Origin of the sequence: Thalassotalea sp. 1_MG-2023, assembly GCF_030546745.1 — a bacterium.
Lineage (GTDB): Bacteria > Pseudomonadota > Gammaproteobacteria > Enterobacterales > Alteromonadaceae > Thalassotalea_C.
In genome coordinates this window covers 1-50,490 of sequence record NZ_JAUOPD010000023.1, presented here as the reverse complement: position 1 = coordinate 50,490, position 50,490 = coordinate 1, and the positions used below count along the sequence as shown (strand labels likewise).

Genomic DNA, 50,490 nt, shown 5'->3' with positions numbered 1-50,490 from the left:
TTGTCATATTAATACCTAATCAGTTGCGGTGATTCTATCACCTCTAATTAGATGGCCAAATTTATTGTGCCACTACAGTTGGTCATTTATCAATTACAAAAATGAGTGACGGTTATATTCAAATGGACTTTCCAAGTAGACCTCCTGCATTAGTGACTGACGTGCCGCTTGCATTGCTAAAGGGACTTTCAATTAAGCCTATTGAAGTGTTGCAAAATAACCAAGCATACTTTGTGGTTTACGAAAACGAAATGGATGTAATTTCAGTGGTCACTAATAATGATTTATTAAAACAACTAGCGCCATACGATGTTGTTGTCACCGCTAAATCAGAAACATATGACTTTATTTCACGCTATTTCTGGCCTGCAAATGGTGGGGATGAAGACCCTGTTACTGGCTCTATTCATACGGGGTTAGCTCCATATTGGGCAGAGAAGTTGAACAAATCATCATTAGTCGCTTATCAAGCCTCAAAGCGTGGTGGCGAAATTATATGTAATGTTGGTAAAAATAGCGTTCAATTATTAGGTAAAGCTGTGCAGTATTTAAAAGGTACCATTACGGTATAAATTTACCTATGAATAGTAATAGTTGGTTTAAAAGCTGTTCATGAAGCAAGTGCAGTTGAGTTGTCAAAACCATTAAAGTGTTAGAGGTGAACCTTAACTAAATCAAACAAGATATTTCTTGTTAATCACAGCTATTATTAGCGAATAAAATAAATTAACCACGATAAAACAATCGATAAACCGAATCGCACCATTAATTAATTACTATTCACGATTCTGTTCAATATTTCCAATGCAGACATTAGCAACATAATTTGTAAGACATGTCTTACAAGGTCGTGAGATATTGAGTTATTTATCGTAGTTAAGTGGAAATAAATTTTCATTACTTATTGTTATAAAAAGACTTTTTATATTAATATTTATTTTACATCTACTTTACAAAAATTTTTATGTGAATAGATTAATGAAAAATAACTGTGTCAGCGTATTATTAATCATGTCAGGAAGACATTGACTAGGAAGGTCAAGAGCATAGCGCTCTCAAGGAGATACCCTAGGATGGGGTTATTGAAGGCCAAATGGATTTGTATTAAGGATGAACGCTGAAACACGGATAGTTAAGGACTTTGTTGTGGCTTAGGAAAGCTACTTAGAAGGAACTTGAAGGACGTTAATGGAATTAACCAGGAAAGGCTAAGGATAGCTGTTTAAGGATGAAGCGGGATACTTGAATGCAGGATGCATACAGCTAGTTAGAGAAGTGCGGCTCATGATGAGCCGCATTTTTTCTTTTTACTGCGGTAATTTCTTATAGCACATGCATGCTACCATTGAATGTGCTTAATCGTATTATCCCTAACACACTTATACCACATTTTTAATGTCATCAAAGATTAAAACACCGACAGAAAATCGTCAGGGGTTTATTCATATTCAACAGCGTAGGTTTCTTCATAGCTATGTGAATAGAGTTCAAATAAATTACCGAATGGATCTTCTAAATACACCATTTTAGCAGGTTTACTATCATCTTCAGGGTGGTAACGCATAATATCCATACGTACTTTACCACCAAAGGCTTTGGTGCGTTCTATTACACTTTCAAAGTCATCTGTTTGTAAACAAAAATGGAAAATACCAATACGAGAAAAGTCAACAGGGTGACGTTCTTGACGATCTTTCATTTCAAATAATTCTACACCAATACCATCTGTAGTAACTAAGTGAGCAATATTGAACCCTTTAAAGCCAGGGCCAAAAACCGCTATACACATTCTACCAATTGCTGTTTCACGTTCTTCAATGACTTGCGTGTTATCCATAATTACTTTGAGGCCGAGTACCTTGGTATAAAACTCGACCGCTTTGTTCATATCACCAACCATGATGCCTATATGATTCATTTTCATTATCTTCTCCCGATCTATTTCTTCACTTATGATTTTGATGGGGTAAGTATATTGAGTTAATTTAATTAACAAAAATTATCATATATAATCAAAATAATAATATTTTGTTATTATGGTGGCATTTTGTTAAACCCTAACTGGCTTAAAACGTTCGTTACGTTAATCGATACTGGGCATTTCACTAAAGCAGCACAAAAGTTGTATATGACACAACCAGGTGTTAGCCAGCATATTAGAAAGCTTGAAGAAGCGTGTGAACATCAACTTATTCGTAGAGATAAGAAAAGTTTTGATATAACAGAACAAGGCCGATTAATTTATGATTATGCAAAGCAACTGTACAAGAATGAACAGCAGATACTTGAACAGTTAACGTTTGATGATCCATTTTCAGGAAAGTGTACATTAGCATGCTCTGGTGCACTTGCGTTGATTTTATACCCGAAGTTGTTAACTATTCAGTGTCGTTATACTGCACTTATCATGCAACTTAAAGCGGCACCAAATGAACAAATTTTAACGGAAGTAGAAAGCGGGGAAGTTGATCTTGGCCTAGTTACCGACGTGCAAGACAGAAGGATGCTTGATGTTCAAAAGGTTGGTCAAGAGCAGCTTTGTTTAGTGGTTCCGGCTGACATTAATACTGACGATGAAGTTGATACAGAAGATACCTTAATGCGCCTAGGCTTAATTAGCCACCCTGATGCAACACATTATTTAACGCGTTATTTTGCACAAAACGATCAACTTATTAGTGTTGATTTTAATGTAGAGAAAATACCTGTGACCGGTTATGTAAACCAAATTAGCCAGATTTTGGCTCCTGTCGCGAGTGGTTTAGGTTTTACCGTGTTACCTAAAAGTGCTGTTGATAGCTTTAATGCTCGAGAACAATTAAAAGTATTGGAAACTAAAAAACACGTTGTAGAAACACTATATATTGTGAAAAAGCGTGGTAGATCGCTACCTAAACGTTTTGATTTAATAAAAACGATGCTAGGGGGGTATTTTGAAAAAAGTGTTTTTGAGACACGTAACGAACCATAAAAGTTGTGGTATTTGTAAAGATAAAACCAAAGTCAACAAAACAACCTTGTGAAAAACGGGGGGAGGAAATGATCCATCATGCGGTTGTGTTACTGTATTTGAGTTATTAGCATACAAAACAATAGCTTTATATTAAGTGTAGTAACTCATATGGGGGCTTAGGTGATACATAATCTGATAGACTGAGTGGTAGTTTGTAAAAGCTGACGTTCAGATTCGGTTATTGAACCATAACCATTAGTCTCAAGTTGCACGTTTATCATTAAAATAACAGAGATTGGTTGGTTATTGGCCCCCAAAACCGATATTCATAATATTATTTGACTATATTTCGATACTCGACATCATTAAACTTAAAAAGGAATTAAGCCGATGAAATACGTTTATACATTGTTATTATTGCTCACCATTTCATATCCAATATTTGCGTCAAACCTAGAATTTGTTGGAAAGCCAGCGAAAGTAAACGTTGATATTATTAGACAGCACCCTGAAAAAGGGCGTTCTACATTAATTCAAAAATTGTACTTTTCGGGAGGAACAAAGCTAGATTATTGCTCTATTGGCTTTTTCCATAAAAGTTTCATTTTTAATACGTTAGATTCAGAAACATTAACAAAAACGGCTAAAGGGTTAATGCAAAATATCAGAGGGCTCAGAGCTGTCGATATCAAGCTATCCGGTATAAAACAAGATAATACGTTTAATGAAGGTGGTTGTTCGTATCGTGATCTAGTCATAGTGGGCCAAACAGATTTTGTGTTGTATAAACAAATAATGAGTGAACCAATTGAAGTTCAAGTTATAGGCAGTAGCGAACTATCGACAGATAGCCACATAGGTATTGTGTTGAGTGCTTCAGGTAGAGTTGGTCCAAGGGTTGATAAAGAAGCGATGAGCAGAGACTATACTCACCATTTAACTTTTAAGTATGATGAAAACACCGATATCCAGCTTATTGATCATTGTGGAAATGCCATGTTTTTAAAAACTTTTTCGTTTATCCCTAAATTTGGCAAAGATGAAAAAAGACAATTGCGAGACATGAAAAATGATATAAGGGCTTTAAGGGGCTTAAAAGTAAAAATTAGTGGAATTAGTAAAGTGTTTGATAAAAATTCAGGGAAGTTTATTTGTAAATATCAAGAAGTTCAAAAATTGTCAGGAACTGACGCTTGATTTTCTCGCTAAGGGTGCCAGCAATACGCGCATAAGACCTCTACCCAAAAAGCCGGCTTAATAAAATGTATAACCGACTCATTTGGCAATGCATCGGGTAATAAAAATCGAACAGTATTACTCCCTAAATGCCTGCATTGCGCTGAGAGTTCAACCGATGAATACAACACATTGATCAAACCTTATAGGCGTATCAAGTTGAGACTAATTCACATCAAGGTAACAGTTTTGCGTATTCGTTACTTTTACCTATTATTGCTTGCGTACCTTTTAATGAAAAGTCGTATCCACACAAGGTAAAGCTGCCTCGATACACAATATTGTTTAAAATATCTGGGCTATCTAACGGTGAAAAATATGCAATATAGGTGTCTTGATTTTCTACTGTTACTTGTAACGGTCTGAATGTTTTTTGATTGTTAAAAGTTAAATGACTGCAAGATTTATCGCCTTGTCCGGTTTTTAGTTCCCAAACGGTGTTTTGCTCTACAATATCGGCCTGCCAACTTATAAATATTCCTTCGTATGCACTTAAACTTAATGTAAATTCATCGGGCAGAGCAATTGGGTTGAAGCGTTCTAGAGCCTCGCTATTAAGTTCAGGTTCAGTAGAGACTAATGGCTCAGGTTCTTCTGGTTTATTGTCAATGGATAACAAACTCGTTATTACAATGCCTAAAACGACTATTGCAGCTAATGCACTCAGCGTATATTTGCTGTTTTTACCGAGTAACTTAGCCCTGATCAGTTCACCTAAATCACTTGTACTATTTGTTGGTTTAGCTTGATACGCTTGATGTTGATAGTGGTTAGTTGCGAGTTCCGCCTCTGCAATTAATGGCTGATTAACGCCACCAATGTTGGGCTCAACACGACTCTGATTGGCTTGTACTTGTTTATCTTTATAAATAGATAAATCCACAGGTCCAGCATAACCAAGAATATACTTTCTGCGGATGTTTTTTGCTTTACCTGGATATGTAAGCAACAAAGACGCTAATGCCAAAGGTAACAATATTAACCAATATAATGCGGCAATATCGATAAAGATCATTAAACATGCTGAAAGCAAAAAGCTAACGGCAGGAATGTACAACCATGGGCCATGAAGCTGTGCATCAGCTAAGCGGCGTTTACTTGAATAGAAAATAATAATACTACCTAGAACTGCGCTAAACAGTTTTATAGTAATAAAAGCATGAAACATTGCTGAAAAAAGTAAAAAACATACATGGCTTGCAAGAATAATAACGCTAAAGCGTATTCTATTATCAACACCATGTTTACAAAAAAGAGATAAAAATAACGGCACAAACTCTCCAAATGAAACGCTTATGAGGATTGAAATAAAGCTACCGCAAGGGTAATCATTTTTTATGTAAATGTCAGCGAAATTTTTACTATTCATACAGAAGTTTATTTTTTCGTTTAATCTTTGTTCGATATTGAAAAATTTCCGTGATGCTACTTTTGGAAGGTAAGCCTGTGAGATATTTCTTACGATAATGTCAGATTTAGAGATAGAAACTGTAAGTTAATAACTTGTATGTTTATTAAGTTGTTGAATTTAAATGATTAAATGTTTTTTTACTTTAATGTGTCTATAATTTTCAGGCATTTTTTTATTTTCGTTGGTTTTCCATTTGTATCGTTTTGCTAGAATTAATCATGTCAGGAAGACAAAGCGAAAAGGAATTTTGCATTAGGGACGATGAAGTAATAATTGATAATGGATAATCAAATAACTGTTATGGCTCAGTTTAAAAAGGAAAGCAAACGGAAAATTTACAGGGGATGTTTACTCAAATAATAGTAGCAGGACGCTAATAAGGATAACGTTTCAACAGGATGTTGATACAGGGAACAACTATTATTTGTACGAAGGAGCGTTTGTAAAATGAGTATGGACACTCGTCAAGAAGACACTGAGCAATAGTTCAGGTACAGGACGTACCAGAGCATAGAGTAAAAGCGACATTATGTCGCTTTTTCTTTTTGCTTTTCTGGCAAATCAGGGTATTAACCATCAACTTTTTTGCTGTGTATAATCAGGTACCGTATTAAATACGATGGGCGGGCGTTATGATGTTTTCTAGCTTTAAATTCGCCATTGATAACACTCCTGTATACGTTGACTCTCCATCACCGCTAAACTCAAAATCAAATACGCATTGCCAATAAGGTCCATATCTTTTTGAAAATGAAAGTTTAGTCGTGCGTCTAGCAACAGATATAAATTGTAAGCCTTCTTGCTGGCAATAGCGGTCAACATGTTTTTTGGCGGTTTCAGACACTTTGCGTTGAAAAATAAAGAACCAAAAAATGAGAAAAATTAAAATGATAATGTAAAAGTCGCCCATGATGTTCCTTAATTAAACAAGGTGCCAATTGCTTTGGCAAGCGCAGGGCTACGTTCGGTATCCCGCATACATTGAAAGAGATAAGGGCGAACACTGGGGATCGCAACTAAATCTTTAAATAGAGCGGCAAACATATCTGGAGCTTTTCGTACTAACGTTTCTAAAAAAACCAGACAACGGTCTTTATCAGCAAGTATTTGCCAGCATCTACCAGCTAAAATGACAAGCATGTCAGGGGCAAGTGTTTCATCAGTTAACATCTGATCAATATAGTCAACCACGTATGGGTGTTCGGCACTTGTGGCTAAAGCTCTAAACATTGATTGTTGTGTTATCGCACTTTCAGTGTTTTTTAAGCGTTCAATAATGGCTTGAATCACATTTAAAGGCAAGGTGATATTTTCAAGTGCACTACACAATGGTTGTAATACGTTATCTGGTAGATGAGGTAAAGCTGCAATAAGAAGGTCTTGATGATTATCGTGGTTAAAACGTACAGCAAAGTCAGTAATACCTTGCGCACCTATTTGCTGCCAATTTTGCCATTTCTGCTCTGATAAATATGTGACAACCCCTTGGTAGTACTTACTTGCAGGCTGTTTTAATTCATCGGTGAGAAAACTGTTAAGCATGGCAAGTTTGTATTGGCTTGGCGTGAAAATATACGGGTTGTTCTTCAGAAGCTCTTCTTGTTTTTCTGTTGGATTTACTGATAAATCAGTGCCTAAAGCTTCAACAATGATGGCAATAAAATGATTTCTGGCCCCTTGGTTAATCAATCCTCGTTCATCAAGGGGTAATTTGATAAACCATAAGTAGGGGCTTGCTGATTTTTGTTGCCAAAAACAAACGGCAAAGTGTGCATGACCTTGAATAGGCGTAGGGTGAGGTAATTGATTGTGTTCGAGCTTTTCGAAGATCTCTTTACTCAGTTTTTCTACTCGTCGACCCAAATCATAAATGCGATATTGGCATTGGGATAAAGTGAGTAATTCGGTGATTGTTGCAATGGTGCTCATAGGAAAAATAACTCTCGAAACGTGCGCGTATTATAGAGATAATACACAACAAACTAAACATTAGGCGGTAACTTTTTGTCTGCGATTATTACTGAAAAACCTGAATTGACAATATTATACCAAGATCAGTATCTTGTAGCGATTGATAAACCGGCAGGTTTGTTTGTTCACCGAAGCTTTCTAGACAAAGACGAAAAGTACTTTGCGTTGCAGTTATTAAGAGATCATTTAGGCCAATATGTTTACCCTGTTCACCGGTTAGACAAACCAACATCAGGGGTGTTGTTGTTTGCACTATCAGAAAATGTTGCCCGAGAAATAAATAGTGCTTTTCAAGAAAAGCGAATGCACAAAACTTATTATGCGTTGACTCGTGGACATCTTGAAGGAGAGGGGAGAGTAGATCACCCTATAAAAATAAAGCTAGACAAAATTGGCGATAAGTTTGTTAACAAAGATCAAGAAGCAAAAGATGCAATTACCGATTATCAAAGTGTTGCAACAGCTACGTTACCAATACCGTTAGGAAAGTATTCAACAGTACGTTATTCATTGATTAAACTGTCTCCTCAAACTGGTAGACGGCACCAAATTCGTAGACATTTAGCGCATTTAAGACATCCGATAATTGGTGATGTAAATTATGGTGACAATAAACAAAACCCATTTTTTTATCAGCACTTTGGTATTAAGCGGTTAATGTTGCATGCGCAATCGTTGTCATTTATTCATCCGATAACTAACCGTGAGGTAACAATCAAGGCTTCATTTGACCAACAATGGGAGAAGGTGTTTCACACGTTGAATTGGCCACAGTCGCTTATCTAAACTACTCTGGGCCACGAATTGCGGCTGCATTAATATCTTTAGCAATTAATGTTTGGTAGTAGTTAGGAATGCCATTACTGCTGGTAGAGCCTGTGATTGAAATAGGACGCACAAAAGTCGTGGTATCTAACGTATGTTGCATCTCTGTTTGATAGTTTGCAAAGGCAAGCATGATACGCTGGTCTGTGGTTATTGGACGCTCGAGCAATGACATCATTAACTGGTGATCTGATACGAGTGGTTTTTTGTCAATATATCTTACTTGAGGCTCTGTGCTGCTACATGCCGTGCAAAGCAGTACTGCGGTTACCATTGCCCATTTGATCACATTCATAATTCTACACCTAATTTGAAATACAATGTGCTATCGCAAAGGCTATGCCAGAAGTGTTTTTGTTTGTTTATTAGTGTTTGATATTTCTTTAACTTATTGAATATCAAGATTAATAAATGCAGTGTTGTAGGAGGGTTTAACGGTAAAAATTAAGAAAATGTTTGTGTAAACACTTAGTGTCAAAAAAATAACGCCTTTACTTTTTATCAAAGAAAGGCGTTAGATACGGCTTATAAATTAACGATTATTCTTCACTTACAGAGCGTAAAAGTGCGTTAATACCGACTTTCGCTCTTGTTTTAGCATCTACTTTTTTAACGATAATCGCAGCGTACAAGCTGTAAGTTCCACATTTTGAGGGTAAGTTACCTGGCACAACTACTGAGCCCGCAGGTACACGACCATAATGAACTTCACCGGTTTCACGATCATAAATACGGGTACTTTGTCCGATATATACACCCATTGAAATAACAGCGCCTTCTTCTACTACGACACCTTCAACAATTTCTGAACGAGCACCAATGAAACAGTTATCTTCAATGATCGTAGGACCGGCTTGTAAAGGCTCAAGAACACCACCAATGCCCACACCCCCTGATAAATGTACGTTTTTACCAATTTGTGCACATGAGCCAACAGTAGCCCATGTGTCAACCATACAACCTTCGTCTACAAATGCGCCAATGTTGATGTAGCTTGGCATCACTACAACATTTTTACCAACGTAACTACCTGTTCTAACTGCTGCCGGTGGTACAATGCGTACGCCTTCTTGAGCAAATTTTTCTTCCGTGTAATCGCTATATTTTAGAGGAACTTTGTCATAAAATTTGCTTTCCGCACCGTCTATAATTTCGTTATCCCAAATACGAAATGACAGTAAAACAGCTTTTTTAAGCCATTGATGAACAACCCATTCACCGGCAATTTTTTCTGCAACACGGGCTGAACCATTGTTTAATGCTTCTAAGGCATCAAGAACGGCATTTTTTATTTCCGTTGAAACGGTCGCAGGCGTTATGTCCATGCGCTGTTCGAACGCCTGTTCAATGATCGATTGTAATTCTGACATAGTTTTTCCTAATATTGGTTAATACTAACTATCTAATTCTTCTTTCAATTTTGCTGTTAATTGCGCTTTATCTTCTTCGGTTAGCGCCTTGTTTTCAGCGTTTGAGATAATAAAAACGTCTTCTGCTTTTTCACCAAATGTAGTGATTTTAGCTGAATGAATATTAATTTTACAAAGTTGAAACACATCTGCAAAATCAGCAAGTAACCCAGGTTTATCTAAGGCGACTATTTCGAGTAATGTGCTACGTTGTGTAGGTGTTTCAACAAAGCTAATTTGTGTAGGGACTCTAAATTGTTGTAGTCGTTTTGTTCTTGGTTTTGATGTAAATTCAATGGTGCCTTGGGCCAATACGTTTGTTAAGGATTGGCCTAATTCAACTGCTCGGTAACTATCGTCGATAGCGTTACCTTGCTGGTCTAAAATCACAAAAGTATTAGCGGTATAGCCTGCTTTACTGGTGATGATCTTTGCATCATGAATTGAAAAACCTTTAACACTTAATAAGGCAACAATTGTTGCAAAGATATTTGCTCTATCTTTGGTATAAACAAAAACTTCAGTGCCGCCGCGATAAGGGGTAGGGCTGATCAATACTAAAGGCTGATCACGGTCGTGTTTTAAAATATGCGAGCAATGCCATGAAATTTGCACAGGCGCATAACGTAAGAAATAATCTGCTTTAAATTCACGCCAAAGCGTTTTAATTTCAGCTTCGTTAAAGTTTTGTGCTAATAATAATTGTGTAGCGCCTTGTTGGTTTTCTCTAATTTGTTCACGTAAATCAACGGGCTTTTCTAAACCAAGTCTAAAGGCTCTTTTTGTTGAAGAGTATAATTCTTTTAATAAATTCTCTTTCCAACTATTCCATAAACTTTCATTGGTTGCTCGCATATCAGCAACCGTTAAACAGTATAAGTAATCAAGGTGCGCTTCATCTCTAACAATGCTAGCGAAGTTTTTGATCACTTCTGGATCTGAAATATCGCGTCTTTGTGCTGTTACAGACATTAATAAATGATTTTTAACCAGCCAAGAAATCATTCTACCGTCGTGTTTATTTAGTAAATGATCATGACTAAATTGTAGAGCGTCAACAGCCCCTAATTCAGCATGGTCACCACCTCTACCTTTAGCAATATCGTGAAAAATGCCAGCTAAAAATAACACTTCAGGTTTTCTGATCCGTTGTACTATTTGGCTACACAACGGAAATTCTTGAGAGTGCTCTTTTAGGGTAAAACGATAAAGATTTTTCAATAAACGGTAGCTATGTTCGTCGACAGAATATGCATGGAATAAATCAAACTGCATCTGCCCAACGATATTACGCCAAGCAGGAAGGTAAGCACTCAAAATTGAGTGTCTGTGCATCAAAGAAAGGGGCAAACCGAGCCCTCGAGGATGTTTGATTATCTCTAAGAAAATTTCTCTACATCGGGCATAATCCATCAATCCTGAAACTAACCGCCTGCGTGCATTTCGCATTAATCGTAGCGTTTCAGAATGTAAATCAATGATTTCTTCATGTTTAGCAATTAACAAAAACATTTCCATAATGTTTATGGAACGCATAAAAATATGCTTATTTGTTGCTTTTATATAACCATCTAAAATAACAAAATCGTCATTAAGTATGACTTCTTTATTATGCTTTTTATCACGAATAATAGAGTAATCAAAATGTTGTAATAACATTTTATTAAGCTCAGCAACGCGGCCGATTATACGATAAAATCGTTTCATCATACGTTCAACAGCAACTTTACCTTGATCACCAAAGCCAAGTAATTTAGCAACATCAGCTTGATGATCAAACAATAATCTGTTTTCACTACGGTTTGCGATAAAGTGCAGGGCACAACGCATACGCCACAAGTAATTTTGACACTCAAGTAGTTCGTTGTATTCGTTGTTGGTTAGGTATTTGTGTTCTACTAATTCTTCGAGTGAATCTGCATTAAAATGACGTTTAGCAACCCAACCAATGGTTTGAATATCTCTTAGGCCACCAGGGTTAGCTTTTAAATTAGGCTCAAGGTTATATGAAGCACCATTGTACTGTTTATGACGTGCTAATTGTTCTTCACGTTTGGCTACAAAAAATTTCTTTGATGTCCAAAATACATCTTCATTTAATAAGGGTTGTAAATGCTCTGTGAGTGCATTGTTACCGCAAACTTTTCGCATTTCCATTAAATTTGTCGCAACGGTTACATCATTTACAGCTTGTTTTAGGCATTCTTTTATACTGCGAACACTATGACCAATATCGAGTTTAATGTCCCACAGTTGGGTGATGAAGGCCGAAATTTTGTCGGCCAAATCTTGAGGTAGATCTTCTTGGGTTAGCAGTAGAATATCTACATCTGAAAAAGGGTGCAATTCACCTCTACCATAACCGCCTACAGCTAATAAGCTTAACTGGTATTCATCAAGTTGATGTTGTGCCCAGAGCTTCGTCAATACTTTATCGACAAAGTGTGCTCTTGCATTCAGTACAAAACTTACATCTTCGCTGATAAATTGCTCTTTTTGCCAATGATAGAATTCTTCATTTAGTTGGCAAATATCAACGGTGTCAATGCTTGGAGCGCTAATACAAAGGCGATCGGTAAAGCATTGAGGAACTATACTTTCATCAAGCAAAATTGCACTCTCTTATAAGTTAACGACTGAATTAGTTATGTAAAACTCTTGGAATAGACTCTTCTTTACGTAAAGTAAGAATTTCACAACCGGTTTTAGTCACCACTATAGTATGTTCCCACTGTGCTGACTTTTTACCATCTATGGTATATACCGTCCAGTTATCTTGTTTATCTAAAACCGTATTGGCACGACCAAGGTTGATCATGGGTTCAACAGTAAAACACATGCCTTCTTGCATTTTTGTTTTGTCATTGTTTTTATAATGCACAATTTGAGGTTCTTCATGAAATTCAGTACCAATGCCATGACCGCAATATTCCTTAACAATCGAATATCGGCCTGACTTTTTAATGAATTTTTGTATTGCGCTACCAATTTCACCAAAAGTGTTTCCCGGCTTTACTTTTTTTAAGCCAACATAGAGTGCTTCTTGAGTAATACGGCACAGTCGACTATCTTCCGGTGAAACATCTCCTACTAAAAACATTTTACTGGTATCACCGTGAAAGCCATCTTTTATCACGGTTATATCGATATTGATAATATCGCCATCTTCTAGTGGAACATCATTAGGAATACCATGACATACAACATGGTTAACTGATGTACAAATTGATTTAGGAAAACCATGATAATTCAGCGGGGCCGAAATAGCCTGTTGCTCATTCTCTGTGTATTGTGCACAAATAGTATTTAACTCGTCAGTAGTAATACCTGCTTTTACATGCGGCTCAATCATTGTTAAAACGTCTGATGCTAGCTTACCAGCTATGCGCATTTTTTCTATTTCTTCTAGGCTTTTAATATTAATGGTCATTAAAGTCTCAATATATGCCAAATTATGGGTCACGTAATAATCGTTCAGATTTTACATGGAATATTTTCACATTCCTACATTGAGTAACCCATTATTCACTTTTTTTTAAAAGTTTGACTATAGAATGAAGAAACTATTGTAATAGAGCATCTTTATTTACGTGATTTATTGATTATGGGAAAAACGTCAATTGGTAATATTGGTTGAAATCTTAGTAGTGGCTAATTAAGCGATAATGTTGTTAATTTAACGAATAAACGTGAAATTGACTATTTTAATTCTTAATTATCTTATCTAGATTATTGTTTTAAATAGTTATATTCTTTTGGTGTGTAATTTGCTTGAATCATTATATTACAATGAAATAGGACGTTCTTATGCCGGTGAAAATTGAAGATAGACCAACAGAAGCAGTTCGTGATGAAGTGATTGACCAACTCGTGATGAATTACAGTCATGGAAAATTATCATTTGAGGCTTTTGAAAGGCGGCTTGATATCGCAATGAATAGCCAAAATAATGTTGAAATAGCAGCATTAGCGGAAGATTTAGATCTAGAAGTAGATAAAGACTATGTTGAAAATAAACAACGCGACTTTGAACCACAATTTGCCCCTCATGACGGTGAAAATGTTGATTACATGGTGAATATCTTTGGTGGTAGTGATCGCAGCGGTTGTTGGTCTGTTGCCAAGGAATTAAGAACCATCAGTGTTTTTGGCGGAAGCAATATTGATTTTAGTGAAGCAGTATTTTCACAACAGCGTACAACGTTAAAAGTGTTTTGTTTATTCGGGGGGGAAAATGTTTATGTACCCGAAAATGTAAACGTTGTTTCGAAAGCTTTTTGTATTTTTGGTGGTGTTTCGAATAAAGCACCTTCATTTGGCCACAAAAACGCACCAACAATTATCATTGAAGGCTTTGTTGTGTTTGGCGGTGTTGATATTAAATTGAAACGTACTATTAAAGAGAAGTTTGTTGCTTTTGCTGACAGTATGAAAAAAATGTTTAATTAATCTGGTGAAAATAAACCCCAAAGACCTTCTACATGACCTTTGGGGTTTGATAAATTAAAACATTTTGCTTTGTTTAAGTCTGCTAAGCAAAATCACCGCAAAAAGAGCCGTATAAACGCTATAAATTACCACCATCCATTGTGGCATACTGTAACCTAAGAATTGCCAATCAATATCACTGCAACTACCATCAGCTCTAAATAGCGCTGGTAGCCATTCGTGTAATGGTGCCCATTGTGGAAAATTGGGTACTAATTCACAACCGTATAAAAACGCCATTGAAGCATTTTGCATATCAACATGTTCGTTAGCGATTAACAGACCCCAAATAGCGCCAGTCGCCCATAAACCATATGCAATCAAACGCCCGAAAACAGAAGAGCAAGTGAAATAACCAACGATCCCTGCAAACACAATGGCCCACATAGCAGCACGTTGATAGATGCACATGACACACGGCTTTAATTCCATCATGTACTGAAAATACAAAGCGGTAAACTCTAGTGACAACGCACTAATGAACAGTAATAACCAAGCGTTTTTATTTGTTGTTAAGCGACTTAAAAAATTCACAAGTATTCCTTATTGTTTTTTGAACGCTAGATTACCTTTAAGCGAATTTATTGTCATCAAGCAAATTGTAAATAGTTAATAAAAAAGCGCCTTTCGGCGCTTTTCACAGTTAATGTGCGCTTGAAGTTGCTTTACTATTGTCAGCAACATGATGCGATATTAAGCCTGCATCATAAAATTCTTGAGTTTTCCCTTCTAATAAACCACTTGAAATAGCTAATAAACCAACGATGGTCAACACAATTGTGTATGGAAATGCCATGATTACCATACGGCCGTAAGATAACCTAATAAGTGGCGCTATTGCAGAAGTCAGTAGGAATAAAAATGCTGCTTGTCCATTAGGCGTTGCAACACTCGGTAAGTTTGTACCGGTATTAATAGCCACTGCTAATAAATCAAATTGATCACGGGTGATCACCCCAGCTGACAGGGCTTTTTGTACTTCAGTGATGTAAACAGTTCCAACAAACACGTTATCACTCACCATTGATAAAAAGCCATTTGCTAAATAGAACATCACTAATTGCATATTACCTTCGAACGTTAATACCCAAGTGATAACTGGCGTAAAGAGTTGTTGGTCTATAATAACGGCAACGATGGCAAAAAATACGGCTAAAAGGGCAGTAAAGGGGAGTGCTTCTTCAAAAGCATGACCAATTTGGTGTTCTTCAGTGATCCCGGTAAAAGAGGTAGCAAAAATAATAACGGTTAAGCCAATTAAACCCACAGCGGCAAGGTGCAAAGCTAAACCCACAATTAACCAAATACCGACAACACCTTGCATGATTAATTTTACTTTATCTTTCTTGGTGCGTTTTTTAGATTGAGTTTTTTCATAGTCGATTAAAATTTGACGCACACTTTCAGGTAACGTTGAGCCATAACCGAACCACTTTAGCTTTTCAAGCAAAATGCAGGTAATGATACCTGAGATAAAAACAGGAATTGTTACCGGAGACATGCGAATGAAAAACTCAATGAAATCCCATCCCGCTTGTTGACCAATAATTAAATTTTGTGGTTCACCAACAATGGTGCAGACGCCGCCAAGAGCAGTGCCAACACCTGCATGCATCATTAAATTTCGTAAATATGCGCGAAAATTGTCTAAATCAAGACGTGAGGGTTCTTGAACACCTTGGTCACAAGTATGATCATGATCGTGTTGGTGATTATCCTTCCCAGATGCTACTTTGTGGTAAACCGCGTAAAAACCAACTGCTACTGCAATAATAACGGCAATCACGGTTAAAGCATCTAAAAATGCTGATAAGAAAGCACTGCTTACGCAAAACAATAAAGAAACGATTGTTTTAGAGCGAATCTTGGTAACAATTTTAGCGAAGAGAAATAGCAATAAATTCTTCATGAAATAGATGCCTGCCACCATAAAAATTAATAGCAGTAATACTTCAATGTTCGCTTGGATTTCATGCATGACTTGTTCAGGGCTTGTCATGCCAATAACAACGGCTTCAATAGCCAGTAAGCCACCCGGTTGTAGTGGGTAACACTTTAGCGCCATAGCAAGTGTGAAGATAAATTCAAGAACTAGGGCCCAACCAGCAAGGTAAGGACTAATTTGGAATAATATTGGATTGATAATAAGACAAGCAATAATGGCTTGCTTATACCATCTAGGGGAGTTCCCTAAAAAGTTTTGGTAAAACGCACTAATGGCTGATTGGTTCATCTCGGAAGAGCCTTTTTTCTAGGTTAGCTAAAAAATCGGCAGATTTATAACAGGGTCATATAGTGGTTGCAAAGACTATTTTCATCTAAACTAATTCTATTCGTAGGCAAGTGCCAATCTGTAATCTTTTATCGAGAGAAGAGCGATACTATAGGCTAAAAAAATAAAGCTCCTATAATGTAGGAGCTTTATCAAATGAACTGGTATTAAATTGCGCTATTACGCTAGATGTAATACAACAATAAATAGGCAACAAGTAAAATTGCCACCCAAACTACCATCGTATCAGTAAGCCAAAATCGAGCAAAGTAGCCTCTAGGTTCGTCTTTATCTGCATCGTATGAACGCTGTATTATATGCTTAATTGACATGACTACAGCAAGTTCAGCACGTTGATAGCTGTGGTTGACTGCACTGGCAACTCGTTTTATTACATTCGGTGCCAATTTACGGTAAAACCAATCTGCATCTAAGTTTGTTGATGGTAACTCAGGTGGGTACATGTTTCGTTGGTTAAGCCAAACAAAAGCAAGTGCAGAGAAAAACAACAATTGTAATTGCGTTAATACATGCGTTAAGTCATACGGTTGGTAGCTTGCTTCCCACGGTAGCAATGCATAAACCGTTTGTGCAGGGAATGAACCAATAACAACACAAGCTACGGCTGCTAAAGTCATGGCAATTAGCATATTCCGAGGTGGCTCTGTGGTTCTGATACCAGAATCATGGGCAAAGAAAGCAAAATAAGGAATTTTGATCCCTGCATGATGGAATACACCAGCTGCAGCAAACAATAATAATAACCAAACGACATCGTAGCCTTCAGCAACTGCCGCACTCATGATCATCGATTTAGAGACAAAGCCACTAAAAAGCGGGAAGGCTGAAATAGAGGCAGCGCCGACAATACAGAGAATGGTCGTTTTAGGCATGCTTTTATATAAGCCTCCTAATTCGGAACCATTTATTTTCCCTGTCATATGTAAGACAGCCCCCATCGTCATCATTAACAAACCTTTAAAGATAACGTCATTGAAAGCATGTGCAACAGCACCGTTTAACGCGACCGCTGTACCAATACCTATACCGACTATCATAAAGCCAATTTGGTTAATTAAACTGTACGCAAGTACGCGCCTTAGATCATTTTCTATTACAGCAAAGAAAATTGGAAAACATGCCATAGTGACACCAATCCAAACAAGTAATTCAGTACCAGGGTAGCCGCGAGCAAAAGCATAGACTGCAACTTTTGTCGTAAAAGAGGCTAAGAATATCGTCCCTGTTGGTGTTGCTTCCGGGTAAGCATCTGTTAACCAGTTGTGGAAAAACGGAAAAGCACATTTAATACCGAAGGCTAAAAAGATTAACCAAGCGCCGATTTGTGCAATGCCTTGATGTTCCAAACCAATCTCAGTAAATAACAAACTATTATTGACTTGAGCGTAAATAAGTAGCCCAGCAAGCAACATAACCCCTGAGAGCACTTGAATAATTAAATATCGTAAACCCGAAGCGTAAGCTTTATCCGTTCTTCTGGCCCAAATTAAAAATACTGAGGTAAGTGCGAGTAATTCCCAAAAGACAAAAAGGGTTAATAAGTCTCCGGCAAATACAGCACCAACAGCACTTGCTGCATAGGCTAATGCTGCAACATGTTGCAGGGTATCTTTAATATGTATCGCGTAAACAATAGCGATAAACGAAGCAATATGAAAAAGATAGCCAAACATTAAACTGAGCTTATCGACCTTTACGGGTTCTAAGGTATAGCCCATAAATTCTAATGACCAAAATACACCAGTATCTAAACCATAAATATTTAACGCACCAATAATAGGTACGATCAACATGACCGTGTTTCGTAACCAACCACGCAAAAACAAAGCGGCTAGCGCCCCGAATAATAGCGGTAAAAAGGGCGGAAGCAGAATTAAGTTATTCATCGTAATAATCTTCCTTACGCATTAAAAACTTTCTCATTTCCGTGGCGATCAATACCAAAACGACACAGCCAACAAAGCCATAAATAGCATAAAATGCAGGTATGTTTTCCCAATCATGGTAAATATGGCGGTTAACGACAAGATCAACAATCACGAGTAAAGCGCAAATAACATAAAAAACTCTTAACATTTTACGAATGTTTTCAGGCTTATCGAAGAAGCCACTTTGTTCATGGTTTTGCTCAGCCATTTTAACCTTCTCCATTTGTAGCAACGCCCGGAATAAGATTGATTAAATCAATCAAGGGCTGAGGATAGAAAAATAGTACAATACAACCTATAGATGTCACCGAAATAGCAATTAACATGGGTAAAGGCGCTTCTTGTGTTTGCTGCCAACTCCAGGGTTGGGTATCAGTACTTGTTTTATCAAAAAATGCCTTGATAGGTATAGGTAATAAATACGCTATATTAAGCAAAGAACTGATCATCAAGGTAGCAACAATTAATAGCTTATCTGATTCTAATGCACCAATGGTTAAATACCATTTACTCCACGTACCAGCCATTGGCGGTAAGCCAATAATACTAATTGCACCTATGGCAAACGCGGCCATAGTAATGGGCATTTTCTTGCCCAAACCAGCCATTTCTGAGATATTTTTTTTGTGGCATGCAACCATAATGGCACCAGCACAAAAGAATAGTGTAATTTTACCAACTGCGTGTGTTGCAATGTGCAGCGCAGCACCTGCGCTTGCTATAGAAGAGGCTAATAAAGCACCAACAACAATATAGCTTAGTTGACTAACAGTTGAGTAGGCTAACCTCGCCTTTAAATTATCTTTAGTCATGGCGATACATGAAGAAAGTAAAATAGTGGCGGCGCCAATATAGAGCATTATATCAGTGGTCGCCAACTCTTTAAGGTTGTCTAAACCAAAGATATAAATGACGATTTTTAACAGGCTGAAGACGCCAGCTTTTACTACTGCAACAGCATGCAATAATGCACTGACAGGTGTTGGTGCCACCATTGCTGCAGGTAACCAACGATGGAACGGCATAATTGCGGCCTTACCAATGCCGTAGCAAAATAACACTAATAAAATAGCCATTATCATTTTGCTATGCGAGCTATCAAAAACTCCACCAGCTTGGAAGGTTAAATTACCCGTTAAAGCATATGTGCCTATGACGGCAAAAAGTAAAAATAAAATTGATGTACTTAACAGAATGCCTAAATAAATGCGTCCGCCTCGTTTGGCTGCGTCATTGCCAGCATGAGTTACCAGTGGATAGGTTGATAAGGTTAATACTTCGTAGAAAATAAAGAGTGTTAACAAGTTTCCAGAAAAACAAATAGCCATTACGGAACTGATTGCCAAGGCGAAACAGCAAAAAAATCGCGTTTGATTATTTTCGTTGTGGCCACGCATATAACCGATGGCATAAATGCTGGTGACGATCCAAAGAAAGCTGGCTACTAGGGCAAACAGTACGCCAAGAGGTTCTACGGTGAAACTGATTGCTAACCCCGGAAACAAGTCAATAACGTGTTGCTGTAATACCACTCCTTGGAAGGTGTGGTCGGTAATGGCGAGTACTATGGTAAAGAGCACCGTCGCCGTTACTAACGTTATTGTTTCTCTTAAATTAGGGAGTTTACCTGCTGCAATCACAAGTAAAGATCCAATAAAAGGGACTAATATTGATAAACTAATCAGTAGTGACGGGTCTATATTTTGCCAGAGGTTCATAAGGCTACCCCCGCTGGGTTATATCCTTGAAACAGCCATTGCGATGCACTTGTTGCAGCTTCAACCGTTAAACCGGTATTAATACCAAAATAAATATTTGCTAAAACAAGTATCCACATCGGCATAAGCATTAACCACGGCACTTCTTTAATGTTTTTAGCACCTTGAGACTCCGGCGGTTCCTGAAAGTAAGCGGCTTCTAATACGCGGCCTATATAAACGACGGCTAATAAAGAGCCCAATAACACTAGTGCTGCAACTATCCATAGGTCTTGTTCTAACGCAGCGGTTACTAAATACCACTTGCTAACAAAACCAGCGGTTAGAGGCACACCTATAATGCTTAACCCCGCAATAGTAAAGGCTGCCATCGTAAGTGGCATCTTTTTACCTAAACCTTTAAAGGCTTCTATGTTAACTGAACCCATACGATAGAACACTGCACCTACCGCCATAAATAATGCGCCTTTCATTAATGCATGATTAAAAATATGAATTAACCCTGACATGAGACCAGGCACACTCACTAAACTAATACCAAGTACCATGTAACCTATTTGAGCAACACTACTGTAGGCAAGTAGTGTTTTTACATTACTTTGTACGGTTGCCATATATGAGCATTTAAAAATGGCAACAATAGCTAATACCATTAGAATAATTTCCATGCTCATTGTTTCGAATACATGTGATGCACCAAACACAGAAAATATGAAGCGTATCATCACGTAAACGGCAACTTTGGTTGCTGTACTTGCAAGAAAAGCTGTTACTGATGATGGCGCATGGGTATAAGCTGCAGGTAACCACATATGTAATGGGAAAAGGGCGAGTTTTAAACTAACTCCTACCATGATAAATGCAAGCCCTGTATTTAACGTACGATTGCTTTCAAAGGCTGCCATTTTCGTTGAAAGATCTGCCATGTTAAGCGTACCCGTTTTCATATAGAGCATACCAACCCCAATGAGAATAAAAGTAGCCCCTATGGTACCCATGACTAAGTAACGAAAGGTTGCTGTTAAACAACGGCGGTCAGATGCTAGACTCACTAATGTATAAGTCGCTAGCGATGATATTTCTAAAAAGACGAATAAGTTAAAGGCATCTCCGGTAATTAACATACCAGATAAACCGGTTAAACAGAGTAAATGCGCTGTATAATAAAGCGAATGATTAGAAGCATTGATTTCTTTTTCAATACTGTCTTTTGAATAGATTAGTACTAAAGTTGACATTGCACTGACAGCTAATAAAACAAACGCATTGGTGACATCAACGTTAAGCTCAATTCCCCAAGGAGGCGGCCAACCACCTAAAGCATAACTTAATGCGCCGTCGGAAAGTGTTGTCATCAACAGCTGCCATGACGCGATACAAGATAAAGCACTCACTAACGTTGCAAATGCCCATGTAAGCATTGAACGCCCTAAAATAAGCGCAATAGGTGCTGCAATCAGAGGCAGTATAATAGGTAGAGCGGCTAAGTGTTGTTCAATCATCAGATAGCATCATCCTTTTTTTCAAATTCATTTTCTTCAACCGTACCGTATTCTTCTTTAATACGCACAATAAGAGAGAGTGCGACTGCGGTAGTGGCAACACCAACAACAATGGCGGTTAAAATAAGTACATGTGGTAATGGGTTAGAGTATTGAGCAGCGCCTTCGGTTAAGATAGGTGCTGTACCTCCTTTTACTTTACCCATTGATATATAAAGCATAAAAACCGAGGTTTGAAAGATGTTTAAACCAACAACTTTTTTAACTAGGTTACTCGCTGAAATAACAATATAAAATCCTGTCATCATCAAGAATACGACGATCCAGTAATTGTAGTAATCTGCAATAAAACTCATTGAATATTTGCCCTCTCAATTTGGCTGTCAAAGGCATAAAAAATACTGAGCATTACGGCAAAGACTGTTATGCCGACCCCAAGCTCTATTAGAATAATGCCGTAATGTTGACCGGATAACGGGTTTTCAGCTAAATAATTGTAATCAAGAAAGTTGCCTCCCATTGCCATACTGTATACGCCAACGCCAGCGTACAGCAGTACGCCAAACACGGCGAGAATTCGCAAAAACTTAGGACCAACCACTTTAAAGACATTTGATAAACCAAAGACCAATGCATAAAGAATGAATGCTGCGGCCGCAATAACACCTGCTTGGAATCCGCCGCCTGGGCCAAAATCACCATGAAACTGCACATAAAGCGCAAACAAAATGATCATCGGAATGACAATCTTAGCGATAACTTGTAATACTCGGTGTGCTTTAATGCCAGATTCTGGGTTTTTATCTGCATCACGTTTTCTTAACCTTAACAATGACAGCACGCCAATCATCGCAGAAAAGACAACGACTGTTTCACCTAACGTATCAAAGCCACGATAACTCGCTAATACTGAGGTCACCATATTAGGCAAACCAATTTCTTTTGGAGACTCTTCAATGTACCTTGGCGCGACATGTTCATGAACGGGGTTATCAGCATGACCAAACGGAGGCATATCGAGCGTACCGTATATAAGGGCAGCGCCTGTAACAACAACAATGAGAAGAGGTAAAAGTTTTGATTTGGTAGGGGGTGTTTCAGTACGCCCAGTTATGGCGATAGTACCTAACATCAATACGGTTGATATGCCGGCACCTACAGCAGCTTCAGTAAATGCAACATCGACAGCATCAAGGTTAATAAAAATTAACGCAGACAAAAAGCTGTAAATACTAAAGAGCATGACAACCGCGAATAAATCTTTAAGAAAAATAATACGCAATGCGGTTAATGCGAGCATTGCGAGTAAGACTAAATCAATTAATAGTTCCATTAAGACTCAATCTCCTTTTTTTGCTCTTTCTCTGGCATGGAAAGTAAACCGCCATGTCGGGCTGACTTCGCAAGGACATGAGATGCCGTCGGACTTGTGATTAATAAAAAGATTAAAATAAATAATAATTTAGCAGTATTCAGATCTAAATTAGTCTGCAATATAAGACCACTAAGTACCAATATTGCTGCAATAGAGTCGGTAACACTGGCGGCATGAACCCGCGTAAAAAAATCAGGGAACTTAAAAAGACCAACAGCACCACTTAGTCCAAAAAAAGCCCCAAAGATAAGCAATACACCACTGACAATGTCGAGTAATAACATAAATTAACCCTTATAGGTGATGATTAGTCGATAGGTGCTGTGTATTCGAAAAAACGAAGTACAGCGACCATACCAATAAAATTAATCAGTGCATAAACGATGGCGATATCTAAAAAATCAGGTCGCCCCATGAGATAGCCAACAACGGCAATAAATAAAACAGTTTTAGTGCCAAACATATTAACACCGAGGATTCGGTCATAAACGGTATCAGCGTTAAATGCTCGTGCTAACGCTAAGGCCATGACCACTAAAATAGTAATACATACTGCGGCAAGAACGGTTGTCATTCGTTTTCTCCCCAAATAATTTTTAATTTATTTTCCATGTCACCTTTCTTGAGTCTTTCAATAGATTTTTTTTGCAGCGCGTGGACGGTTAATTCATCACCTTCTAAATCTACACTCAGTGTTCCAGGTGTTAACGTAATGGAATTCACATATAAAACACGAGAGTTATGCGGTACTTTACTGACATTTATTTTCGATAAAGAGGGGGAGACACTTTTAGAAGGGCCCCAAATAAGCTTGGTAACTTGTAGACTCGAACGGATGATTTCGCTAATTAACCATAAGAAGTAACGCAAAACTCGATACCCAGTGCTCACAGACTTTTCTTGTTGATCAACGTTATCCATGCGTTTAATCACAACAACAACAATTGCAACTGATATTAAACCGAAGGTGAGTAGTAAAGGTTGATAATACCCAGACAGCAGAAGCCAGAAACCGAAAAGTAATATTGCCCATTTCAACAGATGCATAATCGTGACCTTTTTGTTACCACTAAAACCTAACGGACTTCTAATCATTTTTATATTGAATTAGCTAACTCAACTACAACGTAAGGCACAGGCTTATTAAAGTAGACATGCGACCTGATAAATAATCTGCTAAAGGGTTATTTAAACTTGTTCGACTGTGTTGTGTGCAAATGTCGATATATATTACCTGTTAGCAGTAATTTATGTTGTATGGGTTAACGCTATTTCGTCGAAGGTTCTCGTTATAATGTTTATATTAGTTATTGTAAATTATACGAGTTTTCAGTTTATGTCTAATAGTATCGTTTGTAAAATAGATTCATTGTTATTATTTGTAGGTTGTTTAAATAATTGTGGTTAATGCTTGTAGATAATTTAATTAACCTATTGAAATTTAAGTGTTAAATGGTGGCTATGTTGATGCTTAACTATTACTGTCACTAATTTTCTTGTGCCAAAATATTCTTCTGGTACAATCAGTTCACTTTTAATTAACGTCGTTGCGTGGAGCCTTATGGTTATTAAAGCACATAGTCCGGCAGGGTTTGCTGAGCAGTATATTGTCGAATCCATCTGGAATGGGGGCTTTCCTCCAGGGTCAATTTTGCCTGCAGAAAGAGAGCTTTCTGAATTGATTGGAGTAACCAGAACGACACTTAGAGAAGTATTACAGCGATTAGCTCGCGATGGTTGGTTAACCATTAAACACGGTAAACCAACAAAAGTGAATAACTTCTGGGATACGTCAAGCTTAAATGTACTTGAAACACTTGCACAATTAGATCAAGAGGGCGTTCCTGACTTAGTTGATAATTTAATGTCAGCTCGCACAAATATCAGTGCCATTTATGTTCGTGGTGCCATCAGAAACAACCCTGAAAAAACCATTGAATTACTTGAAGCGTATAAAGATATTGAAGATACTGGTGAAGCCTACGCGGAATTTGATTACCAACTCAATAAAGAATTGGTTGTTGCCTCAGGTAACCCAATATATTTACTGATTTTAAATGGCTTTAAAGGCTTATATTCTCGTATTGGTAGTTTATATTTTGCTCATCCAAATGGTAGAGAAATTTCGAGGGCGTTTTACGATAAACTTATTGAACTAGCAAAAGAAAATAAGTTTGATGACTCAGTTTTAACCGTGCGTAAATATGGTGTTGAATCAGGAAAACTGTGGCTTGAGCTTAAAGATGATGTGTTAAAAGAGCTTTCTGCTTAATCGCATTGATAACATTGAAGATAGTAATGGCGAGCAACGAATAGTTAGCTCGCTTTTTCTTTTTCTACTGCAGGGCATTGTGCAATGACTTTTTCTTCACCGTGATGCTCTTCAACTAACTTAACGTCAAATTGCCATAAGTAATGTAAATGTTTCATGACCTCTTCGCTTGATTCGGCTAGCGGAATTTCACTGTGAGGTGTGTATTTTAGGGTTAATGACCTATCGCCACTGACATCTGCGTTTATTACTTGAATATTAGGCTCAATATTACTTAAGTTGTATTGATTAGAAAGTGACGTTCTTAATGCTTGATAGCCTGATTCGTTATGTATCGCTGCAATTTCAACAAAGTTTTCTTTTTCATCATCGTGTATATGGAAAAGTTTAAAATCACGCATCAATTTTGGTGATAAAAATTGACTAATAAAGCTTTCATCTTTGAAATTCTCCATTGCAAAGTGCAATGTTTCTAACCAGTCGCTGCCCGCAATATCAGGAAACCATTGTTTATCTTCTTCGGTGGGGGCTTCACAGATCCGTTTAATATCGATAAACATATTAAAACCAAGAGCGTATGGATTAATACCTGAATAATAAGGGCTATTGTAATCGGGCTGTGCAACAACATTGGTATGGTTGTGCAGAAATTCGATCATAAATTGGTCGCTCAATAATCCTTCATCATATAAGTGGTTTAAAATAGTGTAATGCCAAAAACATGCCCAGCCTTCGTTCATCACTTGGGTTTGTTTTTGAGGGTAAAAGTATTGTGATACTTTTCGTACTATTCGCACGATTTCACGTTGCCAAGGTTTTAGTAATGGCGCATTTTTTTCAATGAAATATAAAATGTTTTCCTGTGGCTCTTTTGGAAAGTTATCCGCATGTTTAGTCTTTATTTGTTTGTCAGCAGGTAACGTGCGCCATAAGGTGTTCACTTGAGACTGTAAGTATTGTTCGCGTGCGGTTTGACGCTTAAACTCTTCTTCGAGTGAAATTTTTTGTGGTCGTTTGTATCGATCAACGCCGTGATTCATGAGTGCATGGCACGCATCTAAACAAGATTCCACCTCATCTATTCCATATTTATGCTCGCATTTAGCAATGTAGTTTTTTGCAAAGAGTAAGTAATCGATTATTGAACTTGCATCAGTCCATGATTTAAACAGGTAATTTCCTTTAAAAAAGCTATTATGGCCATAACAGGCATGTGCCATCACTAGTGCTTGCATCGTGATTGAATTCTCTTCCATTAGATAAGAAATACACGGGTCTGAATTGATGACAATTTCATAAGCGAGCCCCATTTGACCTCGTTTATAGTTCTGCTCTGTTTGAATAAATTTTTTACCATAGGTCCAATGGTTATAGCCTATAGGCATACCTACACTGGCATAAGCATCCATCATTTGCTCAGCGGTGATCACCTCTATTTGATTTTTGTAGGTGTCTAATTTGTAATGTTTGGCAACACGAGCTATTTCTGTTTGATACTGATCTAATAGTTCAAAGGTCCAGTCAGGTCCATCAGATAACATTTTCTTCTTAACCATTTTAGCTTCCTCCAAAAAGGGCAGAGCATTACGCTACTTGTTGCGTGTTTTTCTTAAAGAGTTCTCTAAACACTGGGTAAATATCATCTGCTGTTTGGATATGTTGCATGGCAAAGTGTGTCTTTGCTTGCGCAACTTTTTCATATTGCTGCCACAGTGTTTGATGCGCTCGCTGGGTAATTTCAATATAGGAAAAGTACCGACAGGCGGGCATAATTTTATCCATCATTAATTGATAGCAATGTGGTGAATCATCTGCCCAATTGTCACCGTCAGATGCTTGCGCCCCATATATATTCCATTCTGTTGGGTTATATCTGTCATTGATCACTTCTACCATTAACTCTAAAGCACTTGACGCGATAGTGCCGCCAGTTTCTTGTGAATAAAAAAACTCTTGTTCATCAACTTCTTTTGCTTGAGTGTGATGGCGAATATACACCACTTCTATTGTGCTATAGGTACGCGTTAAAAACAGATACAGTAAAATGTAAAAACGCTTGGCAATATCTTTAGTTGCTTGGTCCATAGAACCAGAAACATCCATTAAACAAAACATCACGGCTTTTGAGGTAGGAATTGGCTGGCGAGCATAATTTCTAAATCGTAAATCGAAAGTATCGATAAAAGGTACAGCAGCTATTTTCTTTTCGAGGGCGTTTATTGCTTTTTTAACCGTTTTTATTTCTGATACGTGATCGAATGTGTCTGCTTCAAGGTCAGCAAGTTCTAATTGTAAGGCTTTTAATTGTTTTCTTTTTGAAGATGTCATTGCAATGCGACGAGCTACAGAGCCTTGTAATGATTTTACAATGTCGATGTTTGCTGGCACACCTTCAGCACAGTAACCCGAACGAACTGTTTTGTAATCAATTAATTTATTGAGTTGGTTTTTTTCCAGGTTAGGCAATTCAAGATCTTCAAACAGTAAATTTAAATACTCGTCTTTAGAAATTGAAAAAACAAAGTCGTCTTCCCCTTCGCCACTATTACTTGCTTTACCTTGGCCTGAACCTTGGCCACTTTGGGGGGGCGGACGTTTAATGCGATCGCCAGCGCTATATTGATCATTTCCTGGGTGCACTCGATCACGCACGCCACCTTTACCTTGATGAAATACAGGCTCAGAAAGGTCTTTTCGAGGAATGGTAATACTCTCACCACTTTCAGTGTCGGTAACGCCACGGTTATTAATAGCGCGCTCAACTGATTTTTTTATTTGTGACTTATAGCGTCGAATAAACCGTTGTCGGTTCACCGTACTTTTATTTTTACCATTTAACCGTCGGTCAATAAAGTTTGCCATGATTACTGCTCCTGCCAAACGCTAGTTATGAAGCTTTTCTTACACGTAAATACCACTCAGATAATAGCCTTACCTGTTTTTTGGTATAGCCTTTAGCCATCATACGCTTGACAAAGTCGTCATGTTTTTGCTGATCATCATTAGAGGTTTTTGCATTGAATGAAATAACCGGCAGTAGATCTTCGGTATTTGAAAACATTTTCTTTTCAATCACGGTGCGCAGTTTTTCATAACTGGTCCAATTAGGATTTTTACCTTTATTATTGGCACGAGCACGTAAAACAAAGTTAACTATTTCATTGCGGAAATCTTTCGGGTTACTGATCCCCGCGGGCTTTTCAATTTTCTCTAATTCATTGTTTAATGCTTCTCTATCGAATAATTGTCCTGTTTCGGTGTCGCGATATTCTTGATCTTGTATCCAAAAATCTGCATAAGTTACGTAGCGGTCAAAGATATTTTGTCCGTATTCAGAGTAAGACTCTAAATAGGCGGTTTGAATCTCTTTACCAATAAATTCAATATATTGTGGTGTTAGGAATTCTTTTAAAAAATTTACATAACGTTCACTGGTTTCTTTTGGCAGCTGTTCTCGCTCTATTTGTTGCTCGAGGACATAAAATAAATGAACAGGGTTAGCAGCAACTTCTGCGTGATCAAAATTAAAAACACGCGATAATATTTTAAAAGCAAACCGTGTTGACAGCCCAGACATACCTTCATCTACGCCTGCATAATCTCGATACTCTTGAAAAGATTTTGCTTTAGGGTCGGTGTCTTTAAGGCTTTCTCCATCATACACGCGCATTTTAGAAAAAATACTCGAGTTTTCAGGCTCTTTTAATCGTGATAACACACTAAATTGCGCTAATGTTTCTAGGGTATCAGGCGCGCATTGTGCGTGACATAATTCACTATTGGTTAGCAATTTTTCATAAATTTTAACTTCTTCAGACACCCGCATACAGTAAGGCACTTTAACAATATACACGCGATCTAAAAATGCTTCGTTATTTTTATTATTACGGAAAGTTTGCCATTCAGATTCATTAGAGTGAGCTAATAAAATACCGTCGAAAGGTAGGGCAGATAAGCCTTCAGTAGGGTTGTAGTTTCCTTCTTGGGTTGCCGTGAGTAATGGGTGCAATACTTTTATTGGCGCTTTGAACATTTCGACAAACTCCATTAACCCTTGGTTTGCTCTGCATAAGGCACCTGAATAACTGTATGCATCAGGGTCATTTTGAGCGAAATGTTCTAATTGGCGAATATCAACTTTACCTACCAGCGCAGAAATATCTTGGTTGTTATCATCGCCAGGCTCTGTTTTTGCTATTGCAAGTTGATCAAGAATTGAAGGATAGGCTTTCACCACATCAAATTTGCTTATGTCGCCTTTAAACTCATGCAAACGTTTGGCAACCCAAGGTGACATAATCGTGTTTAAGTAGCGTTCTGGGATCTGATATTCCTCGAGTAAAATTTTACCATCGGCGTTTTTATCGAATAAACAAAAAGGATGATCATTTACCGGACTACGTTGTCCGTTTGCGCTAAGTACATAAATAGGTTCTTGCTGCATTAAAGCTTTTAACTTTTCAGCAAGAGAAGACTTACCACCACCTACAGGGCCAAGTAAATACAGTATTTGTTTCTTTTCTTCAAGCCCTTGAGAGGCATGTTTAAGATAGGAAACGATTTGCTCTATTGCTTCTTCCATGCCAAAAAACTCTTTAAAGGCAGGGTAACGAGAAATGACGCGGTTTGAGAAAATACGTGATAATCGCGGGTCATTGGCTGTGTCGATCATTTCGGGTTCGCCAATGGCTGATAACAGGCGTTCTGCTGCACTTGCGTACGCCATTTTGTTGTCTCTACATAAAGACAGGAAATCTTGCACAGAACAAGTTTCTTCCTGAAGTTCATCATATCGAGATTGATAATGTTTAAAGATGCTCATAACCGTCTCCTCGAAAAATGTACTCGAATGCGGTGGCAAAGTTGCTATTAGCTAACGGGCTTTATTGTACGTTTACTTAGTGAAGCAATGCTTACCAAGGCATTTAAAAGCTTGAGTTTTTAAAGTTCTATTTTAAGCTTAGTACGGATTTTTTAAGATGATAGAATTTATCGGTAGAAGTTACATAATACTAGAGCATGTTGATCTTTCAAGTTTGTTTTTGCAGCAATTTGTTTGGTATTTATACAAGGCAGAGCTTGTGCCGTGTAGTTATTCTACTCAAATCAAGCGATAACATAGTAGAAATGCCAAATAGGTGCTGCCCGAAGGGTTCAACTAAACGCCTCCTGCTCTTTGTTACTTGAATTAACCATAGAATGACTATGCACAGAAGGCGTTTACCTTGAACAAAACTTAAACAGCAAAGATCAACACGCTCTAGTGAAATTAGAGATAAAAAAACCAGCGACAGTGCGCTGGTTTATCATTAACTTAAGTTAACTTAGGCAAAGTTTGCTGAAGCAAATTCCCAGTTAATTAATGCCCAAAAGCCTTCTAAATAGCTTGGGCGAAGATTACGGTAGTCAATGTAGTAAGCATGTTCCCATAAATCAACGGTCATTAAAGGTGTTAAGCTGTCATCAGTTAATGGCGTAGCTGCGTTAGATGTGTTTACAATATCAACGCCACCATCAGCTGTTTTTACTAACCATGTCCAGCTTGAACCAAAGTTATTCACTGCTTTTTCATTAAAAGCCGTTTTGAATGCTTCAAATGAACCAAACTTTGCATTAATTGCTTCTGCAAGTGCGCCTGTTGGCTCACCGCCGCCGTTAGGGCTTAAGCTATTCCAGTAAAAAGTATGATTCCAAATTTGTGCTGCGTTATTGAAAACACCGCCTTCTGAAGTTTTAACTATGTCTTCTAAAGACTTACCTTCGAAATCAGTACCTTCAATTAAGCCGTTTAATTTTACTACGTACGTATTGTGATGTTTACCGTAGTGATACTCTAAAGTTTCTTGTGAAATATGTGGAGCAAGTGCATCCATCGCGTAAGGTAATGCTGGTAACTCAATAGCCATTTATACTCTCCAGGAATTGATTAGAAATATTTATTTTGCCCTAAAATAAATTAGTGGTTTGAATTTAAAATAATCCGAGTAAAATACTCAGGTATTTTTAATTATGCATAGTGTACTCAAATATATAGGTATTGCTAGCCCAATTATCAAGGCTAAGCGCTTTTATTTAAATATTTTTATTATTAGTAGTTACATCATTGAATAATGATAATGTAATCTCCACTATGTATTGTGTTCGCGTAAATAGATAGAGGCATAAAATGGATACAGTAGAACGTATTAAACAGCAAATCTCAGAAAACAGCATTTTACTATACATGAAGGGTTCACCTAAGTTACCAAATTGTGGTTTCTCAGCTCAAGCGTCTCAAGCATTAATGTCTTGTGGTGAAAAGTTTGCTTATGTTGATATTTTGCAAAATCCTGATATTCGCAGTGAATTACCTATTTATGCCGATTGGCCTACATTCCCTCAACTATGGGTTGAAGGTGAGTTAGTAGGTGGTTGCGATATTATTATTGAGATGTATCAGCAAGGTGAATTAGCACCTCTAGTAAAAGAAGCAGCAGAGCGTGCAGCTGCAAATGAACAATCAGAAGAAAAATAATTTTCAGAACAGGTTGAATTAATTCCTGATGCCTCAATACTATTGAGGTATTAGTAAACATACATAAATAACATTGGAGAATAAAATGAGTGTATTAGTGGGTCGTCCGGCGCCAGATTTTACGGCAGCAGCAGTATTAGGTAGCGGTGAAATTGTAGATAGCTACACATTATCAGAAGCAATTAAAGGCAAAAAAGCTGTTGTATTTTTCTATCCTTTAGACTTTACATTTGTTTGTCCATCAGAGCTTATTGCATTCGATCGTCGTATTGAAGAATTCAAAAGCCGTGGTGTTGAAGTGATTGGTGTTTCAATTGATTCACAATTTTCACACAATGCATGGCGTAATACCCCAGTAAACGAAGGTGGTATTGGTCCAGTTCAATACACGTTAGTTGCTGATGTTAAACATGAGATTTGTCAAGCATATGACGTTGAACACCCAGAAGCTGGTGTTGCATTCCGTGGCTCATTCTTAATTGATGAAGAAGGCAATGTACGTCATCAAGTAGTGAATGATTTACCATTAGGTCGTAACGTTGACGAAATGTTGCGTATGATCGATGCTTTACAATTCCACCAAGAGCACGGTGAAGTATGCCCAGCTGGCTGGAATAAAGGTGATAAAGGTATGACTGCTTCACCAGAAGGTGTTTCGTCTTACTTAACGGATAACGCTGATAACTTATAATTTGCGTTAACGCTTTTTAAAAACCGACGCATAACGTCGGTTTTTTTGTGCCTTTGAAAAGCTACGTTATCTTATTTAGATAAAAACTAAAGGCTATTAGGAATTAAAGTATTAAGTTTACCAATAGTTGTTATTGTAATTTTTTAATGTAATTGCTGTTAAGCAAAATAGACAAATGCATCTATCATATAAGATAGTGCCGAACGTAAAGGGAAAACATGCAGTTACCACAGTCTATTTATGAGAACCTTCCTTACCTCTACTTTTTGATCAGTGGTGCGCTTTTAACACTCGGTGAAACAAGCCATGTATTCATTTTTTCAGCATTTGTTTTTTATATGGCGGCTTGCATTGTTTTGGTTAAAAGGTCGGCATTTCGTCGTTTAGATAAACAGTACCGTAAACAAAACAAGAGATGGTTACCTGAACTTATCTATGAATACTTACCATTTGTTTATCTTGCGGTTGGTATATTTTTATTGATGATTGGCACAAGTGATTTGCTCCAATTCTCTGCATTTGTATTGATTGTTTGGGCGGTAAGAAACTTAGTCTGCCGGCGTCATAATCGACAACGAAAACAGTCCTTGTTTTAATCGTTGCTAACAGGGTCAACTATTGAAGAGGAGGGTAATGGCCACCCACCTAGCTGTTGCCACTTATTTACGATATAACAATAAAGCTCTGCTGTTTTCTCAGTGTCGTATAGTGCAGAATGCGCTTCTTTGTTATCAAAGGCTAATCCGGCTGCTTCGCACGCTTTTGCTAATACGGTTTGTCCAAGCGCCAAGCCTGATAATGTTGTGGTATCAAAACTGACGAAAGGGTGAAAAGGGGTGCGTTTTATGGAACAGCGCTCAGTAGCTGCATTGACAAAGCCTAAGTCAAAAGCCGCGTTATGCGCGACCATAATGGCACGTTTGCAGCCAGCAGCTTTCATTTTTTTACGAATAAATTTAAACGTTTCTTTTAATGCTTCGCTTTCTAATACGGCAGCCCTTAGCGGATTAGTTGGGTCGATTCCGGTAAATTCTAATGCTGCAGGTTCAAGGTTTGCTCCTTCAAAAGGCTCAACATTAAAATGTATAGTTTCATCGAGTGATAACATGCCGGTTTCTTCGTTAAAGGAAAGCGTTGTAGCCGCTATCTCTAATAATGCATCTGTTTGCGCATTAAAACCTGCTGTTTCAACATCAACTACAACGGGAAAATACCCTCTAAAACGTTCTGAAAATTTATACGTTGTTGGCGTTTCAATGTTTGATTGCTGGTTACTACTGTTATCGAGCATTAATTTTTATCTTTGAACGTGTTTTGTGGCTATTATCGCAGAATTTTTTAGTGAAAACTAATTCAGTGTCGAATAAAACGTTATCAATTCGCAGTTTTACATCACTTGCGGTAAACTGATTATTAAGTTGATTGTTTTCTAGGCTTTGATTGTGTGAACTTTCAATGAACGTAATAAGATTCATGTTATAGATAGATAGATGAACATTATAAGCGGATTTTAGTCTGTACCCTTTCCCTGTTTATCTGTGTTGTTGTTATTAAATAATTTTTAAAGTAATTTTGAACCGTGCCGATATAAGTTTTAAGCCAAAAAATTGAATAGTGATTATGAAAAAAATACTTATTGCTGCCTCAATCGCCTTGTTTGTAAGCCAAGCTAGTGCTGGTATTCGACAATATCAAGCCGATATAGCAAGTTCTAAGTGGCACTTGGTAGATGAATCAAGGCTACAATGTACGTTATCGCACAGTATTCCCAATTATGGTGAAGCAACCTTTTCTGCGAAAGCCAATCGAAGTTCAAATATGCTTTTTGAACTCGATATGCTTGGTTTGCCCGATAACTATTCATTAGCTGAAGTACGTTCAGTTGCGCCTAATTGGCGGCCAGGTAATGCTGGCAGAACGCTCGCGAACATGAAGCTTCATAAACAGTTTTCTCCTGATCTTCCTAAAAAAGTTGCGTGGACATTACTTTCTGAATTAGAAAAGGGCATGTCACCGACCTTTTATTATAATGATTGGTACAACGACCGCGATAAAGTGTCAGTAGGGTTGTCAACTTCACGTTTTCATAAAGCATATCAAAAGTTTGTTTCGTGCGTGGGTAATTTATTAAATTACAGTTTTGATGACATTTCATATACGGTGTTAAATTTTGAATTTGGTAGCGATAAATTTACCAAAGCGTCGAAAAGAAAAATTAACATGATCAGAGAATATTTATCTTTAGATCAAGAGTTAGATATTGTCTTAATTGATGGCTTTACCGATAGTTACGGCGGAAGAAATACAAACTTAAAAACGTCCGAGAAACGTGCGAATAAAATACGTCAATATTTTATTGATAATGGTATTGAACCTAGCCGTATTGAAGCAAAGGGGTATGGTGAAAAGCGTCACATAGCTTCTAACCAAACGGTGTTAGGACGAGCAAAAAACCGCCGCGTTGTGATCAGAATGGACAAACCATAAAATTCATTTCTTAATGTTATAAGCCTTGTATTTACAAGGCTTTTTTCTTTTTTATCACAAAGAAAAAATCAGAGCTTATCACATAAATAATTCCTGCAATTATGCCCCATAAATGCGCATCTATCGCAACATTCGCATCAATCATATTGGCGAGTTGCTCGCTAGCGCCGAATAATTGTTCATAACCGACTTTAATGAGCACACCAGCAAGAAGAAGGTAGCCGGTGTGATCTTTATGCTTAATGTCTTGAATAGCACCCCAAATAAATAATGCGTGTAGCACCCCTGACATACCTACGTATCTTTGCAGTTCTGGTGAGCTGTAATAAACACCTACACTAACAATAATGGCTGCAATAAACATGAGTAAAAGAAATTCATAGCGAGAATAATAACGGCGATGAAGTAAGAATAATAACGCTAACGCCGCTAAATTTAGCAGCAAATGCTGGTAATTGGTATGTAACAAGTGGCTGGTAAACAGCCGCCATAATTGCCCTTGCTCAAGAGAAGACCTTTCAAATTCAAAGAGTTGATAATATTGTTCATGTAGAAAAAATGCTAAAATACATAAGATAAAAAGCGTTATTGGATAAAGATCTGTACGGCGTAGTGGGAAAGGTAATTGCATAGGCATATAATAGTTTTTTAAGTTGGCTGTCTCATGTTTATAACGTAGTGGCATACCATAAGGTTTCTTTGCATTTTCAGCCTGCTAGTTTCTGTTTATCAATCACATAATTCAAGATTTTATTTATGCCTAGAGCAATATGTCAAAGTTGTCAGCGACCTAAAACCAGTTGCATTTGCCGTTTATTTGTATCAATTATCAATCACATTGAAATTGTTATTTTACAGCACCCAAGCGAGGTTAAGCAAAGCAAAGGTAGCGTTACGTTGTTAAAGGGCTCTTTGCAAAAGTGCCATGTGTTGCAAGGAGAATCTTTTAAAGGTAATGCCGATTACCAAAAATTATTTTTGCAAAAAAATCATAACACGGTTTTGTTATATCCAAGTGATAAATCTGAATTAATTAGTCAGCTGAGCAACAAAAATCATCAACAAGGTGCAATTAAAAGAATAATTTTATTAGATGGTACGTGGAAGAAAGCCTATCGAATGTATATGTCTAACCCTGAACTTCACTCGTTACCGCATATTCGCTTACCTGATAATATATCTAGCCTATATGATGCTAGGTCAACCAAGAAAAAAGGTGGCTTATCTACTTTAGAGGCTGCTTGTCATACATTGTCACAGTTAGAGGACAATGATATAAAATACCAAGAATTATTAAATAGCTTTAAAGCGTTTAACCAACAACTTTTAGCTTTTAGACCTTCTACCTTATGAGGACATTACTTTTGTTTAAGTCGTATTCCGTTACAAGTGCATTAATTGCGAGTTTATTCGTTTTTCAACCTATGCAAAGTTGGGCTAGTAATACCCCATACCGTATTCAAGAAGATAGGGAGCCTGAAGCCGCGACTGGGATCACGGTTAAGCAGGCAGTCACTAAAAAGAAGTTCATGGTTGCTACCGCAAATCCTTATGCAACGAAAATTGGTTATAAGATTTTAGAGAAAGGGGGAAGCGCAATTGATGCTGCTATTGCTGTGCAATTAGCATTGACCTTAGTTGAGCCTCAATCATCAGGTATTGGGGGAGGCGCCTTTATTCTTCATTGGGACAAAAAGAATCAACATTTAACAACGTTTGACGGGCGTGAAGTTGCTCCAAAAGCAGCAACACCTGATATTTTCCTAGATAAAAACGATAAAGCGGTTCCGTGGATTAAAGCTGTGGTTGGCGGGCGTTCTGTCGGCGTTCCCGGGGTGTTGGCAGCGCTAAAAAAAGCGCATGATAAATATGGCAAGCTTCCTTGGAAAGACCTTTTTACTGATGTGATAACACTTGCTGAACAGGGCTTTATCGTTTCACCTCGTTTGCAAAAGTTAGTTGAAATGCAATACAACCCAGGCATCACTGAACTTGATGAAATTAGGGAATACTTTTTCCCTGATGGTCATGCAGTAAAAGCGGGCGATAAACTGAAAAATAAAAAATTAGCAAAGGTGTATCGCAGTTTATCAGAAGAAGGTATCAGTCCTTTTTATCAAGGCTGGATTGCAAAGAGTATCGTCAAGGCTGTTCAATCGTCACCGGTAGCTCCTGGCAAGTTGTCTACTGAAGATTTAGCAAGCTATCAAGCGAAAGAAGTGCAACCAGTATGTGGTAGCTATCGTGATTACCGTATATGCGGTATGGCGCCTCCTAGTTCAGGTGGCGTTGCGGTACTGCAAATTCTTAAACAACTTGAACCTTTTGATATGGCTAAATTAGCTTTTGAAGATGCGCAAACAGTTCATTTATTTACCCAAAGTTCGCGTTTAGCTTTTGCTGATAGAGCAAGATATATTGCAGATGATGGTTTTGTTAACGTGCCTACAAGTACGTTAGTGAGTGAACAATACCTTAATCAACGAAGTAAGCTTATTAATATTCATCAAGATATGGGTAAAGCAACAGCAGGTGAAGTTGAATCATTAACAGCATTAGCTGATAACGTATCGATAGAATTACCTTCAACGAGCCATATTTCAATTGTTGACGCTGATGGTAATGCTATTTCGATGACTACCAGTATTGAAATGGCATTTGGCTCTGCAGTAATGGCAGAGGGCTTTATCTTGAACAATCAATTAACGGACTTTTCATTGGCGCCTTCGGTGAATGGTCAGCTGGTTGCTAATCGTTTAGAAGCAAATAAACGACCAAGAAGTTCTATGGCACCCACCATGGTGTTCAAAGGAGATGATCTGACGCTGGTGGTAGGATCGCCAGGAGGCAGCAGAATTATTAATTATGTAGCTCAAACTATTATGGGAGTATTAGATTGGGGGCTTGATCCGCAACAGGCGATTAATATGCCAAAGGTGACTAACCGCAATCGTATTACCACCTTAGAAAAGGGAACGTCCATAGTGGGTTTAGCAACAGAACTAAAAGCGAAAGGGCACGAAATTGCCATTCGTGATTTAAATAGTGGTATTCATGCGATTGAAGTAAAAAAATCGAGTTTAGTGGGGGGAGCTGACCCAAGGCGTGAAGGTACAGTAATGGGGCAATAAAAAGCCCGAGTATTGTCGGGCCTTTAGCAATGCCTATGCTCGTATGTTAGAACGGATCTTTTAAAATTTTATTGATGACCCAAGTATCGTCTTTTTGAATTAACGAGATCCGCTTAACATCTTTATATACTTCTCCGTGGTAGGTGCCGTCGAAGTAAACGGTAATGACGGCTTGATCTTTAAATTGCTCTCTCACTTTTACACCGGTATCGTCAGGCTTAATTTCTACTTGATCAAATGACATGTTAAATAAGTGACGAGCCACAGCACGAGGTGATTTGTAGTGTAAAATTATGCGCGCTAATTTGGGAGAACAAACAGACGCCGCTTTCTGAACATCTCTTTCGTTATAAAGTGCGTGGAAAAACGCTATGGTGATTTTCTCAGGGTTGTCTAATTCTTTAATTTCATCTTCACTACCACCACAGGCAGTTAACATAGCCAAACAAGGTAGGATAATAAGTAAAAGATATTTTCTCATAATGGTATTACAATCCGAACTAAATATAAGGCAATAATACATTATTTTGGCCAATAAAAAAGGCGCATGGTGCGCCTTATCGAATTGAGTGATGTGCTTATTGCACCAGCTCTTTATCAGAGAAACTATCAGTGAACAGTGCACTTGATAAATAACGCTCTGCAGAACTTGGTAGAATAACGACAATATTTTTGCCTTCATTTTCAGGTTTTTCAGCTAATCTTTTGGCAGCTACTACAGCTGCACCTGATGAAATACCGGCTAAAATACCTTCTTCTTTCATGAGCTTGTGCGCCATAGCCATAGCATCTTCATTTGATACTTGTTCAACAGCATCAACGACAGAAAGATCTAAGTTGCCAGGAATAAAACCAGCACCAATGCCTTGGATTTTATGTGGCCCTGGTTTTAGTTCTTCACCCGCTAATTTTTGGCTGATCACAGGAGAATCGGTAGGCTCTACAGCAACAGACAGTACATCTTTACCTTGTGTATTTTTAAGGTAACGACTAACACCTGTAATAGTACCACCAGTACCCACACCTGCAACAAAGATATCAACATTACCGTTGGTATCTTCCCAAATTTCAGGGCCCGTTGTTTTTTCATGGATTTCAGGATTTGCAGGGTTTTCAAACTGACCTAGCAACACATATTTTTCAGGAGCAGAATCTTTAATTTCTTGTGCTTTAGCAATTGCACCACCCATACCTTTTGCGCCATCAGTTAACTCTAATTTTGCACCAAGGGCAGCTAATAATTTACGGCGCTCTAAGCTCATTGTTGCTGGCATAGTTAGTGTAATAGCATAACCTCTTGCCGCAGCAACAAAGGCTAGTGCAATACCTGTGTTTCCACTTGTAGGTTCAATAATTTCTTTGCCTTCGACTAACTCACCACGTTTTTCAGCATCCCAGATCATGTTTGCGCCAATTCGGCATTTAACACTAAAGCTTGGGTTGCGTGCTTCAACTTTTGCGTAAACATTACCGCTTGTTACGCGGTTTAATTTTACTAGTGGGGTGTTACCAATTGCAGTTGAGTTATCTTGGAATATATTTGCCATGTGCGCATCCTTTATTCTTGCTTAATCAATATCAATGTTGATCAGCATGATCGAATTTATCATTGTTTGTTTGTATACTTTTAGGGAATGTACTTTTTGTCGTGGTTTTTACAAAAAATTATTTGTATATTTATATTAATAAATTGCCCTTGTGTATACATTTTTGAAGTATTACACGTAGACTAGCTTTCTGACTTATAGTGCATTTCAAAAAGTCATCACACCCTAGTATGCTAATGATTAATAGTAGACATAAAAAATAGAAAAAGAAGTGCCAATTAGTTATATCTTATATTCTAAAAAGTAATAAATAATTAGCTAGTTAAACAATAATTAAAAGAAAACATGCAATATGATGGAAGAAAATCAACGTGCGTTAGCTGAACCCAAAGCTGAAACGCAACAAGCGTTACCGTTATCAAAGCAAGAAACCAAAACAATATTGACTCCCTTTGCCTTTGAAATAAATCGACAATTATTCGGCTTACCCTTAGCTGTCCCTTGGCGCAGAGGCGTAGCCTTATTGATAGACTTTATTATTATTGCCATGTTAGCTGAGACGCCAGGAGAACTGTTAGCGTTATTAGCTGCGTTAACCTTTTTCCGTTTAGGCAGTAAAAAACGCGCTAAACAAATGGGTAAAAAACGAGGGATTAGACGCTTTATATTACAAACCACAGGTGCTCTAGTTATATTTGTCGTGCTTATTGATACCATTCCACCTATGTTTAATGAAAACTATTGGATATCTCACGATACTGAGTCAGTAGAAGTTGAAGCTGAACCTGAGGCTGCTTCTGCTGAGAAAACATCCTTTGCTGAACAAACTTTCAATAAAGGGGTTGAATGGTCAAAAGGCGTGGTGAAAGATTTAGGATTAGGTTTTGGTTGGGCTGCACTATACTTTTCTGTATTAACCGCCATTTGGCATGGTCAAACACCAGGAAAAAAATTACTAAAAATACGTGTAGTTCAGCTTGATGGTACGCCGTTGTCTGTTTGGGACAGTTTTGGTAGATATGGCGGATATGGCGCGGGGTTAGCAACAGGGCTACTTGGCTTTATACAAATTTATTGGGACCCAAACAGGCAAGCAATACACGATAAAATATCATCAACGATCGTGATTGATGTGACAAAAGCAAAACGCGAAAATCATCCGGCTCAGCAAGCTGGCTATCGCGTTAAACCAGACGAATGAGGTCGCTTATGAATACTATTGTTTTACGTTATTTTCCATTATTACTTTGTTTACTTTTTACACCTTTTACATGGTCAAGTAGCAAGACGTTAGCGCCTGAGCTTATGTTATTTAAAGACTACTTAGGAACCTGGCAATCACAGTTTCCGGTAGGTAAAGGGCAACCTGAAGTAGAAGATGTTGCCCGTTGGGAGCGTGCCTTAAATGGCATGGCCATTAGAACATTGCACTCAATCAACCAAGGTGAATATGGCGGTGAATCACTTATTTTTTATGATAAAGAAAAACAAAAAATTGTGTTTTACTATTTCACTACTGCTGGTTTTTATACCACTGGACATATGGAATTGGTTGATGAAAAGACTTTAATCGCTTATGAAGAGGTTAGTGGCAACAAAGAAGGGATAACACAGGTAAAGTCAACGAATGAACTGTTAGGTAATTCAATGAAAGTATCAACGTCATATCTTAAAAAAGGTACTTGGACAACACCTGAAACAAGAGTATATCAACGCAGTGATAAACAGGTAGTGTTTAAATAACATACTTTGGTTACCATCTGACGGGTTATTCAGCCATGTTGTGCTGTTCGTAAAAGAAGCTTATTTACTCTATCACTGGATAATGTTTTAAGCTTCTTTTACTTGACTAAACTAAACTAAATTAATTTAAACTAGACTATGGCAACCACGCATAGCTTATTTTAGTAAAAAATGTGCGTTGCTCTCGCGTTAATCGGTCTAGATAATCATCTTGGTAACTACTATCTGAATACCCTAAATAAAAGACCGTTTGTGGGTTAAGCTTGTATGCGTAAATAAGCTGTGTTGACAGATCATTATTACGCGCAGACACACCAACAAATGGGTTGTTATCAGGGTTACGGTCAATATCACTATACACAAGGTTAAGTTTTAAATAACTGTGTACATTAAATTGATAAGATAGTCGTAATTCTGACAGCTTAGCTTGATAGACTTCTTGTTTATCTGCATCTAGGCTAGCGTCTGTGTAATAAAATTCGCCTGATAGCTTTTCGGTGAAACTATAGGTAATACCAGCGAATATTTCTTGGTAATCACCAAGTCGATTATTGTTATAGTCGATTTTGTCACCAGCAATAAACTCAGCTTGTAGCAATAAATTATTTCCCGGTTCTACCTGACCGTATAGTGTGATCGCTTTCTCGGTAAATAAGGTCGCGTTGTTATCAATGGTTAGTTGAGTTTCATCATGACGTAAACCTATTTTATCGTCATAATTTAATATCAGCTCAAAGTAAGATTGCATTGGGCCATCAATACCCACTAATGACTGTAAGTTTTTTTCCAGTAACTCGCCATTTTCATTATGTTTGATTTGCCAACTACCACTTACTTTAACTTCTTGCCACGGTGTATGTTCATCGCCGTAAAAAAAGCGATCTAAGGTAAGCGAATTTGCTTGATAATCAGCTAAAGTCATAAAGCCTAAGTCAGCTCGAAAGTCTTTACCTACTTGTTTATGCTCAGCTAGTAAGCCCCAATATTCTGAGCTGTGCTCATAACTGGCAAGAAAAGCATGATCGCTAAAGTCGTCTTGTTTATTACTTCTGTGCACTTGCTCGGTATAAGCGCAGTTGCCAAAGCTACATTCCGTTTGCTGTGGTTTATCGCAGTCATTGAAAGCACTGCCATAGCAAAAACTTTGGTATAGATCTGTTGGATATTGAGTGTTTGAGCCTAATAACTGGGCTTTTATTTGATTTGATTCGTTGATGCGATAATTGCCGTCAATGCCAACAACATAGTTGTGATATTGATCACTGTCACGTAAGGTGGACACAGTGCCAATTGAAAAATCTTCATTAATATCATAGCGATATCGCATAGCCGCTGAGTGACTGTCTTGTGCTAAAGATGCGATGTTTGAGCCAGTATTACCCGGTACAATAAAGTTAGTTTCAGTATCATTAGTAACAAAAACACCATAACTGTGCGCGCCTTCTGTTCCGGTTACCTTGGCACCATAATCGGGATCAGCAATATTACGGGTATACACTAAATCAAAATTCGAACTAAAATAATCTGCGTTATCTAGAAAGAAAGGGCGTTTCTCATCATAAAAAAGCGAAAAGGTTTTATTAATATTTAATTGCCCAGCATCTGATTCTACTGTTGAAAAGTCAGGGTTAATGGTAGCATTTAATAAGTTATTACTATTGATGTTCCATCTTAAATCAAGACCTGCATCAACATTGTTGTTACTGTGCCATTCGTCGGAAGGGTTATAGATATCTCTTGATTCATTTTTTGTCGCCACAACAGCAGGCGTTAACATAAGATTTTTACTGGCTTTTGCGTTTTTAAAACCAGATATTTCAGGAGACTGGCAAAGCCAACAATCGTTGTTTCTATCTATTTCTTGATTGGATATTCTCAGTTTTGTATCGTCAGGGTATAACCTAATTAATTCAAACGCCCATGTTTTGATGTTTTTGCTGTTTTCAAAGTTTAAAATGCCATAGGGAATAGCCATTTCTACTTGATAGCCATCTTCAATAAGTTTGCCGAATGAATCCCAAATACCATCCCATGCGCGATTAGGCGTTTGCGTCATCTCATTATTAATGCCGTCGTGCTGTACTCCATACGCATTAACAAAAAACTCATAATTTAACCGTCTAGTGTTAAACGTATCTAATTTGATGCCAACAATATCATCAGACCATCTAGAATCTCTATCTCCTAAAAAGGCTTTAACTTCTTCGTTCTTCCTTGTTTTTGCAATGAATGATATGTAGATAAACTCGCCATTTTCAACTAATCGAGCCACCGTAGTCACGGGGCTCGGTTTGTTGTTCCATGGACTGTTGACAATTGTTAATGGGATTTCTTTTGCTTTTTTCCAGATATCATCGGTTAATTCTCCGTCTATTACTGCGGATTGATTAACGTATGGAATTTGATAGTTTTGTTCTTCTGAGTGTGCGGTGTTACTACATAGTGAGGTTAGTGAAATTAACATCACGATGGCGCAGTATTTAAATGAAAACTGCATTTTTGCTCCAAATTTATTATTGTTTTGTTGAACCAGAATGTTTCTGGAAATCCTTTTGAAGGCGAATTTTTACAAATTTTTACAAACTTAACAACGTATAAAATAAAAAAAAGCCATCACAGACGGCTTTTATATCATTAAATTAATAGTGTGAATGTTGCTGTTATTTTATCCATGCGTAACTAACTTTAATAAAAACACTCCGTTGTTGTTGTTCTAAGTCATGAAAGTTACGCTCTGCTTGGTGATTGTCTGAATACCCTAAATAAAACACAGTCTGTGGATTGATTTTATAGGCATACAATAACTCGGTTCCAACACCCTTATGGTATGGCGCAATGTTTTCAGGTGCGGTATATAAATAGTTACTCGCATTTCTGTTTGTGTTGTTATACACAAATGAAAAACGTAAAAAGCTTTTTACGTCAAATTGATAGGTGGTTCTAATCTCTGTTAAACGTGCATTGAATAAAGGCTTATTATCGGCGTTTAATTGATTGAAAATATGCTTTAATCGCACTTCTAAGTGTTTGTTGACATTCCAGTTTGCTTGTAGATCAAACTGCTTGCTTATGCCTAATCGGTTATTGCTATAGTCAATGGCATCTCCGTAACTTGCGTTAGCATATAAATATAGCCCTAAAATGGGTTTTATATCGCCTTTTATGCCAAGTTGCTGTTCGGTAAATAACGAAGTATTACCATCAATCGTTAATATGGATTTATTGTGTCTTGTTCCAACTTTATCTCGCTTTGTATAGTAAAGTTGTAGCCATGAACTATAAGTCGCGTTTATCGACGCATTAATGTCAAACTCACGCTCTATTAGATCACCGGCATCATTGTGTGTTATATCCCAATCAGAATATATTTTTGCTTGTGTCCACCAATTACCTGCTTTTGCGTACCAGGTTCTATCTCCACCAATCGCAAATTTATTGTGATCAACATAAGAAATAAAACCTAAGTCACCACGAAAATCTGAGTTTTGCTTATCGTAAGATGCAAAATAATGCCACTTTTCATCATTATGGTAATAACCTGCACGAAATGCATTACCACTAAAAGGTTTATCTCGTTGTGTTCTTAATACATTTTCATTGTAAGCACATGCACCAAATTGACAATCTGCTGGTGTAGTTTGCTGGCATGCTTCTACATTGTCATCATTGCAGAACTGTTGGAATAAGTCGTCAGGGTATTCAGTATTTGAATAGAGGTATTGAAACTTGAATACATCATAAGTAGAAAGTTTGAACCTTGCATCTATACCGTGAACAGCATTATGGTAATTTTTTGCATCACGTAAGGTGGAAACCCAACCAAGGGTTATATCTTTATTATAACTATAACGGTATCGAATTGCTGCTGCGTTTGATTTTTCGTCAATTCTGGCCACTGATGACGCTCTATTACCAGGAATTAAAATATTAGTGGTTTCATCGTCAGTAACAAACAGTGCGTATGTGTGATTATTATGTCGGCCGGTTAATTTCGCACCATAGTTAGGGGCATTGATGTTACGTGTGTATATAAGATCATAGTTGGTATCGAAATAATCAGCATTGTCTAGAAAGAAAGGGCGCTTTTCGTCGTAATATAAAGCGAACGTATTATTAATATTTAGTTGCGCATTGTCTGTTTCAACGGTTGAAAAGTCAGGATTAATAGTGGCATTTAATAAGGTGTCTGCGGTAATACCCCAACGTAAATCTAAGCTGGCTTCGGTATTATTGTTTTTGTGCCACTCTCCGTTATTATCTTTATCTTGGTGAATACCTGATACCAATGAAGGTGCGATAATTAAGTTGTCGCCTTGCTTAGCTCCTTTAAAGCCTGTTGCGGTATGTAGTTGACAAAGCTCACAACTATTATTTCTATCAAGTACAATATTTGAAATGCGTAATTGTTCATTTCGAGGATAAAACCGCATTAATTCTATGCCCCAATCTTGCAGGCTTGTTTTTTCTTTAAAGTTAAGCATACGAAGCGGCAGTGCCATTTCAACAATATAGCCTTTATCGGTAAGTCGACCTGCACTGTCCCAAATACCATCCCAAGCATCACTTTCTCTTTGTGTGACTTCATTTTCAATACCGTCAATTTGAGAACCCATCGGGTTAACTAAAAAACGGTAAGCGGCACGCTGATCGTTAAAAGTATCTATTTTAATGCCAACAATATCATCACCCCATGACTTATCGCGGTCACGTATAAAGGCCCTGATTTGGGTTGGATCTGGATCTTGAGCAATAAAAGCCAGATAAAAAACTTCACCATTTTCCATCAGTAATGCTTCGGTACTTATCGGACTTTTTGTATTGTTATATGGGCGGGTGACTATGTCTAACGACACTTTAGTTGCATGTTGCCATTGTGGATCAGTGAGATCAGCGTCAACATAAATTTCCCCTTGAATACGAGGAATATTTATGTCTCTTTTTTGCTTACTGTAAGCGTAATTACTGGTGAAACATAAACAGAAGAGCGCTAGGCTAGAAGCGAAAATATACAGCGTTTTGGCAGAGGGTATCGATAGCATTCTTTTTTATAATTATCATTGTAGAGAGCGCGCAATGTAAAAATTGTGCCGTATTATGTCAAAGTATTTTCGATGACTTGCTTTTTACATCAGTTTAATAACGTCAGTTAGGGTCTGTTGAACTTTCGCGTTTATTTTTGCAGCAGTTTATGGGTATTTAGACAAAGCATTGCAATTAATGTGTGGTTATTCCACATAATGTGTGGTTATTCCACATGGTAAAGCAATATTGACGTATAAATGACAAAAAACGCTGCCTTTTGGGTTCAATTAAACACTATTTCAACATCGTTGTTCGCAATTTACATGGAATAACCATGCGACATTGCTCACGCCTTGAACAAAAAGCGTTTAATTTGAACGAAATTTAATCTCAAAAGTTCAACAGACCCTAGTAAACCGCTTGGGAATTATTGAGATAATAGGTTCAACCATATAAAAAATATGATAACTTATTGTGTAACGTAGTTAACATTTTTCCGATGCTTCATGTCTAATTTGTTATTTAATTTATTGGCGCTCGTGGTCTTTGTTGTTTGCTGGATGGGTTACACAGAATTTGCCAGAAAAAAAGCGAAAACCACTAACTGTATAGCGCGTAGTTTACACCAGCATAGAATACTTTGGATGTACGAAGTGATCACTCGAGACATCAAAGTTGGCGAAGCTGCACTACTTGCTAACCTAGAGCGAAACATTGCTTTTTTTGCCTCATCGACGTTACTTGTCTTAGCGGGTGTACTAACGCTATTTGCACAAGTAGAAAAATTAGAAGCGGTGATTGCAACCATCCCCTATGCTGATTTTCCTAACCATACCATGATACAACTTAAGCTTGGCTTACTTGCTTTTATATTCGTTATGGCATTCTTCCAGTTTACATGGTCAATGAGGCAATATGGCTTTATCAATGTTATGGTTGGTGCTTCACCAACAGATCAATCGGGTACCAATAAAAACTTATTAGCTTACGCAAAGCAAATGGCGATAGTGCAAGACCAAGCGGCGCATTCTTATAATTATGGTTTGCGATCTTATTACTTTTCAATTGCGGCTATTTGTTGGTTTTTTCACCCGTTATTATTTATTCTAGCTAGCGTGCTGGTTGTGTATACGTTATATAACCGCGAGTTTAGATCAAAGGCTGTGCGTGCTATCACAGCCGGGCAAGAAATATTACATAGTGAACGAAATGAGAAGCTTAATAAATTGAGCCGCTAGCAGAATGTCAAAACAATACGCAAATTTTGGCCCTACGGATTTTGACAAGTTTGATTGTGTAAAAATTGCCTTTGGGGTTTATTTAATTCTACTGTTTATCTTACGCGGTTATCTTATCTGGTTAATGTCAGTCACTAATATGCAAGACAGGGTCAGTATTATTGCGTGGGTGTACCCTGAACCTAAATTATTTTACCTAAGTTTATTATCTGGTTTAGGCGGCATATTAACCGTATTTCTATTGAGTTTACGTCGGCCTGGTGCAAATAGTTTTATCAAAAAAATGTGTCATCAGTTAAAAAATATTTTATTTATTGCACTGTTTTTTGATTGGTTAATAAATTTACTGGCCTATTACTTTTGGCAAATGCAAAGCAAAGAATGGCTATTGATTAATTCAACTATCATTATAATAGCTGTGATTTATTTATACTCGAGCAAAAGAGTTAATATCAATGTACAAGAATTTCCAGAAAAATTACCAGAAAAGTAGGGTGAGCACGTGAGTAATGATACACAAGAACATCGGTTAGTTATTCTAGATACCGAAACAACTGGTATAAACCCTAGAGAAGGTCATAGGATTGTTGAAATTGGCTGTGTAGAGATGATAAACCGCCAATTAACTGGGCGAACGTATCATGCGTATATTAACCCTCAATTTCAGATGGAACAGGAAGTAATCGACGTTCATGGCTTAACGAATGAATTTTTACGCGACAAACCATTATTCGCTGATGTAGCGGGTGCTTTTATTGATTTTATCAAAGGCGCAGAATTAGTCATACATAATGCTAAATTTGATGTTGGCTTTATGGATCATGAATTCAATATGGCTAGAGCACAGTTACCGATGACTGAAGATATTTGTACGGTTACTGATACATTAAAAGTATCTAAAGATGAATTTGGTTCACCGAAAACCTTAGACTTTTTAGCAAGACATTACCGGGTAGATGGCTTAATTGATCGTACTTATCACGGCGCTTTGATTGATGCTCAATTACTTGCTTTTGTTTATGTTGAAATGACACGTAAACAATCTACGCTTAACTTTTCCATGGGTGATGGTCAGGAAAACGGTGAAGATAGTAATGCTATAAAACGTTTATCAAGTGAACGACAAAAATTAAAGGTTGTGCATGCATCTGCCGATGAAGAAGAACAACATAAAAAAAGGTTAGCGTTGATCGCTGACAAAGGGAGTGAGCCAATATGGCAATAATGAAATGGTTGACTGTGTTATTAATGGTAGGGCTTTATGCGATACCTGCCGTTGCTGTTCAAGACACTAAAACTGAAATTCATTATTATGAGCAAGATAACGTAACCAATCGTGTTCCGTATTTTGACAATAGGTTTCACATTGATGCACAGCTTGAAGAAATTACCTTGTTGTTTTATCGACGAAGTGGAACACCTCCCATCATTTTAGTACGTCCAGATGGCAGCAAGATTAAAGTCACTAATGCGGAGAAAGGTAAAGTAGAATGGTACGATGATACTACGTTCGATATGATCCGTATCGTCCGTCCAATGCCAGGGCCTTGGCAAGCAATAGGCGCAATTTTACCTGATAGCAAAATAATGATTGTTTCAGAAGTTAAGCTAGAAGTAGAACCATTAGCTGACATTTTACTTTCCGGTGAAACCCTCAAGATAACCAGTAAATTATATAATCAAGAAAGAGCGATAGATGATCCACTGTTTAATGATGTGATCAAATTAACCATCGACTTTTACAGCACTAATAATACAGGCTACGATAATTTTGGCGCAGAACCTATAGAAATAGGTACTTTCAGAGACGATGGTTACGAGTTAGATGAATATGCCCGCGACGGTATTTTTACCGGTGAATTTGAATTGGATTTTTCACCCGGTGAGTGGACACCTATTTATCGGGTAATTATGCCAATGGCAACAAGGGAGTTACGACAACAACCTGTTATTGTTCGTCCGAACCCCATTTCTATCGAGGTTAAGCCAACAACAGATCCGCTCGCCTTTCACGAAGTGACTATTCATATCGATGAAAGCTATGTTGATCCTGACAGTTTAATTTTTCAGGGCAAAATTACTTACCCCGATCGTCAGTCTGAACCTTTCGCAATTATGGAAGGTAACGGAACATCTCGGGTGAAAGAAGTTGGTTATACTGAGCCTGGTGTACACAGAATCACATTAAATGCATTCGGAAATACAAAAAACGGGCGAGAGTTTCGTTTAGTGGTGCCAGACTTTACCTTTAATGTTGAACGAGAAGGCGGCCCTTTAGTCCCTAACTTAGATGAATCTTCTCAAAGTGAGGCTGAAAAACAAGCAGCGGCGTTAATATTAAAATTAGAGCAAGAAAAAGAAGCGCGTGAATTAGCATTGAAGCAAGCGAAAGAACAAAAAGAAGCCGAGGCAGAGGCACAAGCACAACAAAATATTATTATGGTGATTGTTGCGAATGTTGTTTTATTGCTACTAGCTGGGGTTGCGGTGTTCTTTATGAGACGTAAAAAGCAATAAAATGCTGCTAAATTCAACTTATTGTTCAGCAATTATGCAAGCAGTAATATTAATGTAAAAAAGGGGTTGACGCCTCGCACTGTTATCCGTATTATTCCCGCCGCATTCAACGACTTGTTGTTGAATTTAGGAATACTTGTGTGGAGTGGTAGTTCAGTTGGTTAGAATACCGGCCTGTCACGCCGGGGGTCGCGGGTTCGAGTCCCGTCCACTCCGCCA

The 50,490-nt window shown here is 37.7% G+C and carries 46 protein-coding genes, 1 tRNA gene and 1 pseudogene; 19 read left to right on the top strand and 29 right to left on the bottom strand.

Translation table 11 applies throughout. The features are described 5' to 3' along the window. Positions 1-68: 68 nt before the first annotated feature. Positions 69-572, top strand: a pseudogene (locus tag Q4489_RS15055) (PhzF family phenazine biosynthesis protein); the annotation flags it as partial. A gap of 866 nt (positions 573-1,438) precedes the next feature. Here the strand turns inward: Q4489_RS15055 and Q4489_RS15050 are convergent. Beyond that, on the bottom strand, positions 1,439-1,924 hold the full coding sequence (locus Q4489_RS15050) for a VOC family protein (protein ID WP_303481775.1): 486 nt from the start codon (positions 1,922-1,924) through the stop codon (positions 1,439-1,441). A gap of 123 nt (positions 1,925-2,047) precedes the next feature. On the opposite strand from Q4489_RS15050, the gene Q4489_RS15045 reads away from it, so the two are divergent. Together Q4489_RS15045 and Q4489_RS15040 are read left to right on the top strand one after the other, a co-directional pair. Beyond that, positions 2,048-2,971 (top strand): LysR family transcriptional regulator, encoded by a 924-nt coding sequence (locus Q4489_RS15045; RefSeq protein ID WP_303481772.1) that lies wholly within the window; start codon positions 2,048-2,050, stop codon positions 2,969-2,971. A gap of 372 nt (positions 2,972-3,343) precedes the next feature. Next, positions 3,344-4,150, top strand: coding sequence for a hypothetical protein (locus Q4489_RS15040; RefSeq protein ID WP_303481769.1), 807 nt, complete (start codon positions 3,344-3,346; stop codon positions 4,148-4,150). A gap of 214 nt (positions 4,151-4,364) precedes the next feature. On the opposite strand, the gene Q4489_RS15035 is transcribed toward Q4489_RS15040, so the two are convergent. The 3 genes from Q4489_RS15035 to Q4489_RS15025 form a co-directional block, all read right to left on the bottom strand. Continuing rightward, the gene (locus Q4489_RS15035) at positions 4,365-5,462 is read right to left on the bottom strand and encodes a hypothetical protein (protein WP_303481766.1); all 1,098 of its coding nucleotides are present in this window, start codon (positions 5,460-5,462) and stop codon (positions 4,365-4,367) included. 748 nt (positions 5,463-6,210) lie between these two features. Beyond that, on the bottom strand, positions 6,211-6,510 hold the full coding sequence (locus Q4489_RS15030; RefSeq protein WP_303481763.1) for a DUF3301 domain-containing protein: 300 nt from the start codon (positions 6,508-6,510) through the stop codon (positions 6,211-6,213). Positions 6,511-6,518: 8 nt separating this feature from the next. Next, positions 6,519-7,529, bottom strand: coding sequence for a DUF3549 family protein (locus Q4489_RS15025; protein WP_303481760.1), 1,011 nt, complete (start codon positions 7,527-7,529; stop codon positions 6,519-6,521). A 75-nt stretch (positions 7,530-7,604) separates the two neighbouring features. Between Q4489_RS15025 and truC the strand changes: the two genes are divergently transcribed. Then, positions 7,605-8,357 (top strand): tRNA pseudouridine(65) synthase TruC, encoded by a 753-nt coding sequence (gene truC, locus Q4489_RS15020; protein WP_303481757.1) that lies wholly within the window; start codon positions 7,605-7,607, stop codon positions 8,355-8,357. A 1-nt stretch (position 8,358) separates the two neighbouring features. On the opposite strand, the gene Q4489_RS15015 is transcribed toward truC, so the two are convergent. The 4 genes from Q4489_RS15015 to map form a co-directional block, all read right to left on the bottom strand. Beyond that, complete coding sequence (locus tag Q4489_RS15015) at positions 8,359-8,691, bottom strand: hypothetical protein (RefSeq protein ID WP_303481754.1); 333 nt, start codon at positions 8,689-8,691, stop codon at positions 8,359-8,361. Positions 8,692-8,935: 244 nt separating this feature from the next. Continuing rightward, positions 8,936-9,766 (bottom strand): 2,3,4,5-tetrahydropyridine-2,6-dicarboxylate N-succinyltransferase, encoded by an 831-nt coding sequence (gene dapD / locus Q4489_RS15010; protein WP_303481751.1) that lies wholly within the window; start codon positions 9,764-9,766, stop codon positions 8,936-8,938. 24 nt (positions 9,767-9,790) lie between these two features. Beyond that, positions 9,791-12,415: a [protein-PII] uridylyltransferase gene (glnD, locus tag Q4489_RS15005; protein ID WP_303481748.1), complete on the bottom strand. Its 2,625-nt coding sequence runs from the start codon at positions 12,413-12,415 to the stop codon at positions 9,791-9,793. Positions 12,416-12,446: 31 nt separating this feature from the next. Next, a complete protein-coding gene (gene map / locus Q4489_RS15000) occupies positions 12,447-13,235 on the bottom strand; it encodes a type I methionyl aminopeptidase (RefSeq protein ID WP_303481745.1) in 789 nt (262 codons plus the stop codon). A gap of 377 nt (positions 13,236-13,612) precedes the next feature. On the opposite strand from map, the gene Q4489_RS14995 reads away from it, so the two are divergent. After that, positions 13,613-14,254 (top strand): LiaF domain-containing protein, encoded by a 642-nt coding sequence (locus tag Q4489_RS14995; RefSeq protein ID WP_303481743.1) that lies wholly within the window; start codon positions 13,613-13,615, stop codon positions 14,252-14,254. Positions 14,255-14,308: 54 nt separating this feature from the next. On the opposite strand, the gene dsbB is transcribed toward Q4489_RS14995, so the two are convergent. From dsbB to Q4489_RS14940, 11 genes are all read right to left on the bottom strand, one after another. Next, positions 14,309-14,827, bottom strand: coding sequence for a disulfide bond formation protein DsbB (dsbB, locus tag Q4489_RS14990; protein ID WP_303481741.1), 519 nt, complete (start codon positions 14,825-14,827; stop codon positions 14,309-14,311). A gap of 109 nt (positions 14,828-14,936) precedes the next feature. Further along, positions 14,937-16,526, bottom strand: a complete 1,590-nt coding sequence (gene nhaB, locus Q4489_RS14985; protein WP_303481739.1) for a sodium/proton antiporter NhaB — start codon at positions 16,524-16,526, stop codon at positions 14,937-14,939. A 224-nt stretch (positions 16,527-16,750) separates the two neighbouring features. Beyond that, positions 16,751-18,472: a Na(+)/H(+) antiporter subunit D gene (locus Q4489_RS14980; protein ID WP_303481736.1), complete on the bottom strand. Its 1,722-nt coding sequence runs from the start codon at positions 18,470-18,472 to the stop codon at positions 16,751-16,753. After that, positions 18,465-18,722, bottom strand: coding sequence for a hypothetical protein (locus Q4489_RS14975; protein WP_303481735.1), 258 nt, complete (start codon positions 18,720-18,722; stop codon positions 18,465-18,467). Before Q4489_RS14975 ends, Q4489_RS14980 begins: the two co-directional genes overlap by 8 nt. Before the next feature lies 1 nt (position 18,723). Beyond that, the gene (locus Q4489_RS14970) at positions 18,724-20,232 is read right to left on the bottom strand and encodes a monovalent cation/H+ antiporter subunit D family protein (protein ID WP_303481734.1); all 1,509 of its coding nucleotides are present in this window, start codon (positions 20,230-20,232) and stop codon (positions 18,724-18,726) included. Next, positions 20,229-21,734, bottom strand: coding sequence for a monovalent cation/H+ antiporter subunit D family protein (locus Q4489_RS14965; RefSeq protein ID WP_303481733.1), 1,506 nt, complete (start codon positions 21,732-21,734; stop codon positions 20,229-20,231). The genes Q4489_RS14970 and Q4489_RS14965 overlap by 4 nt, the downstream gene beginning before the upstream one ends. Then, positions 21,734-22,090: a cation:proton antiporter subunit C gene (locus Q4489_RS14960; protein WP_303481730.1), complete on the bottom strand. Its 357-nt coding sequence runs from the start codon at positions 22,088-22,090 to the stop codon at positions 21,734-21,736. Before Q4489_RS14960 ends, Q4489_RS14965 begins: the two co-directional genes overlap by 1 nt. Then, positions 22,087-23,067, bottom strand: a complete 981-nt coding sequence (locus Q4489_RS14955) for a DUF4040 domain-containing protein (protein WP_303481727.1) — start codon at positions 23,065-23,067, stop codon at positions 22,087-22,089. Before Q4489_RS14955 ends, Q4489_RS14960 begins: the two co-directional genes overlap by 4 nt. Next, positions 23,067-23,393 carry a monovalent cation/H(+) antiporter subunit G gene (mnhG, locus tag Q4489_RS14950; RefSeq protein WP_303481724.1) on the bottom strand — a complete coding sequence of 109 codons (327 nt, stop codon included), beginning with the start codon at positions 23,391-23,393 and terminating at the stop codon, positions 23,067-23,069. The genes Q4489_RS14955 and mnhG overlap by 1 nt, the downstream gene beginning before the upstream one ends. A gap of 23 nt (positions 23,394-23,416) precedes the next feature. Then, entirely contained in the window at positions 23,417-23,683 is a 267-nt protein-coding gene (locus Q4489_RS14945; protein WP_303481721.1) for an MrpF/PhaF family protein, read from the bottom strand. After that, positions 23,680-24,156, bottom strand: coding sequence for a Na+/H+ antiporter subunit E (locus Q4489_RS14940; protein WP_303481718.1), 477 nt, complete (start codon positions 24,154-24,156; stop codon positions 23,680-23,682). Before Q4489_RS14940 ends, Q4489_RS14945 begins: the two co-directional genes overlap by 4 nt. A 514-nt stretch (positions 24,157-24,670) precedes the next feature. Between Q4489_RS14940 and fadR the strand changes: the two genes are divergently transcribed. Next, positions 24,671-25,381: a fatty acid metabolism transcriptional regulator FadR gene (gene fadR / locus Q4489_RS14935; RefSeq protein WP_303481715.1), complete on the top strand. Its 711-nt coding sequence runs from the start codon at positions 24,671-24,673 to the stop codon at positions 25,379-25,381. A 44-nt stretch (positions 25,382-25,425) separates the two neighbouring features. On the opposite strand, the gene Q4489_RS14930 is transcribed toward fadR, so the two are convergent. The 4 genes from Q4489_RS14930 to Q4489_RS14910 form a co-directional block, all read right to left on the bottom strand. Next, positions 25,426-26,937: a SpoVR family protein gene (locus tag Q4489_RS14930; RefSeq protein WP_303481712.1), complete on the bottom strand. Its 1,512-nt coding sequence runs from the start codon at positions 26,935-26,937 to the stop codon at positions 25,426-25,428. Between the two features lie 28 nt (positions 26,938-26,965). Continuing rightward, a complete protein-coding gene (locus Q4489_RS14925; RefSeq protein WP_303481709.1) occupies positions 26,966-28,243 on the bottom strand; it encodes a YeaH/YhbH family protein in 1,278 nt (425 codons plus the stop codon). A 25-nt stretch (positions 28,244-28,268) separates the two neighbouring features. Then, the gene (locus Q4489_RS14920; RefSeq protein WP_303481706.1) at positions 28,269-30,203 is read right to left on the bottom strand and encodes a PrkA family serine protein kinase; all 1,935 of its coding nucleotides are present in this window, start codon (positions 30,201-30,203) and stop codon (positions 28,269-28,271) included. 502 nt (positions 30,204-30,705) lie between these two features. Further along, positions 30,706-31,287, bottom strand: a complete 582-nt coding sequence (locus Q4489_RS14910) for a Fe-Mn family superoxide dismutase (protein WP_303481703.1) — start codon at positions 31,285-31,287, stop codon at positions 30,706-30,708. Between the two features lie 260 nt (positions 31,288-31,547). Here Q4489_RS14910 and grxD point away from each other — a divergent pair, with 260 nt between their 5' ends. The 3 genes from grxD to Q4489_RS14895 all read left to right on the top strand — a co-directional run bounded on the left by grxD (position 31,548) and on the right by Q4489_RS14895 (position 33,182). After that, on the top strand, positions 31,548-31,895 hold the full coding sequence (gene grxD / locus Q4489_RS14905) for a Grx4 family monothiol glutaredoxin (protein ID WP_303481699.1): 348 nt from the start codon (positions 31,548-31,550) through the stop codon (positions 31,893-31,895). Between the two features lie 85 nt (positions 31,896-31,980). Further along, complete coding sequence (locus Q4489_RS14900; protein ID WP_074499246.1) at positions 31,981-32,586, top strand: peroxiredoxin; 606 nt, start codon at positions 31,981-31,983, stop codon at positions 32,584-32,586. A gap of 218 nt (positions 32,587-32,804) precedes the next feature. Beyond that, on the top strand, positions 32,805-33,182 hold the full coding sequence (locus Q4489_RS14895; protein WP_303481694.1) for a hypothetical protein: 378 nt from the start codon (positions 32,805-32,807) through the stop codon (positions 33,180-33,182). Here the strand turns inward: Q4489_RS14895 and rnt are convergent. Then, entirely contained in the window at positions 33,179-33,877 is a 699-nt protein-coding gene (rnt, locus tag Q4489_RS14890; RefSeq protein WP_303481692.1) for a ribonuclease T, read from the bottom strand. The genes Q4489_RS14895 and rnt overlap by 4 nt on opposite strands. A gap of 329 nt (positions 33,878-34,206) precedes the next feature. Here rnt and Q4489_RS14885 point away from each other — a divergent pair, with 329 nt between their 5' ends. Beyond that, the gene (locus Q4489_RS14885) at positions 34,207-35,073 is read left to right on the top strand and encodes an OmpA family protein (protein WP_303481690.1); all 867 of its coding nucleotides are present in this window, start codon (positions 34,207-34,209) and stop codon (positions 35,071-35,073) included. 31 nt (positions 35,074-35,104) lie between these two features. On the opposite strand, the gene rrtA is transcribed toward Q4489_RS14885, so the two are convergent. Further along, positions 35,105-35,758 carry a rhombosortase gene (gene rrtA / locus Q4489_RS14880; protein ID WP_303481689.1) on the bottom strand — a complete coding sequence of 218 codons (654 nt, stop codon included), beginning with the start codon at positions 35,756-35,758 and terminating at the stop codon, positions 35,105-35,107. Between the two features lie 71 nt (positions 35,759-35,829). On the opposite strand from rrtA, the gene Q4489_RS14875 reads away from it, so the two are divergent. Next, positions 35,830-36,426 carry a tRNA-uridine aminocarboxypropyltransferase gene (locus tag Q4489_RS14875; RefSeq protein WP_303481688.1) on the top strand — a complete coding sequence of 199 codons (597 nt, stop codon included), beginning with the start codon at positions 35,830-35,832 and terminating at the stop codon, positions 36,424-36,426. Further along, complete coding sequence (ggt, locus tag Q4489_RS14870) at positions 36,423-38,204, top strand: gamma-glutamyltransferase (protein ID WP_303481686.1); 1,782 nt, start codon at positions 36,423-36,425, stop codon at positions 38,202-38,204. Before Q4489_RS14875 ends, ggt begins: the two co-directional genes overlap by 4 nt. Positions 38,205-38,250: 46 nt before the next feature. Here ggt and Q4489_RS14865 read toward each other — a convergent pair whose 3' ends face one another. Further along, positions 38,251-38,685, bottom strand: coding sequence for a hypothetical protein (locus tag Q4489_RS14865; RefSeq protein ID WP_303481684.1), 435 nt, complete (start codon positions 38,683-38,685; stop codon positions 38,251-38,253). 97 nt (positions 38,686-38,782) lie between these two features. Next, the gene (gene cysK, locus Q4489_RS14860; RefSeq protein WP_303481682.1) at positions 38,783-39,751 is read right to left on the bottom strand and encodes a cysteine synthase A; all 969 of its coding nucleotides are present in this window, start codon (positions 39,749-39,751) and stop codon (positions 38,783-38,785) included. Between the two features lie 352 nt (positions 39,752-40,103). Here cysK and Q4489_RS14855 point away from each other — a divergent pair, with 352 nt between their 5' ends. Both Q4489_RS14855 and Q4489_RS14850 read left to right on the top strand, forming a co-directional pair. Continuing rightward, a complete protein-coding gene (locus Q4489_RS14855) occupies positions 40,104-40,952 on the top strand; it encodes an RDD family protein (RefSeq protein ID WP_368389612.1) in 849 nt (282 codons plus the stop codon). 8 nt (positions 40,953-40,960) lie between these two features. Then, positions 40,961-41,494, top strand: a complete 534-nt coding sequence (locus Q4489_RS14850; protein WP_303481680.1) for a hypothetical protein — start codon at positions 40,961-40,963, stop codon at positions 41,492-41,494. A 136-nt stretch (positions 41,495-41,630) separates the two neighbouring features. Here Q4489_RS14850 and Q4489_RS14845 read toward each other — a convergent pair whose 3' ends face one another. Continuing rightward, positions 41,631-43,991: a carbohydrate binding family 9 domain-containing protein gene (locus Q4489_RS14845; protein WP_303481678.1), complete on the bottom strand. Its 2,361-nt coding sequence runs from the start codon at positions 43,989-43,991 to the stop codon at positions 41,631-41,633. A gap of 163 nt (positions 43,992-44,154) precedes the next feature. Further along, the gene (locus Q4489_RS14840) at positions 44,155-46,533 is read right to left on the bottom strand and encodes a carbohydrate binding family 9 domain-containing protein (protein WP_303481676.1); all 2,379 of its coding nucleotides are present in this window, start codon (positions 46,531-46,533) and stop codon (positions 44,155-44,157) included. 489 nt (positions 46,534-47,022) lie between these two features. Here Q4489_RS14840 and Q4489_RS14835 point away from each other — a divergent pair, with 489 nt between their 5' ends. The 5 genes from Q4489_RS14835 (at position 47,023) to Q4489_RS14815 (ending at position 50,490) form a co-directional block, all read left to right on the top strand. Further along, positions 47,023-47,754: a DUF599 domain-containing protein gene (locus tag Q4489_RS14835; protein WP_303481674.1), complete on the top strand. Its 732-nt coding sequence runs from the start codon at positions 47,023-47,025 to the stop codon at positions 47,752-47,754. A 4-nt stretch (positions 47,755-47,758) separates the two neighbouring features. Further along, positions 47,759-48,247 carry a DUF2919 family protein gene (locus Q4489_RS14830; RefSeq protein ID WP_303481672.1) on the top strand — a complete coding sequence of 163 codons (489 nt, stop codon included), beginning with the start codon at positions 47,759-47,761 and terminating at the stop codon, positions 48,245-48,247. Between the two features lie 9 nt (positions 48,248-48,256). After that, entirely contained in the window at positions 48,257-48,979 is a 723-nt protein-coding gene (dnaQ, locus tag Q4489_RS14825; protein ID WP_303481670.1) for a DNA polymerase III subunit epsilon, read from the top strand. Next, positions 48,970-50,271 (top strand): TIGR03503 family protein, encoded by a 1,302-nt coding sequence (locus tag Q4489_RS14820; protein WP_303481669.1) that lies wholly within the window; start codon positions 48,970-48,972, stop codon positions 50,269-50,271. The genes dnaQ and Q4489_RS14820 overlap by 10 nt, the downstream gene beginning before the upstream one ends. Positions 50,272-50,413: 142 nt before the next feature. Further along, positions 50,414-50,490: transfer RNA gene (locus Q4489_RS14815), tRNA-Asp, on the top strand.

What these genes read in the sequence shown, in the direction of transcription:
- Q4489_RS15050 (WP_303481775.1), bottom strand. Translation starts at nt 1,924, where the DNA reads ATGAAAATGAATCATATAGGCATCATGGTTGGTGATATGAACAAAGCG.
- Q4489_RS15040 (WP_303481769.1), top strand. Translation starts at nt 3,344, where the DNA reads ATGAAATACGTTTATACATTGTTATTATTGCTCACCATTTCATATCCA.
- Q4489_RS15030 (WP_303481763.1), bottom strand. Translation starts at nt 6,510, where the DNA reads ATGGGCGACTTTTACATTATCATTTTAATTTTTCTCATTTTTTGGTTC.
- Q4489_RS15025 (WP_303481760.1), bottom strand. Translation starts at nt 7,529, where the DNA reads ATGAGCACCATTGCAACAATCACCGAATTACTCACTTTATCCCAATGC.
- Q4489_RS15015 (WP_303481754.1), bottom strand. Translation starts at nt 8,691, where the DNA reads ATGAATGTGATCAAATGGGCAATGGTAACCGCAGTACTGCTTTGCACG.
- dapD (WP_303481751.1), bottom strand. Translation starts at nt 9,766, where the DNA reads ATGTCAGAATTACAATCGATCATTGAACAGGCGTTCGAACAGCGCATG.
- map (WP_303481745.1), bottom strand. Translation starts at nt 13,235, where the DNA reads ATGACCATTAATATTAAAAGCCTAGAAGAAATAGAAAAAATGCGCATA.
- Q4489_RS14995 (WP_303481743.1), top strand. Translation starts at nt 13,613, where the DNA reads ATGCCGGTGAAAATTGAAGATAGACCAACAGAAGCAGTTCGTGATGAA.
- nhaB (WP_303481739.1), bottom strand. Translation starts at nt 16,526, where the DNA reads ATGAACCAATCAGCCATTAGTGCGTTTTACCAAAACTTTTTAGGGAAC.
- Q4489_RS14980 (WP_303481736.1), bottom strand. Translation starts at nt 18,472, where the DNA reads ATGAATAACTTAATTCTGCTTCCGCCCTTTTTACCGCTATTATTCGGG.
- Q4489_RS14975 (WP_303481735.1), bottom strand. Translation starts at nt 18,722, where the DNA reads ATGGCTGAGCAAAACCATGAACAAAGTGGCTTCTTCGATAAGCCTGAA.
- Q4489_RS14970 (WP_303481734.1), bottom strand. Translation starts at nt 20,232, where the DNA reads ATGAACCTCTGGCAAAATATAGACCCGTCACTACTGATTAGTTTATCA.
- Q4489_RS14965 (WP_303481733.1), bottom strand. Translation starts at nt 21,734, where the DNA reads ATGATTGAACAACACTTAGCCGCTCTACCTATTATACTGCCTCTGATT.
- Q4489_RS14960 (WP_303481730.1), bottom strand. Translation starts at nt 22,090, where the DNA reads ATGAGTTTTATTGCAGATTACTACAATTACTGGATCGTCGTATTCTTG.
- Q4489_RS14955 (WP_303481727.1), bottom strand. Translation starts at nt 23,067, where the DNA reads ATGGAACTATTAATTGATTTAGTCTTACTCGCAATGCTCGCATTAACC.
- mnhG (WP_303481724.1), bottom strand. Translation starts at nt 23,393, where the DNA reads ATGTTATTACTCGACATTGTCAGTGGTGTATTGCTTATCTTTGGGGCT.
- Q4489_RS14945 (WP_303481721.1), bottom strand. Translation starts at nt 23,683, where the DNA reads ATGACAACCGTTCTTGCCGCAGTATGTATTACTATTTTAGTGGTCATG.
- Q4489_RS14940 (WP_303481718.1), bottom strand. Translation starts at nt 24,156, where the DNA reads ATGCATCTGTTGAAATGGGCAATATTACTTTTCGGTTTCTGGCTTCTG.
- fadR (WP_303481715.1), top strand. Translation starts at nt 24,671, where the DNA reads ATGGTTATTAAAGCACATAGTCCGGCAGGGTTTGCTGAGCAGTATATT.
- Q4489_RS14930 (WP_303481712.1), bottom strand. Translation starts at nt 26,937, where the DNA reads ATGGTTAAGAAGAAAATGTTATCTGATGGACCTGACTGGACCTTTGAA.
- Q4489_RS14925 (WP_303481709.1), bottom strand. Translation starts at nt 28,243, where the DNA reads ATGGCAAACTTTATTGACCGACGGTTAAATGGTAAAAATAAAAGTACG.
- Q4489_RS14920 (WP_303481706.1), bottom strand. Translation starts at nt 30,203, where the DNA reads ATGAGCATCTTTAAACATTATCAATCTCGATATGATGAACTTCAGGAA.
- Q4489_RS14910 (WP_303481703.1), bottom strand. Translation starts at nt 31,287, where the DNA reads ATGGCTATTGAGTTACCAGCATTACCTTACGCGATGGATGCACTTGCT.
- grxD (WP_303481699.1), top strand. Translation starts at nt 31,548, where the DNA reads ATGGATACAGTAGAACGTATTAAACAGCAAATCTCAGAAAACAGCATT.
- Q4489_RS14900 (WP_074499246.1), top strand. Translation starts at nt 31,981, where the DNA reads ATGAGTGTATTAGTGGGTCGTCCGGCGCCAGATTTTACGGCAGCAGCA.
- Q4489_RS14895 (WP_303481694.1), top strand. Translation starts at nt 32,805, where the DNA reads ATGCAGTTACCACAGTCTATTTATGAGAACCTTCCTTACCTCTACTTT.
- rnt (WP_303481692.1), bottom strand. Translation starts at nt 33,877, where the DNA reads ATGCTCGATAACAGTAGTAACCAGCAATCAAACATTGAAACGCCAACA.
- Q4489_RS14885 (WP_303481690.1), top strand. Translation starts at nt 34,207, where the DNA reads ATGAAAAAAATACTTATTGCTGCCTCAATCGCCTTGTTTGTAAGCCAA.
- rrtA (WP_303481689.1), bottom strand. Translation starts at nt 35,758, where the DNA reads ATGCCACTACGTTATAAACATGAGACAGCCAACTTAAAAAACTATTAT.
- Q4489_RS14875 (WP_303481688.1), top strand. Translation starts at nt 35,830, where the DNA reads ATGCCTAGAGCAATATGTCAAAGTTGTCAGCGACCTAAAACCAGTTGC.
- ggt (WP_303481686.1), top strand. Translation starts at nt 36,423, where the DNA reads ATGAGGACATTACTTTTGTTTAAGTCGTATTCCGTTACAAGTGCATTA.
- Q4489_RS14865 (WP_303481684.1), bottom strand. Translation starts at nt 38,685, where the DNA reads ATGAGAAAATATCTTTTACTTATTATCCTACCTTGTTTGGCTATGTTA.
- cysK (WP_303481682.1), bottom strand. Translation starts at nt 39,751, where the DNA reads ATGGCAAATATATTCCAAGATAACTCAACTGCAATTGGTAACACCCCA.
- Q4489_RS14855 (WP_368389612.1), top strand. Translation starts at nt 40,104, where the DNA reads ATGATGGAAGAAAATCAACGTGCGTTAGCTGAACCCAAAGCTGAAACG.
- Q4489_RS14850 (WP_303481680.1), top strand. Translation starts at nt 40,961, where the DNA reads ATGAATACTATTGTTTTACGTTATTTTCCATTATTACTTTGTTTACTT.
- Q4489_RS14845 (WP_303481678.1), bottom strand. Translation starts at nt 43,991, where the DNA reads ATGCAGTTTTCATTTAAATACTGCGCCATCGTGATGTTAATTTCACTA.
- Q4489_RS14840 (WP_303481676.1), bottom strand. Translation starts at nt 46,533, where the DNA reads ATGCTATCGATACCCTCTGCCAAAACGCTGTATATTTTCGCTTCTAGC.
- Q4489_RS14835 (WP_303481674.1), top strand. Translation starts at nt 47,023, where the DNA reads ATGTCTAATTTGTTATTTAATTTATTGGCGCTCGTGGTCTTTGTTGTT.
- Q4489_RS14830 (WP_303481672.1), top strand. Translation starts at nt 47,759, where the DNA reads ATGTCAAAACAATACGCAAATTTTGGCCCTACGGATTTTGACAAGTTT.
- Q4489_RS14820 (WP_303481669.1), top strand. Translation starts at nt 48,970, where the DNA reads ATGGCAATAATGAAATGGTTGACTGTGTTATTAATGGTAGGGCTTTAT.